Below are 57,671 nucleotides of genomic sequence, written 5' to 3'. Positions count from 1 at the left end.
TAAACGTCGAGTAAATTGTTAATCAGCACAATTTGAATTTGGGTATATGATGTATCTTTCGCTTCAAGATACAAATCTTCAAATGCTTCAATAGGGTTTCCGATACCATGAATATAATTAAAGACAAGCTCCTGAATGCGATATAAGAAAAATTCCTCCTGCGAAGCATATTGTAAAACGTATGGACGCAAGCGTTCTAAAAATGGAAAGACTTCCGTGTAGCGCTGCGTGTTGACCAGCAGGCGCATCATTGAAATCATGCTAGATGTATAAGTTTGATAATCTTCATTTTGCTGTGCACTCTCGATGACAAGTAGAAATAAATCTTCTGCTTGTTGGAATTGTCCATCATTCATCAACGCATGCGCTTGTTCAAAATGAGCTTGCTGTTCGGCCAGTGTGAATAAATGCTTCACGAGATCACCTCTATTCGTTAATAACAACTTCATTATAGCTGTTTTATTAGTGAAAATTCGAGTGTAAATGAAAAGGACACTCAAAAAGAGCGTCCTTTTACACATTATTGTGATTTTTTGCGACCAAATAAGAAATAAGCGATTGGACCGAATGTATTCACGCCAATGACAATAATGCCCCACAGAAATTTTGGACCGTTGACAGCTTTGTTACGTACTAAATCAATAATTGCGACAATCATTAAAACAATTTGAATGATTGCGAGTGGAATGACGACCATTTTTTGCGCAGGCGTCATCGGTTTTTTCTTTGTCATTTAAATCATTCCTTTCATGTGACGTTTACGACCGAATGCGAAATAGATGATTGGACCAATTGTATTGAAAACGACGACAATGACCGCCCATAGCCATTTTGGACCTGTCGTTTCTTTTCCTTTTGATAAATCAATCACTGCAGCTGTCAGTAATGATAATTGTAGTACGATAAGTGTGATGACGAGTACAGTCATGCTAAGCACTTCCTTCTATAGTAAGTTGTAAATTCTTTAACAGTAATTGGTAGTCTTCGCGTGTGGTGAGTGGCGCAAATGCGGGACTTTGTGCAATCGACGTATATAAGTCTCGCTTAATTGATGCCTCATCTCGCGGTGACACCGTCGCCAATTGCATTTTAGACTGTAACCAATTGTCGATTTGGTCAAAATAATGATCGCCACGAAGCGTTAATGGGAAATCGAGCTTTTGACATGCTTTCGTGTAAGCTGATAGCATACGCATCGCTTCGTCATATTGTCCAAGCTGCGTATAGCCTGTAGCAGCCATTATATAAAACACGAGTGTGCTATTCGGATTAAGTGATGCGACATGCCAATCATCGAGTAACCGTTCTAGTCTTTCGACGCTTTCATGGAATTTTTGTGGTTGATCGAGCGTTAAAAGTAAGCTATCTGTTAAGGCAGATGTGAGTGAGAAAAGATGCTGATATGCACTTACTTGCAATACTTCTTTCGCTGCTGTTGTTTGTCCAAGCATTTGGTACGCGCGAGCAATAAGTTGTTCTTCATTATGTTGAATGTTCACTTCGTTACCGAGCTTTTCAAGGACATCTTGTGGACGCTGCTGCATGATTAATGACAAGCCTTCTAGCATACGTGCTTCTTGTAAAATGTTAATGTCATCACTATATTGTTGGACGCGCTGACAAAGGGCTTCGGCACGCGCTACAATACGTGGGATATCATTAGAGACAGAGCTATAATTGATATATAGTTGTGCCATCTTCAATAAGAAAGGCATACACGCATAATAGTCACGTATCATTTGTTCAATATCCGCTTCTACTTGTGTAAATGGTTCATGGAAAAAGCGGTTTGCGAGTTGTTTATACAGATTTACGATATGAGCCTCTGTCAATTGAGGTTCATAACCGAGCAACGCATCAATCGATAAATTGCAGTATGTCGCCAAACGGGGAAGGACTGTAATGTCAGGGTAGCTTTGTCCTTTTTCCCATTTTGACACAGCAGCGCGTGACACACCGATATACTGTGCGATGTCTTCTTGGGTATAACCGAGTTCTTTACGGCGTGCGGAAAAGATGTGAGCGAATTGTAAATCCATCTGTGCACCTCCTATTACTATTATCATACCCGCTTTCTTTAGGGCTTTCTAGCGACTAATTGTTGCGTTTTGTTGAGAATGTTAACTAGTAGTTGATATAAAATTGCTTCATTTTTGCTCAAAAAACAAAATGTTCAGTCAAAATATGCCTTTTTAAAAGTTCTTAGTTGGAACGTTGTATAAAATGCGCTAAAATAGACACATTGAATAAATACCTATCAAACAAGTAAAGTAACTAAGGGAGGCCACCAAGCAATATGGAATTACATGAATGGCTAGATAATAAAGTACCGTCAATTGCCCGTGAGTTAACTGAAATTAACTGCGAGCATTTCGATACTGAAAACTCAATCGGATTTAAAGGACGCGACCGTATCGTGAAGATTTTAGAAAGCTTCCGTATGGCGCTATTCCCTGGTATTTACGATCAAAAGAAAATGGACACTGTCCGTTTAAATATGGCAGTTAGCAATAACTTACGTAAAGCGGCCGTTGATTTACGTGATATGGTCGAGAAAGTACTTGTGTACAGCAACGATAAAAAATGTGAAAATGGCGCGCGCGATTGTGCGGATAAAATTGTCATGGATTTAATGAATAAATTTCCTGAAATTCGCCAAATGATTCAAACGGATATTCAAGCAGCGTACAACGGTGACCCTGCTGCCGTATCATTAGAAGAAATTTTATTAAGCTACCCATCTATTCAAGCAGTATGCACACACCGTATTGCACATGAATTGTATAAAATGGACGTCAAAATTATCCCACGTATTATGTCAGAACATGCGCATGATTTAACAGGTATCGATATTCACCCAGGTGCACAAATCGGTCATTCATTCTTCATTGACCACGGTACAGGTGTTGTTATCGGTGAAACATGTACAATCGGTAATAACGTGAAAGTATACCAAGGGGTAACACTTGGTGCGTTGAGCTTCTCATTAGACGACGATGGCAATCCGATTAAAGGGATTAAACGTCACCCTGACATTGAAGACAATGTTGTCATCTATGCGAATGCGACAATTTTAGGTGGTAAAACGAAAATTGGTCATGACTCGATTTTAGGTTCAAACATTTGGTTAACACATTCAGTCGTACCATATTCTCGTGTGTATAACTCACAACCATCACCAAATATTAAAACGAGCTCAGTTGCACAAATTGAATACGAAATTTAATATATGAAGCTAAATAAGAAAGGACTTCGGTGCCATACCGAAGTCCTTTTTTTAACGGCTTAAACGGCCGTAACTATGAAAATGTTTTGACCAATAACTATCATAAATACTCGTAACGGTCACACCACTAGATGTACCAGCATGAACGAATTGCCCGCCGCCGAGGTAAATACCAGCATGAGAAATGCCTTGTTTATATGTGTTTTGGAAGAAAATTAAGTCGCCCGCTACTAAATTTTTAGCGCTGACAGTAGTAGCAATATGGCGATATTCGGATACTTGCATACGGCTAATAGAATAGTTATTTTGTTTAAAGATGTAATAAATAAAGCCTGAACAGTCAAACCCACTCGGAGAAGCACCGCCCCAAACGTATGGTACACCTTGATATTTCAATGCGAGGGAAGTAATATGACGAGCTTGATTTTGATTAGAAGTCGTCGTTTTCGCTGTTTCTTTTTTCGTCGTTGTCGGTTTCTTTGCGGTATAGCTAGCCGTCGCTGTTTTCGTTGTTGTCGTCACATTTAAGGATTGGCCAACGAAAATTGTATCGTTTTTCAGATCGTTTAAACTTTTAAGTGTGGCAATGCTTATACCACTTTTCAAAGCGATTAATCCAAGAGAATCACCAGATTTAACAGTGTATGTAGTCGTTTCTTTAGAAGTCTTTTTTTTCGATGTTGTTTTTGCTTTGCCTGGTACTTTTAACGATTGGCCAACGTAAATGTAATTGCCAGCTAAATCATTGAGCTTTCGCAATTTAGTAGAAGAAGTATGATGGGCACGTGCGATTGATGCTAAGCTATCACCTTTTTTAACTTTATAAGTAGAAGCTGCTTGTGCTTCTACATCGGTAATTAGGAACGTGAATGCTGTAGCTGCGACTAATGTAGACGTTAGTTCTTTTCTCATATACGAAATCCCCCTTAATCATTGATAAATTTTTATGACTATTATCATAGTGTTTAAAGTATATACCCTTATTTACTATACATAACCAGTGAGAAAAAACAAAAAACTAGATTTATCAAAAAAATAATGCAAAAAGAAGGTTTTTAGCAAAAAAAGGGAATGTTATCGGGTGATTTTTTAAAATAATAACGTTGTCTATTAATTTTCTGTAAATTTTAAAATGAGATGATCTAAAAGTATTTTATTTTAAAGATGGCTCGCTTTTTTTACGATAAATTCGCAATAATTAAAGTCTTTTTTGAAGAAATCAGTTTTTAATACCTAAAAATGATGAAATTTGATAGAAAATTAGTTGTGCGACGACAGGCGTATTTTTTAGATACTTATTTTTCAGAATTTTTCATATTTTTCGGTTTTAATATGATTCAGTATGTATTATAATAAATGTTACATACTTTAAAAGTTTGTTTTTTCGAAAAAATAGGTAAAGAAGTAATGTGACAATTTTCTTTTTACGTTAAGGAGTGATGCAATATGAAAATCAAAGTTCCATTTATGCCTGTTGAGGTACAAGTGAAAGTGTTCGGAGATGTAGATGTGCAGCGTGTAGAACAAATGCCATTTAAATGTTATAGTGAGCAATTGTTAGCTCAAGAGAATCGACAAACAGATACAACAAAACCTACAGCCGTCACGACGTATGAACGAGATTTGCTATTGCATGTGAAAGCTGCTCATACTTACTTTAAACTGTATCGTCCGTTTGATGGTTTAATGGCACAATCATTTTGTGGCAAGTTAACACAGTATGACGTCGTTACAGAAGAAGCGGTATTAAAGAAAACGTATCACGTACAATTAGTAGATGTGATTTTTTCAACGACAGCGCAACAAATTGAGTTGTTAGAAGGACAATTTTTACGTACGTACCGCTACGAAGACCAATGGATATATGTCATAATGGAAAACTTATAAATGTGCAATTAAAAAAGGGACCGCTTAGGCGATCCCTTTTTTGTGTGAATTAAGATTGTTGTGTTAACACGCCATCTTCCATGCGATATACGTGGTCACAGAACTGTAGCATACGTTCGTCATGGGTTACCATAACGGCCGCTTTGTTACGTTCTTTCGCTTCTTTTGCAAGAAGTTTAACAACTTCAAGCGCGCGTTTTGAATCAAGACTAGCTGTTGGTTCATCGGCTAAAATAACGTTTGAGTTGTTCATGAACGCACGTGCGATTGCAACACGTTGACGTTCACCACCTGATAATTCATTTGGCATTTTTTTCAGCTTCGTAGCAAGACCAAGTTCTGAAAGTAATTGTTTTGCAAATGATTTATCGTCTTTTGTGACTTTACCACCCATTTTTTTCACAAGTAGTAATTGATCTAGTACGTTTAAGTAAGGCACTAAGTTTGATGTTTGTAAAATGAAGCCAAGCTCTTTTAAACGGAAGCTTGCAAGTTGTTTTGCAGAAAGGTTTGCGATATCTTTGTCGTTGATTTTGACAGTACCTTCTGTTGGTTGCAGCAATGCACCAGCGATTGAAAGCAATGTACTTTTACCAGAACCAGATGGACCGATAATCGCTACTAGCTCACCAGCATTTACTTCAAGGCTTGCTTGTTTTAATGCTTGGACAGTGCTAGCGCCTTCTTTGTAGCTTTTCGATACGTTTTGTAATGATAATAGCGCCATTATTCCACTCTCCCTAATGCTGTTAATGGATCAATTTTCACAATTTGGCGTACTGAGATTAATGAGCTTAATAAAGCGATTACTAATAGTACGATTGCATATGTGACAATTAATGTTGGATCTAAGTTAAATGGCATTCCTTCTGGTAAAATCATCGCTGTTAAGTAAGTTAATGCGATACCAATTAAAATACCGACGATTGATAAGAAGGCAACTTGGGCAACGATTGCTTTACCGATGAAGCCGTTGCTCGCACCGATTGCTTTCATAACACCGAATTGTTGTGTTTTTTGCATTGTAATAACGTAGAAGAATACAGCGATAATGAATGCTGAGATAGCGATACAGAATGCAAGCATCATTAAGATTGTACCGTTTTCTTCTTTGTAACCAGGCATACCGTTTACAGCTGTAGCTTTTGTAACTGTTTCGATATCATCGATGTTTTTATCAATCGCTGCTGGGTCGTCTAATTTAGGTGCTTTTACCATGAATGCTTGAACAGGTTCTTTCACACCGTTGTCGGAGCCAGGTGCAGCGTATTGATATTCACGCCATGTATCCATTACCGCGAAAATAGCAGGTAAGTGGTTGTATGTTTCATTTTTAACGAAACCGATAATTTTTAATTTCATATCAGAGTTTGATACGAGTAAAGTGTCGCCGATTTTATAACCAGCGTCTTTTAATGTATCATTCACGACTACACCTTTTTCGTTATCAAGTGATAATTTATCACCTTCGATAATTTCTGGCATGAAGAATGCATCTGGGTTCACCCCGATTAATGCTGCATCTTCTTTTGCGTCAGCGTCTTTTGTTTTTGTTTTACCAACAGCGATCATTGATGCGCCAAATGGTGAAACTTCCTCAACATTTTTTTGTTTTTCTAAATCTTCTTGTACATTTTCCGATAATAACGACTTTGCGAACGTAGCGCCAGCTGTTTCTTCATAAGTGACATATTCAGTGTCAATATTTTTCAGCGTAGCGGCACTTAAAGTCGATAAACCGTTACCAAGTCCCGATAATATAAATACGAGCCAAGCGATTAATACGATAATTGCTGTCATCATCGCGTAGCGGAACTTCGCATGTTTTAATTCTTTTAGTGCTAAAAACATGTTGTGACCTCCATAATAGATAAGTGTTGTCTATTAGCGAATAGCTTGTTTCACTAACAATACAATCTCTATTATACATAAAAGTGACACTTATGTAACTTAAATAAGTGACAATCTTGTAACTTATTTAGAAATGCCGTGTAAAATAAGCATTTTAATTTCTTTTAAAAACTCATTTATAGGCAAATTAAGGTGATTTGGCATGTCGATAAGTTGGAAAATGAACCCTAATAATAAAAAGTCGTTTCGATCTTCAGCGATAATACCTTCTTCTTTACCTTTTTTAATGACTTGTTGCAACGGTACGTATAAACCGCCATGCATCCCATTTAACAGCTGTTTCTTTTCAGCAACAACAGGGGAAACATCTTCAATTTGCATAGCGAGACCTAAAATTTGATGGAGATCCCGCAAATCAAACATTCGAATCAATAAATCTTCGAGTTGTTTTTCAAAGCATTGTGTAAAATCTACGTTTGCTAAGTGATCAATGCTATGTTTCATTTCTGACACCATAAAGGCGACAATGAGTTCTTCTTTATTTGGATATTGTTTATAAATAGCGGCGCGCGATACGCCGAGACTTTTTGCGAGTAAGCCGATTTTAAAACCTTGGTACCCAGCAGATAATAATAGCTGATGGGTATGTTGCCATAAATCTTGTTCTGAAAATTTTTTATCTCGTCCCATAAGATACCTCCAATATTGCAATGCTATCATTGTACACAAAAAAAAGCGAGATACGATTATACGTTTCTCGCTTTACGGCCTAAAGTTTCTTCTAAAGCTTCACACCAATGGATAATCTCTTTTTTATAAAGGGAACGATACATAAATACACTCGTACGCCCATTTGTTAAAAGGGTAATAATCATTTTTGCAGATGTGCCGAAGTCATTTAACACTTTTAAATCTTGTGCGGTGCAAGATTGGAAAGCATGTTTATACGCATGTTTTACATGTTTTCTTTTCGTCAATGGTTCTTTGCCGAGCAATTGCATGAGGCGATACGTGTAAATAATATCTGGGTAGCGCGGTTGCAAGGACGCAATTTTATCATTCGTCAATGGCGCTTCTTTTTGGACGACAAGTAGACGAATAAGTGTCCGTTCAGTTTGAAACTTCTGATTGTAGCTATCAAAAGACATATAAAGGATACTCGTTAATGCCGTAGAAGGAATGGCTGCGACCGTTCCTTTTGCAAAATAAATACACGTCGTGATGAGAAATGGTAGTGCGTCAACAGCAATAATCATTTTGAAAATCGTTAGGATAGGCGAGAAAAGTAAGAAGCATTCGATTGTGAAAAGAACACTCGCTATGATAGTTAATAACCGATGGAATGGTGGTAGGTGATACACTTTCATCAATTGCATAATGACACCTCCTTTTCCTAAGTTAATTACACTTACCCGTTAAAATCAAAAAAATAACAAAATTTGAAAGTTTTCATCTATTTTTCATAACATTTCTCGACTTTCTTGTTAAAATAGAGGAAATCATTTTATATACGATTTTAGTAAGAATAATCATTCGCCATACACTGTACAGATGCATGAACAATTGCGAGAAAAGGCGATTCATAAGCATCTTTAAGGCTTTTTTGTAAGGAAGACGTTAAAAGAACAGCTAGTCATAATAGTTCAAAAATAAAATTAACGTAAGCCTATTTTAGTGTTAGAATGTAGATAATTGGTTCTAATAATCGATATGAATAAAAGGTAGGAATGTCATGAAACGCTTCATATATATTTTTTGCGGTATCATTTGTGTGTGGATGTTTTGTACCAATGTTGCAGTTGCACATACGTTGCCTGCCAACGATCCTTTAAAGCCGTTAGATGGAGAATGGACGTTTTATCATCAACAGCTTATGACAAAAGGTAATTTTGATCATGGTAAAAAAGTACAAATTCCAAGTTCTTTTGAATCGGTCGTTGGGAAGCGAAATACGTATGGTATATATACTAAAAAATGGCATGTGCCGAAAGAGTGGCAAAACCATAAAGTTGCTGTATATATTCCATTTGAATATAGTGCATATGCATTTTATGTAGATGGTAAAAAATTAACATCAGCAGGTGTTGTCGGTGATGCGCAGACACATGAAACAATGCTGAAAAATAACATCGCTTATTTTACGCCTTCTCAAAGAACAGTTGTATTTGCTATGGAAGTATCAAGTTTTCAACATATCCGAGGGGGCTTTGAAAATTCAATCAAAGTTGGCCACGCATTGGCTGTAGATCGTCATGTAAATAGTGAAATGTTTCGACATACGATTTTAACAGGTGTTATTTTTATGATGGGTTTAATGATGCTTGTCTTTGCGATTTTCCTTCGAGACTTGCGTGAGTTTTTTGTTTTTGGGCTATTTTGCATTAGTTTTGCGCTTCGTTCATTTTTCGCTGCACCATTTGTATATGCACGCGTTACAAATGTGTCGTATGAGTGGGGCACAAAGATGGAATATTTCTGGACGTTGATGTGTTTTTGCGTCTTTCTTTATTTAATGCGCCTTTACTACGAAAAGAAATTTTCTAATTGGATGATTGGTTTCGTATGGGTGATTTGTGGTGCGTTAATGATTGTTACGTTAGTATCACCACCTGTCATTTTCCAAGACTTATTTTTCAAAACGACATGGTTGATGATTCCGGTTTTTATTTATTTGTTATACGTCATCGTTCATTCATTAAAAGAAAACAAATGGCTTTCTCGCATGAATGCGATTGGCTCCATTATCGTCTTTTTAGGTGTTATTTTAGATTATTTAAAAGGTATCGGTGTCATTTCATCTCAAATAGAAATGACGATGGTTGGCGTGACGATTTATTTAATTTTACAAGTGGCGGCACTCGCGCGTGACTTTGCGAAAAATCGTACGAATTTAGTATCGTTAAATGAAGAACTGACAACGTTAAATACATCACTAGACCGTCAAGTAGCAGAACGTACGATGCAATTGTCGGAGGCGAATAAGCAATTGCAAGAAATTGCGTGGAGAGATGGATTAACAGGTATTTTCAATCGACGCTATTTTACGACGACATTTGAAACATGGTTTAACGAAGCGAAAGTGCAACGTACACCACTTTCACTCATTATGATCGATATTGATAAATTTAAACAATATAACGATTACTACGGCCATTTAAAAGGTGATGAATTGTTGATTCAATTTACGAAACTTATTGAAAAACAATTGCCACCACATGCATTGTTTGCACGTTACGGTGGTGAAGAATTTATGATCGTCTTGAAAGAAACAAATGCAGCAACAGTTGTGCTAGCAGAAACATTACGTCAACAAATTGAAGCTGCTAATATCCCTCATTTAGGTCGAGAAACGGGGATTATTACTGCTAGTTTTGGTATTGCTACGTATACGAATGAGCGACAGCCAAGTGAATTAGTAGATATCGCAGATAATCAGTTATATGAAGCTAAAGTACATGGTAGAAACCGTGTTTGCTAACGATCGCGTCTTAATGGGCGCGATTTTTTTATAGGCATTTCGCGATAGACTTGCGTTTCGACGACGATTTTCTTAAGCTTGGTACAGAGGTGACGAAATGAATATTTTACTAATTGAAGATGATCCGGTCATTGCACGTCAAATTCAACAAGATTTTGCAGCGTGGCAATATACCGTCTCTACACCAACTGATTTTCATGACATTATGAAAGATGTTGCAACGATGAATCCACAGCTTGTGCTCATTGACATTCAGCTACCGGCATTTGATGGTTTTCATTGGTGCAGACAAATTCGTGCGACATCGAATGTGCCGATTATTTTCTTATCATCACGCGACCAACCCCTCGATATGATTATGGCGATGCAACTCGGTGCAGACGATTATGTCCAAAAACCGTTTCATATGGATATTTTACGAACGAAAGTACAAGCGCTATTGCGTCGTACGTATGATTATCAAGAAACGCCGAAAGAATCACCTTCATTTCATGGTGCACAAGTCGATTATGCAGCGAGTACGGTAACGCGTGATGGACAAACGATTGAATTGACGAAAAATGAGCAGTTTATTTTAAAAGTATTGCTTGAAACACCAGATGAAATCGTGTCGCGTGACGAACTGATGCGCAGATTGTGGGATGATGAACGTTTTGTCAATGACAATACGTTAACGGTGAACGTCAATCGCTTGCGCGGAAAACTAGAAGAACTGGGGCTTGTGAATGTCATCATGACGAAAAAAGGACTCGGTTATGTCGCTGTGACGCGTGATGTTTAAATTATTTTTACGCGAAAATCGCGCCACGATTTTTTTCCTGATCGGCTGTTTCTTTTGGTTGAATTTACTACTCATGCTAGAAGTTGATTTCAAAGCGGTCGCCCTCTGGTATTTAAACGGCACGTTATTATTTTTCGGTATACTATTTTTGAGTTATCAATATATGAAAGCGGCGAAACAGTTTGCGCATATGGAAGTAGGGGACGCTGAAAATTATTTAGAAGCGTTTGCACAATATGCTGAAAAGGCCGAGTTAGAAGCAATTCGTGCGTTGCGTCAAAAAGAGGCGCGCTTAGAAGAGGATAGTGATTTTCAAATTGCATGGGTACATGAAGTGAAAACGCCACTTACAGCGATGCGTTTACTGCTCGATCAATTGCCGATGAATAAGACGCGTCAGCAATTAGAAGTTGAATGGCTGCGCATTCACTTACTCGTCGACCAATCGTTGCACACATTAAGACTGTCGCATATCGCACAAGATGCGCATTTTGCAAATGTGTCGTTAAAGCGTGCGTGTGTCGCAGAAATTCGTGAAATGCAAAATTGGTTTATGTCGAAAGATTTAGCGATTGAACTAGAAGTCGACGATGAAGTAATTGTCACCGATGAAAAGTGGTTGCGTTTTATCATTCGTCAATTGTTATCAAACGCGGTGAAGTATAGTGATATCGGTAGTGTGATTACTATTCGTTACGAAAAAGGGCAACTGTCTATTATAGATGAAGGTATTGGCATTGAGGAGAACGACGTGCCGCGTATTTTTGAAAAGGGCTTTACGGGGACGAGTGGCCGTAAACAGTCTGCAAGTACAGGGATGGGGCTGTTCTTAGCACAACAAAGTGCAAAAGCGCTCGGTATGCATTTAACAGCGACATCTAAAAAAGGAACGACGGTGTCCATTCATTTTCCGAAGCGGGATACGTATACGTCGACGTATGTGACAAAAATGTCACGTTAGCGTCATCTGAATCGAACGATAAATATTCATTCGTTCCGTATACTAAACGTATGAACAACTTGGAGGAATGAATATGGAAACATTACAAGCAGCAGCCATTCATAAATCGTATGGTAAACGCAAACATCAAGTCGAAGTATTAAAAGGTATTAGCTTTAAAATAGAAACAGGTGAATTTGTCGGTATTATGGGGCCTTCTGGTTCAGGGAAAACGACATTACTAAACGTATTATGTTCAATCGACCAGCCGACGAGTGGGACGGTGACAATTAACGGTCAATTGTTATCAAAACTGTCTAACCGCCAGCTATCGCAATTCCGCCGTACGCAAATGGGCTTTATTTTCCAAGATTATCATTTGCTAGATACGTTAACGGTGAAAGAAAATATTTTACTGCCACTTGCGGTAAGTAAAGTATCGAAAGACGATGCGGAAGCACGTGTGCAACATTTAATGAAAGAACTTGATATCGCGCACATTGCGACGCATTATCCGAATGAAATTAGTGGTGGGCAAAAACAACGTACAGCAGCAGCGCGTGCATTAATTATGAATCCGGCAATCGTTTTTGGTGACGAGCCAACAGGTGCGCTGGATTCAAAATCAGCGGCTGCATTGCTCGATAAATTGTCACAGCTAAATGAAACGGAAAAAACGACGATTGCGATGGTGACGCACGATGCGGTCGCCGCAAGTTATTGCAGTCGCGTACTATTTTTAAAAGATGGTAAATTGTACAGTGAATTGTATAAAGGAGCGCAAAGTCGCCAGCAATTTTTCGAGCACATTTTAAGTACACAAGCGGTACTAGGCGGTGAAGCACATGAAGCTTAGTACGCTCGTTTTCCGCACGATGTGGAAAAATACACGTCTTTATAGTTTATATTTTATTGCGCTCATCTTTAGTAGCGCGTTATATTTCGGTTTTTTAACGTTATCGGACAATCCAGAAGTCGTTGAAATGAATAGCACGAGTGTCAAAGCGAGTGCAGCGTTCCAAGCCGGGGCAGTGATCCTCGTTGTGATCGTGTTTTTCTTCGTTTTATATGCCAATCAGTTATTTATGAAACGTCGCAGTAAAGAATTTGGTTTGTATCAATTAGTCGGGTTATCACGTGGCAAAATTGCGTGGATGTTACTCATTGAAAATAGTGTACTGTGGTCAATTGCGATTGCGATTGGTGTCGGTTTGGGCGCAATTTTCAGCCGCTTTTTCGCACTATTATTTTTAAAAGTTGTCGATATTGAGCGTGATGTCGTCATTTCATTTTCATTCACAGCGTTATGGAAAGTACTACTGATTTTCGCAGCACTGTTTATTTTAATGTATGCCCAATCATTACTACACATGCTTGGCACAAAATTAATCGATTTATTCCGTACCGCTTCTAAAACAGAAACGCGTGTAAAACGTTTCTCATGGCTGTCAATGCTCATTGGCTTTGTCGGTATCGGTGCGATTATTTACGGTTATTATTTATCAACGAAATTATTCGAACTTGAAAATTTAACGACGATTGCATCGATGATGTGGATGATGATTGCGATTTTATCATTAACGATCGGCGGGACGTTTTTATTTTTCCGCTTCAGTGTCGCAATGCTTTTAAACTGGCACCGTGTCGCACGTAACGGCCACGTAAAAATCATTGATATTATGGCGATTTCACCGATTATGCACCGCATGAAAGCAAATGCGATTTCATTAACATTGATTACAGCATTAACGGGACTCGCAATCGGGGTATTAACACTATCTACGATTGCATATACGTCATCAAGTGAACGTGCTATTCAAAATATGCCTTACGATATGGGTGCTTACAATGATATGGGCGAAAAATTTGAAGCTGCATTGGCACGCGAAAATATCGCCTATAAAGCATCAACATTTGACCTTTTATTTGCCGATGTCGATATGACAGGTGCTTTCAAACATGCAGTATCAAAAGATATGATGGACATTATCGATACGACGACGCTCGTATTAGATGTGGATCAAGTGAAGCAAGTTGTAAAAGACATCGATGTTTCAAATGATGAAACGATATTAACAGGTTATACGTCCATTACGAATTTAATGGTTCCGATGAAAACAGAAACGAAAGTGACCGCAGAAGCGCTTAATCATTCATTAACGGTTATGGATATTCAAGAAAAAAGCATCGTACCAACACAGCTGTCATACGGCATGCCCGTATTAGTCGTATCACATAAAACGTATATACAATTGGCGAAAAAGCCTGTGAAAGTAGATGAATCTAGTTTTACTACGTTCACTGGTTATACGATTGAACAGAAAGAAGAATTAGCAAAAGCTGAAAAATTGTTTAATCGCTATACAAATAACGGTCGTTTTGAAATAAAAATAGGTGACGAAGTCGTAGGTTTCGACCTCCCATCTCAACACGCCTTTTACCGTAATAACATCGAAAATATGGGGTTAATTATTTTCGTGACAGCCTTCTTAGGACTCGCATTTTTATTAACGACAGGTAGTATTTTATACTTCAAACAAATGAGTGAAGCGGACGAAGAAGCGCCACAGTTTACGATTTTACGCAATATCGGCTTTACAGAACAAGAAATGATGAAAGGGATTGTATATAAACAATTGTTTAACTTCGGATTCCCACTGATCATCGGTTCGTTCCATAGTTACTTTGCGGTAAAATCAGGTTGGATGCTATTCGGTGTAAGTTTCGTCTCATCATTTATTATCGTATTAGCGATGTACATCGTACTGTACGTTGGCTTTATGTTAATGACGATTCGTTACTACAAAAAAGTAATTAAAGGATAAAAAAACGAGGACTAGCAAATTTGCTAGTCCTCGTTTTTGATTGGTTGCCCAATTGGTGCATGTGTAGTTGTTTCAGTAGATGTTGGTTGACGATTTGCCCAAATCGTCGCAATGATTGGTCCAGAAATGTTGTGCCAAACCGCCGCAAAGGCACTCGGTAACGCCGTCATCGGATCAGCTGCAAAGTGTGCTTTCGCAAGTGATACGCCGAGACCAGAATTTTGCATACCGACTTCGATGCTAATAGCGCGTCGATCTTGTACACTTAATTTCATCATTTTTGCCGCGAAGTAACCGAGCAGTAATCCTGCACCGTTATGAAGGAATACAGCTAAAAATACTAAAATACCTGCTGAAGCGATATTTTGTTGGTTGCCCCCAATAATCGCTGACACGATAATAATGATGGCGACAACAGAAATAAGTGGTACAACGGAAATGCTTTTTTCTACAACGTTTGGCATTAATTTTTGAACGACGATGCCTAAAACAATCGGTACGATAATGACTAAAATGATGGATTTAAACATTGCGATTGGATCGACTGGCATCCATTGCCCTGCAAGTAAATATAATAAAACAGGTGTCATAATCGGCGCTAAAATCGTTGAACAAGAAGTCATCGTAATCGACAATGGTACGTTCCCTTTTGCTAAATAAACCATGACGTTAGAAGCTGTGCCCCCAGGGACTGAACCGAGTAATACGAGCCCTGCAGCTAAATCTGGTGGTAACTTTAAAGCGTAAGCAATTGCAACTGCTGTTAACGGCATGACAGAAAACTGTGCAATTAAACCAATAATAACTGGCTTTGGGTGCGTTAAAATTAGTTTAAAATCTGCCCCTTTTAACGTAAGCCCCATACCGAACATCACGACCCCGAGTAAAATCGTAATATACGGTGCAAACCCAACAAATGTAGATGGTGTGAAATAAGCAATGACAGCGATTAATAATACGAGTACTGCAAAATATTTGCCTGCAAACTGACTAATTGCTTCTAAAACTTTCATATCGTTCCCCCTTATTTTTCATGCATATTAAAGATAATAACTATTTTGTTATAAAATGTAAATAATATTTTTAATTTTCAGACAAAAATAAAAACGACTACAAAATAAGTAGTCGTTCTCAATAAGTAGTGTCTATTGGAAATATTGTTTATCGTATGTTGATTTTAGTTGAGTGAATTCGTTGTATAAATAGTGTGCTGCGTAGTAGACAGATGGATTCGCAGTTGCCATAGAGCCATTGTTACCGAATAATTGTTCATATTTAGAAGCACGTGTATTTAACGCATCATGTTCTGTCGTGAACCACTTTTCATTTTCTTTGTTGCTCATATTTTTTAATTTCTCGACATCATTATAAAGTGTATTGAAATCTGCATTCGCTTTTAGTTGTAATAGTGGTTTAAATGAAAATGTTTTATTTTTTAATTCAATTGTCCCGCGACCTACCCCGTAATATAAACGATCAATTGTAACACTAAATGAACTACTAGAAGCAAGGTTTGTAAATGTAAATTCAAGTGTGCCTAAATTGGTCGATGTTTTAATGATTTTTTTTGTAGCAACGCCACCTTGCATAGAGATATTTGTATTAGGATCTTTTAATTTTATATCTAAAGGTACATCTTTAATTCGTACGACTGCAGACGTTTCACCTATGTATTGTAACGTGACATCGGCATCATTGATAACCCCGTCAAATACTTTTTCCCCTTCTACATAATACGTATTATTCTCACCGATTCCTGTATAAACGTAACCATTTTGATAGCGTAATCCTTTGTAATCTACAATGCCTTCGTATAACCCTTCACCATGGTGAAGCACGTTGTTATATACAAATACATATGTAGATGGATGCGGTTTCCCATCGACATATAATTGTTCTTTAAACGTTTTAATGCCTTTATGCACTTTTCCTTTTTCATACAATGTTCCTTTATATAGCTTAAAGCCTTTCGCAATCACGCCGTTTACATATAGCTGTTTTTTATATAAAACTGTGCCTTTTGCCAATGTTCCTTTTTGATACAGTTTCTTTTTAAAGACCGTCGTTTTTGTGACAACTTTTCCTGTTTTAGTATTCACTAATTTTCCTTTTACTACTTTATAAGTAGCTGCTTGAACAGGTGTTGTAATTGTAGATGTAGCAACCGCTACGATCGCCGCACTCGCGATGAATGTTTTCATGTTAAAACCCCCATGTTTGTTTTTTCAAGCGTACCATAACAAATTGCGGAATTAATTAGGTCCAATCACCATTTTTGCGTATAAAAAACAATACATATTGGATGATTTTTGTATAACGTTAAGTAAATATGTAAACAAATTTACTTGTTTATTTTTCCTTAAAATAGGTTTTTGTACAAAATAAAGAAAAGACTTTATTTTCTGAAAACAATGTGCTAAAAATGAATATGTGAGAAAAAAGGCACTTAATACAACATTATTTTGTGTGAAAGAGCATTTTTAAGATAGGAGATGAAGCGATGAATGCGATTACACTCGTGATCGGTGCGATTTGTGTGTTAGCGATTGCGTATCGTTTATACGGTATTTTCTTTACGAAAAAAGTATTGAAGATCAATGACGATCAACCGACACCGGCGCATGTGAATAACGATGGGAAAGATTACGTACCAACGAATAAGTGGGTAGCGTTTGGTCATCACTTTGCGGCGATCGCAGCAGCGGGTCCACTTGTAGGGCCAGTGCTTGCGGCGCAGTTCGGTTATTTACCAGGTTATTTATGGTTACTAATCGGGGCAGTAATTGGTGGTGCTGTACATGATGCAGTCGTGTTATTTGCATCGATGACAAAAGGTGGTAAATCACTTTCAGAAGTAATGCGTGAAGAGCTTGGACCAGTGGCAGGTTTTTGTACAGGTCTTGCGATGTTATTTATTATTACGATTACGATGGCCGGTTTATCGATGGTTATTTTAGGTGCCTTAGCTGAAAATCCGTGGGGTACATTTGCGGTTGCGGCAACGATTCCGATTGCGATGCTGATGGGTGTCATGCAACGTATGATGAACAATTTATTGATCCCGACGATTATCGGGATTGGATTACTACTTGCAGCTGTTTTTTATGGACCGTACATAGAAGGTACATGGTTAGGCAATGTATTAACGTTAGATCGTGAAACGTTATCAATTATTTTACCGATTTACGCATTTTTCGCGGCAGCACTACCAGTATGGTTCTTATTGGCACCGCGTGATTACTTAAGCAGTTTTATGAAAATTGGGGTCTTTATCGCATTAATTATCGGCGTATTTATTATTAATCCGGCGATTCAATTCCCAGCGGTTATTCCTGATTTCTTAGGCGGCGGTGGCCCAATTGTAGCAGGTCCAGTATGGCCATTCGTTTCTATTACGATTGCGTGTGGTGCGATTTCAGGTTTCCATGCATTCGTCGGCTCAGGGACAACGCCGAAAATGTTAAACAAATGGGACGATATTCGCGTCGTCGGTTTCGGTGCGATGCTCGTTGAATCACTTGTTGGCGTCATGGCACTCGTTGCAGCAACAGTGCTTCACCCAGGAGATTATTTTGCGATTAACTCAACGCCAGAAGTATTTGCGACGCTTGGTATGTCGACAGTCGATTTACCACAGCTTGCAGAAGCAGTTGGCATTAGTTTAGAAGGACGTACAGGCGGGGCTGTTACTTTAGCAGTCGGTATGGCTTCTATTTTCTCAGGTGTTGAATGGTTTAGTCATTTAACGAAATATTTCTATCAATTCGTCATTATGTTCGAAGCGGTATTTATTTTAACGGCGATTGATGCCGGTACACGTACAGCACGTTACTTAATTCAAGATTTCCTAGGTAATGTGTATAAGCCACTAAAACGTACAGATTGGTTGCCAGGGACAATTGGCGCGAGTGCACTTGCTTGTGTCATGTGGGGCTATTTATTAAATTCAGGGGATATCGCTTCTGTTTGGGCATTATTCGGTGTATCTAATCAATTAATGGCATCAATCGGTCTCGTTTGTGGTGTGACGTTTGTGTTAAAAGTAGCCGACAAACGTATTTACGCATTAACGTGCTTTATCCCACTTGTTTACTTATACATTACCGTAAACGTTGCAGGATTCTGGATGGTGAAAAATGTTTATTGGAATGCACAAGCAGGTGGCTATAACGTATTAAACGGCATTTTATCATGTATTATGTTAGCGCTTGGTATTATGATTGTCATTGCAGCGGTAGTGAAATGGAAGGAAATGTGGCAACATCCTCGATTTTCGAAAACAATCGTTTAACAAATGTCCATCGGCAAAAGTTCATAAAATTTAAATAGGAACTTATGTTCTTTTCAATCGATTGATACAAATAGAATGATTATGTTCGCATTCAGCCCCTCCTTACTCTCTTTGAGAGAGGTGTTTTCAGCATAAAAACAATACCTTTACTTGAAATCTAAAGTCCATAGTACTATGATTTTAATGTAAAAAAATGATTTTTGGAGGTCGAATGTAATGGCTAGTTTATTATCAATCGATTGGGATTATTTCATCTCAACCGGAAATCAACAAATTATTTCAAGCATCGAAAATGAGCGTACAATTCATGATTTATGGTATAAACGATATTTCGAATATGAGTCGTACGGTAAACATTTCGAGCAATATTTTCGTTTAGCAGAAGAAGTACAATACTTTTGGCAAATGGTCCGTACGAAGTTTCAGTGGGGGCCGAATGTTAAAGTATTCGTATCTGATTCACATGCGTTATCTTATAAAATTGCCCATAAGTTTAAAATCGATGACGTTTATTTATTTGATGCCCATTCAGATTTAGGGTATGGGGGTCTGGCTTCATTAGACTTTGAAGTGAATTGTGCCAACTGGCTCGGAAAACTATTAAAACAACGAACGATTCAGTCAGCGCATATTATTTACAGTCCGTTCACATGTGAACATCCGACTGACTTTGACGAAATGAATCGTACATTTGATATTCATTATCCGACGCTGCAACAATTACCAGAACGAATCGACACGAACGTTATACATATTTGTCGGTCTGGCGCTTGGAGTCCACCATGGTTTGATACACAATTTGTGCAATTCGTGAAAGACTTGAACCTGCCTTACCAGCAATATCAATGTGACGTGCGTGATTGGGATCCACAACACGTGAATTTCTCGCAAAAATTACAATATATGATGTCTTAACATAAAAACCCCGCGATGATTTTCGCGGGGTTTTCGTTATGCATGAATGACTGATAAAAATGTTTCAACCGGCTGAATACCTGGAATGATTTTGTCATTGGCGATATATGTCGGTACGCTTCGAATACCTTGTTGAAGTGCTTGTTGACGATCGGCAGCTACTTCTTCGCGGTATGCGTCAGAATGGAGTACTTGTTTTGCCGCTTCGACATCTAAACCTGCTTCTTCAATCACTTGAAGAATATCGCTTTCTTCATTTAAATTTAAACCACGTGTGAAAATAGCGGCGAAGAAGCGTTCTGTTAAATCGTGTGCTTTGCCAAATTGCGCGCTCCATTTTGTTAAGCGATGGGCATTTTCTGTATTCGGTGCAATCATCGTGTCGTAATTGTATTCAAGATTAAAAGCTTGTGCTGCTTGGTCGCGTAATCGTTTCGTCGTCTCAAGTGTTTCTTCCGGTGTTTTACCGAATTTTTTTGCTAATAAATCGACGGTGCGCACAGCTTTATCTCTCGGTGCATCAGGTGTTAATTGGAATGCTTTTAATTCAAACTCGATTGGCTCATCACTCGCTGCCATTACTTCATCTAAACGACGTTTCCCCATATAGCTAAACGGACATGTGAAATCTGCATATAATTGAATTTTCATTTGAATTTCCTCCTTTTTAATATGGTACGCCTTCTAAAAATGTACCGTTACGATAGCTTGCGAATGCTTCTTGAATTTCTTGTTGCGTATTCATGACGAACGGACCTTGTGCCACGACTGGCGCTTTAATTGGTTCACCGCTGAAAATAACGACTGTCGTATCTTCTAATGCTTCAAGTGAAATCGTATCTGCATGTTCTACGATGTCAAAGTGTACAGTATCAAATGCTTGTAGTGCTTCACCGTTGACGCTGAATTTACCATCTAAGCCGTATAAATATGTGTTGTAGCCAGCGTTTACTGGAAACTCGTAACGTGCCCCTTTTTCAAGTTTTACTTGTGCGTACACGAAAGGTGTTAATAGTTGAAGTGGAGATGTAGTCCCGTCAACATCGCCTGCAAATACGGTCATTTCGCCGCCGTCAATTTGTTTTACGGGTGCTTTTGCATTCGGTAAATCTTGATAATTCCCGGGTTGTTGTTTATTTTTTGGTGATAAGTTGACCCAAAGTTGTAGGACACGTACTTCTTCGCCGCGATCAGGATTTTCATTATGAATAATGCCTCGTCCAGCGGTCATAATTTGGAAGTCGCCTTCTGACAATTTACCACCTGTACCTGTTTTACTGTCGTAGTGTGTTAAGCTGCCTTCTAAAACGTGCGTCACTGTTTGCATCCCTTTATGTGGGTGATCGGCAAATGTGTTATGCGCGAATTTGTCATCAGCCAAAATGATAAATGGGTCATTGGCCATCGGGTCTTTTAATTGTAGAACGTAGCGTAAATTGCGGCCGTCTCCTTGTTGTAATGCGATTGATTGAATTGTATGAATTGGTAACATAAATATTGCCTCCCTTAGAATGTTTCAAACAGTTGTTTTGTAAGCAACACCTGTTGTATAGTTACACTATAAAACGAAAGTGACATTTGTACAACGAACAACAATACCAATTTGTCGCTTACACAACACATTTGAAAAACTGTTGCCGAAAGGATGAGTTGATGACAAACCAAACGACCGACCCACGTGCCATTCGCACACGCCAATTAATTGTAGATGCATTTAATCAACTGATTAAAACGAAAAACTTTGATCAAATTTCCGTGAAAGATATTACGACGCTTGCGACGATTAACCGTGCAACGTTTTATGCGCATTTCGTCGATAAGTATGAATTGCTTGATGTCGTGTTAACAGAAGAAACAGGCGCTGTCATGAAAACATTTTTTACGTGTCAAGAACGGTTAACGAAAGATTTAATGGCGCGCATGTTTTTATCAATCGTAGAAATTCACGACAAACTGAACACACATTGCCGACGCGGGTATAATACGTTTACGCAAATGATTGAAGAAAAAGTGAAAGCACAACTGGAACGCATTTTTGCGCAGATATTAAATGGGCATAAGCTCGATGCGATTTTATTAAGCTGGGGTATGTACGGTGCTTACGTCGATTGGGACGTAAATGGCGGCGCAACGGCAGAAGTGTATGCAGTGGAAGTAGCGGAGAAATTGTGGGAACTCGTTGAAAAAATATAATGCATGAAAAAAGCCTACGTGTAGATGTAGGCTTTTTAAAATATGAAGCGTTTATACAATAAATCATTGGCGTCATGACAGAGTGCTTCTGTAGAATGCCAGACGTTACACAATAATTTTGGCATCATTTGATAGGAAGGGCATGTGCGATACAATTTATAATATGTAAACAATAGTAAATAAAGTTCACCAATATTTTCAGGCCATAACTGATTAGCTAAATACGAATTTTCCGTAATCGTCGCAAATGAATATGTTTCAATACCTGCAACAAAATGCGTATGTTCTTTATCGTAAATATTTTGAATATAATGCATAGCTGGGCTCACTTCAGGATCGTCTTTGCCATCATAATTCGCAATTTTTAATTGAAGTCGTGGTGATATATCTTCTAACGCTTCTACTTCATATAAGACATGACCGAATGCTTTATCGAAACGAAATGAATCTGGTATTTGAAGATTTAATGAGGTGAGTAAATCAATAGCCGGCAGTGTTTCGTCTTTCATATATTGAGGACGTCGAATTTGTCGCGTATATTTTAGCTCATTTAATGTGTTACATGTAAAATTTGCAACTAAAAACCAATCATCATGATCGCTTTTAACGAAGGTATACGATTTAAATGTATAAAATTCATAAACATTGCGTGAAAATGAGTAATCTTCTTCTCTTGTCTGTCGCTCTAGTGGAATACGAGGTTGTTGAATTGGAATCATAATTTTTGAATGAAACAAAAAGAATCCCCCTTTTTAATCGTTATATATATATTGCCCAATCATTTATATTTACAACACTTTATTTTAAAAGAATTTACGTCTTTCGACATGTAAAGAGTGATATCGACAAAACTCACTAAAATTTTCCTTAAAAATTATCTGAAAATTATAAAAAGCGCTAGTTTCTCGCTTAATAATCGTTTATGCTTAATTTAACGTTTTTTACATAAAGGGGGACAACTAGATGATTCCAGTCGTATATGACACATTAAACCGTTGGGCAAAAGATGCTGATTTTTTCAGCGGACTTGTAAAGCGCTTTAATCCAGAAACGATGGCAGACCTTGGCTGTGGGACAGGGCGTTTAACGCTTCGCTTCGCTGAGTATACAAATGTAACGGGCATTGATCCGAATGCCGAAGCTTTAGACATTGCAAAACAAAAACCACAAGCTGATCGCGTAAAATGGGTACAAGGGGAAAGTGCACAATTAGAAGATGAGGCATATGATTTAGTACTTATGACAGCGAACGTGTCGCAATTGTTTGTCGACGATGCAGAGTGGCAGCAAGTTGTGGCAGATGCATACCGTTCATTGAAAAAAGACGGCCGTTTCGTCTTTGATACGCGCAACCCGAAAGCGCATATTTGGGATCGTTGGATGCGTGACGACTCGCCTGATATCGCAACGATTGGCGACAAAACATATGAAGTACACAATGCTTATAAAGGCTACAAAAATGAAGTGTTCACGTTCACAGAAACATTGTATGAAGGCGATGAAGAAGTGACATCTGTAGAAATTCAGTTACGTTTCCGTGAAATGGAAGCATGGAAAAATAGTTTAACAGCTGCTGGGTTCACGGTCGAAACATACGGTGATTTCACATGGCGTGAAGCGGACAAATTTTCAGAAGACCTCGTATTTATTGCGACGAAATAAGGCGAAAAGGCGCTCATAAGGAGCGTCTTTTTTTACGTTAATTATCCTAAAATGCCTAACAATTTAGTTTGTTACACAAAAAATAATAAAAAAGTACAAAATATCATATAAATGTAATAAGAAAGAAATATCTAAAAGCTACAATAGACATATCACATGTTTATATGGAGGTTTTGGATGCAGAACTATATGAAACAAGCAGTAGCAATTGCAGCAGTAAGTACGACAATGTTAGTAGGCGTAACCGATGCGAAAGCCGCAAGCTATACGGTAAAATCTGGTGATACGCTCGGTAGCATCGGCACGAAGTACGGTGTTTCTTACAAAAAAATTATGTCAGACAATGGGTTAACATCTACTATCATCTATCCTGGTCAAACATTAAAAATTAATGAAACGTCTACATCAACGATAACGAAGCGACCTGCGAAAACGACGACATCTAATTCGCAAACGTATACAGTAAAAAGTGGTGATACACTTAGCGCTATCGCGAGTCGTTACGGTACGACGTATACGAAATTAATGGCAGACAACAATTTGAAATCGACGGTTATTTATGTAGGTCAGAAATTGAATGTGTCGGGTAAAACGTCAACAACGACGACATCTACCACGCAAAAAGAAAAGACAGAAACCGCTTCAACATCATCGACAAACACATCCACATATACTGTCAAAAGCGGCGACACACTTGGTGCAATCGCTAGCCGTTATCAAACTACATATCAACAATTGATGACGTTGAACGGTTTAAAAAGCACGACGATTTATATTGGTCAAACGTTAAAAGTTTCAGGGAAAACAACTTCCACACCTGTTACACAAACAGGAAACAAAACGTCTACTTCGAATACGACATCATCTAATGCGAGTGCGATGTCAATCGCACAGCAATATCTTGGCGTAAAGTACGTATATGGTGGTTCGACGCCATCAGGTTTTGATTGTTCGGGGTATGTTTATTACGTATTGAAACAGTCAGGACGTTCTATCGGACGTACAACAGCTGCTGGCTATTACGCTAGCGCTACGAAAGTGACAAATCCACAAGTAGGGGATCTCGTTTTCTTTAAAAATACGATGAGTAAAAGTGGCATCACACATATCGGCTTTTACGTAGGGGGCGGTAAAATGATTTCTGCTTCGAGCAGTGGCGTCAGCTATGCAGATCTTACGAGTGGTTATTGGCATGATCGTCTTGTCGGTTACGGCCGTTTATAAAGTATTAAAAAAGGAGCACCGCATATGTAGGTGCTCCTTTTTTGTATTATGAAAGAATAATACGTTGTTCTGTTTCTGCATCAAAGAAATGGACTTTCTCCATATTCACATCCAGTTGCAATGGCTGCCCAGCTTCGACATTAAAGTTTGCATCCACACGTGCAATAAAAGTTTGACTGTTTAATTGGGCATAAAGCATAATTTCCGCCCCGAACAATTCGGCCACATCTACTTTTACGTTGACGTGCGTATGTGAAGCTGTGTTGCCGGTGATGACTTGTTTATAAACATATCCTTGTTCGCGAAGTACGTTCATACGTGCTGATGGAATTTAGAGCGTCGTATTGCCAATTGTGACTTGGTCATCTTGTAATGTGCCATTGAAAAAGTTTATTGCCGGACTGCCAATAAAGCCTCCAACGAACACATTCACAGGATTTTCATACACTTCTTTCGGAGAGCCAACTTGTTGAATCATCCCATCTTTCATGCCGACGATACGCGTTGCCATCGTCATTGCTTCCGTTTGGTCATGCGTCACGTAAATCGTCGTCGTTTGTAAACTTTGATGTAGTTTAATAATTTCGGCATGCATTTGCACACGTAGTTTTGCATCTAAGTTTGACAGTGGTTCATCCATTAAAAATACTTTTGCGTCGCGAACGATTGTACGTCCAAGTCCAAGTGCGACACGTTGACGTTGCCCGCCCGACAGTACTTTTGGTTTACGGTTTAAATATTCCTCTAATTCTAAAATGCGTGCAGTATCCTCGACACGTTTTTTGATTTCTGACTTAAGTACTTTACGTAATTTTAAACCAAATGTCATATTTTCTTATACGCTCACATGGGGGTAAAGCGTGTAGTTTTGAAATACTATCGCGATGTCACAATCTTTTGAAGGAGCGTCATTCATACGTTTACCATCGATTAAAAAATCACCTTTAGAAATATCTTCTAAACCCGCAATCATACGAAGTGTCATTGATTTTCCACATCCAGATGGACTAACAAAGACGATAAGTTCTTTATCTTCAATGTCTAAATTAAAATCTGTTATAGCGGTTACGTTTTTATCATAAATTTTATAAATATGTTGTAAGTTAAGTTTTGCCAAATGGTTCATACCCGTCAAAGTTAACAAATATACTTCATTATATCTTCTGAGCATGGCTACGTCAGTTTAATTTCGTATTTTTTAACCATTATTAGTCTATATGCTATACTATAAAGCTAGATAGGTCTAAAGAATTGTGGAACTATTATACTATAATACGCTTAAGTAAAAGCGTACAATACACATATATTATTTAAAAATAATGAAAAGGGGAGTAGATGAGGTCATGCGTCATACATATAAAAAAGCGGTCGCCGCGATTATCGGTAGTGCTGTGTCATTTACAAGTGTGCTAGAAGTATCTGCAAAAACGTATACTGTAAAATCAGGTGATACGTTAAGTGGCATCGGCTTAAAGTACGGGCTATCACTTGAAAAACTGAAAAAAATGAATCAATTAACGTCTGATCATATATACGTCGGTCAAAAATTAACAGTGCAAGCTGCGAAAACAACGACAAAAAAGAAAATGACGAAAAAGAAAACGAAGACCGTGAAAACAACGACAAAAACATATACGGTGAAAAGTGGAGATTCGTTGAGCGTTATTGCGAGTCTATACGGCACAACTTATACATACTTACAAACATTAAATAATTTAAAATCTCCTGCCATCTATGTCGGTCAAAAATTAACAGTGCCGGCAACAACAGCAAAAATGACCGAGAAAAAAACAGAAAAGAAAACGACGACTGTGAAAACAACGACTGTGAAAACAACGACAAAAACATATACGGTGAAAAGTGGAGATTCGTTAAGCGTTATTGCGAGTCGTTACAATATGTCATTAGCTACGCTACAAAAGTTAAATAAATTTAAAGATGACAAAATTTTTGTTGGTCAAAAGTTGAAAGTGACGGGCACAGCATCAAAAACAGTTACACCAGCAACGCAAAAAACGACGACTGTTTCTAAGCAAACATCGGTCGGCAATCAAATTAAAAAAATCGCTACATCATACGTAGGCATTAAATATACGTGGGCAGGTGCTTCACCTAGTACAGGTTTTGATTGTTCAGGACTCGTTTATTACGTATATAACCAAGTAGGCATATATAAAGGACGTTTGACAGCTGCAGGATTTTACAATATTTCTACACGCGTGCAAACACCGAGCGTGGGCGATCTCGTATTTTTCAAAAACACGATTCCATCAAATCCGGGTATTAGTCATGTAGGTTTCTACATTGGCAACAATCAAATGGTATCCGCATCAGGTAAAAAAGTACAAATAACGTCGTTGAGCGATTCGTATTGGCATAGTCATTTCGATAGCTTCCGAAAAATTAATTAAAAAAATCCGGTATTGCCATAAGGCGATACCGGATTTTTTAGTTAATCAATTGTTTTTTGACGATTTTTCTTAAAGATTTTTGATAACCCTTCGTAGACGACTGGCACGATAAATAGTGTCAGAATCGTAGATGTAATTAAACCACCAACAACGGTAATACCTAATCCTTTTGAAATTAATGAACCGCTTGCGCTGTCACTTAATGCAAGTGGCAGTAGTGCAAACACTGTTGCAATCGCCGTCATTAAAATTGGGCGTAGACGTGTTTCAGCAGCATCAATTAATGCTTCACGCATTGATAGGCCGTCATGTTCGTTATGAATAACGCGGTCAACGAGCACGATCGCGTTTGTGACAACGATACCGACGAGCATTAAAATACCGAGCATTGATGAAACTGAGAACGGTTCGTCGGCGATTAATAAGCCGAGTACTGCACCGATTAATGTGAATGGTAATGAGAATAAAATCGCAAATGGTGCAAGACCTTCACGGAACGTTACAACTAAAATGAAGTAAACGAAGAAGATGGCAGCGATAATTGCTAAACCTAATTGTTTAAAAGATTCAGCCATGTCTGCCGCTGTACCATTTTGTTCTAATTCGACGCCATTTTTAAAGTCGATATCGTTTACAGCTTTGTCGACACGAGTTGAGACTTTTGAAATATCGTCTACTTTAATACCCGCAGTAACAGTTGCGTATTCTTTATCGTCTTGACGACTAATAGAAGAAGGTGTTGTCGTTTTATCGACAGATACGAGGTCAGAAAGTTTCACAGCACCAAGCTGTGTCATAATATCTTGTTTTAAGAATGCTTTCATCGTCTCGAATTTTTTGCTGTCATCTTGTGCGACAACAACATCTAATGATGTATCATCGTCATCAACTGTTTTCAAAGCGTATGATCGTTATAGTAGTAGTGAGCACAATTGTATTAGCATTTATTGTTGCAGTAATGCCACTCATTTAAGAAGAACAGACGACGCCAAAAATGGAGCATCATATGCATCATGAATAACTTTTTTTCAAAATAAATTGAATTCGCTTACATTTACCGAATGAAGTTTTATATATTGTCTGAAATTTCAAATAAATGTTATAGTGTGTAAGAAGAGAAAAGTATATGCGGGGATCTTTACATAATTTAAGGGGGCATCATCATGACAGAAGCGATTTTTTTCGATATGGATGGGACATTATTTCAAACAGACTTAATTTTAGCATCGGCATTAGAAGATGTATTTCATATTTTGCGAAGTGAAGGGTTATGGGATGGTGAAACGCCTATTGAAACGTATCGTGCAATCATGGGAGCACCGTTATCTGTCGTTTGGGAAACGCTTTGTCCAATGCAGTCTGTGGCGCAGCACGAAAAAAATAATGCATTGTTCCAACAAATTTTAATCGATCATATTACCGCTGGGCGAGGCGCATTATATGAGGGCGTATTAGAAACGTTAGAAACATTGTATACAGCGTATCCATTATACATTGTGAGCAATGGGCAAGCCGCATATTTAGACGCAATCGTCATGCATTACGGCTTACAACGTTACGTAAATGGGGTATATAGTATTGACCGTCTGCCGAACGGCAATAAGTCAGATCTTGTCGCATTGGCTATGGCAGAAGCGGACGTTACAGCAGGTTTTGTTGTTGGCGACCGTCTTTCTGATATTCGCGCCGCAAAAGATAATCAGTTAACTTCGATTGGTGTACGCTTTGATTTTTCCACGGCACATGAGTTAGCACAAGCAGATGAAGTGATTGATCGCTTCGACGCACTCCTACGTACGACGCAATTGATGAAGCTTTCATAATAGGGGGAATGGATATGATTCACGCAGTATTATTCGACTTAGACGGTACGTTATTCGACCGCGCATCTGTCGTTCAAACATTTATTTCACGTCAACATGAACGTTTAAATTTACAGTGCGACCGCGACGCTTATTTAGAGCGTTTTTTAGCATTAGATAAAAATGGAACAGTTTGGAAAGACAAAGTATATACACAACTAGTCGAAGAATTTTCACTACCATTTTCGATGAACGCATTACTGGCAGATTACATCATTCATTTTCCAGAATACGTCGTTCCATTTCCACATTTAGAACAATTACTATCAAATTTAAAAGCACAGGGGCAAAAACTAGCGATCGTATCAAATGGGATTGGGCAATTTCAATTGTCGGTCATTCACGCACTCGGTATGGAACAATACTTCGATGCGATTCTTATTTCGGATTGGGAAAAACTACGAAAGCCTGACGCACGATTATTCCAACGTGCGTGTGATAAGCTAGGTGTAAGTGTTGAGGAAAGTTTATTTGTCGGAGATAACCCTGAAGTCGATATCGATGGCGCAAAGGGAGCAGGCATGCTGACAGCGTGGAAAAAATCAGGCGATCAGCAAGTAAATGCAGATTATGTTGTAGATGATTTATTAGACATCGAAACGATTATCCAAACGACATTACAGCAGAACTCATAAGAAAGAAGGTTTTCGGATGGATGCACAACAATTAATGACAGCACGTATAGATGTTTTATTTAAACAAACGGAAACAGGAGATGTGGAAACGTGGAATCGCGCGCCTTTTGAAGCAGGTCCTGCCTTTTATTTAGGCGTTACACGTAAAAAAACATATGTGAAATATCATGAATCGTTACCGAGACCATTAAGAGCGCGCCTAGAAAGTATTATAGATGAGACGCCAAATGAACATTTATTAAAAGCTATTCAAGCATTTAGTGCAGAAAGTACACTCAATGAATTACATATTGGCCCGGTATATGAGATTCCGACGATTGATTCATTAATTGAGGGGCCAATTGAAATTACAGCGCAAAATAAAAACTTAATTCAAGAAGCGTTTCCAGTGATGTACGAACAATTAGAAGCGCATGCACCTGTATTTTGTGTCATTGAAGCAGGTATACCGGTATCGATTTGTGGAAGTGCTTATCAAACCAATGACGCAGCAGAGGCCGATGTATTTACGAACGAACGTTATCGTGGACGTGGCTATGCGATTGATGTGATTCGTGCTTGGGCGAAAAAAGTGCAACAACAAAATCGTAAAGCCTTATATGCTGCAAGTTGGGACAACTTTAATGCTCGAACAATTGCAGAAAAGCTTATGATGAAACGTTTTGGCATCGATATTTGGATGAAATAGAAAAAGACTCCGCAAATTGGCGGAGTCTTTTTTGTAATTAAAAAGTAAACGTTTACTTTTTAATGCTTACATGAATAAACCTACTAATGTAGCTGTAAATACTGAAACTAATGTAGCTGCAACTAATATTTTAAGACCATGTTTTGTCACGATCGCAGCTTTTTCACCGCTTACAGCTTGTACAGCACCGGCAACGATACCGATAGAGCTGAAGTTAGCAAAGCTGATTAAGAATACAGATACGATTGCAATTGTTTTTTCAGAAACGTTTTTCATTTCATCCATGAATTGTAACATAGCGACGAATTCATTTGTCGCAAGTTTTGTACCCATTGTTTGACCAGCGATTAAAATGTCGCTAGCTGGGATACCCATAATCCAAGCGATTGGAGCGAAAATGTAACCTAAAACTTCAGTAAATGTTATACCGAACATACCGTTGAAAGCAGCATCGATTAATGCCATTAAACCAACGTATGACACAAGCATTGCAGTTACGATTAACGCAACTTTACCACCGTCCATCGCACCGATAGAAATTGAATCAAATAAAGATTTAGCAGGGCTCGCTTGTTTAATAGAGATTGTTTCTTCTCTTGCTTCTGCAGTTTCAGGGGCGATAATAATACCGATGATTAAACCAGATAAAGCATTAAGCGCCATTGCACCTAATACGTATTTTGCTGGTAACATCGTGATATATGATGCCATGATAGAGGCAGATGCAGATGCCATAGACGTAATAGACATAACCATAACGCTGTTTTTATCCATTTTAAGTACGTGTGATTTGATTGCTAAAATACCTTCAGATTGACCAAAGAAAATGTTGTTAATTGCGTGGAAAGTTGCAACTGGAGAAACACCTGTAATTTTCGCTAAGAAACCACCAACGTATTTAATGATGATCGGTAAAATACGTAAGTATGTTAAAAGTGATAATAACATAGAAGTGAAAATAAGAATTAATAATACGTTAACGAAGAATGGAGAACCGCCTTCTGGGATCCAACCGCCAATAACGAAGTCAATACCTTCACGACCATAGTTGATCACTTTTGTTAGACCATTACTAGTAGATTCGATTACTTTTAAACCAACAGTAGTTTTAAACATTACTAATGTTAAGATGATTTGTAATACGAACATGATACCAATCGCTTTAAAGTTGATTGCTTTGCGATCGCTACTCATTAAGTAAGCGATTCCAAGAACGACAATCAGGCCTACGATTCCGATTAAAATAGACATGTGTGAGTACCTCAATATTTAGATTTTAGATTTGATTAAATGTTACGTTTATTATCCTAGAGGTATAGTGTAAAAGTTTCAAGTGTTTTTATAATAAAAATATATTTTTAACAAAAAGAAAAACTTTTCTGAAATATATAATATTTTGAACAATCCTTCTTTTGAGAATAAAAAGAAAAAAATAGTGGGTTTTAAAATATCCCACCATTTTTCTGAAAAATGTAATCTTGTTAAGAAAGTCTATAAAAGCATAATAATAGGCGTATATTGCTAAAGTAAATATGGGATAAAAAATATCCCTAATTAAAATATTCGAAAAAAATGGAAGAAATTAATTTATAAAAACTTTCAAAATAATCTTATTTATCATGCAAATATTACATCAATTTCTATCTTTTCATTCTATGGATGAATTGAATGTTGCTCACAATATTGGGAAAATAAACAAAAAAATATCAAAAAAATATCAAAAAAATAAAAAACGCCATACATAAAAGGTAGGACGTTTTCAGTTTGTTTAAAAAGTCGTCTGTCAATTATTTTCTGTGGAAATTTGAGTCTTTTTTCTACTCAAATTCTTCGAATTTTTTTATAATAGGTTCATATGTTAAGAACCAGCCCATTTTTTTGGCTAATTCCAGGTTGGCGAACCTGAGAAGGTTTTGTACGATGGCGGTCGTTAAAACCTGACCATTACTTTAAGAGCTCCGCGGTAGCGTGCATAACGCATACCATGGAGCTCTTTACTATTTGCGAAACTAAGTTCAATCGTAGAAGAACGTACAGGTTTTAATTGTTTGCCTCTTGGAGATAAACGGTTATTTCTCGCAATATCATAATATGGTTGATGAATAGAAATTCTTAAAAGTCGGTCTTCGTCCGCTTTCTGTTGATAAGGACAGTTCTGTCAAGAACCTTTAGGTGGTTGATATATATGATAGCCTTGACGTATTGTATTTACATGATAAAAAGGAATACCTTGTTTACATACATATAGAGAATCATTTATCTGTTTAAAATGAGCATTTTTACATTTAGGGTGCTGGTTATTTTTAAATCTCTTATAAGAAATATAGGGAGTAATATTTGAATGAACAAGTTCCCTTATAAGGTCCGCATTATAATAACCTGCATCTAAAACGATTTCTAATGGTTTTAAGTCTAAGCAATTTTCAACGGCCTTTAATTTGACTCATTAAAATTCGATGGCCGGGCACACGGTCACTCATTGAAATATATTCGCCGTGATAATTACGAACGCGGTAAACGAGCTCACATGATGCTTTTTTGTGATGACGAGCTTCTTGCATACAAACTTTAAATGTTTCATTCGTATAAGCACGATCTTCAGGATGTACGAGTTCTGCAAATGCACGATACGATTGTGGCTGTGTCGCATCATTATACCCGAAAGCTGTTAAAAACTGTGCTGAAAACCAAACTGTATTAGCTGTATCATTTAAATTCTGATAATTGCGAATATTTACCTCCCAAGGAGACTCATGCATAATTTCCGTAATTAAACTATATTTTTCAAGCGTATTTTCTAAATGCTGTTGAGCTGCAATCTCGTCTGTTAAATCACGCACGACACCGTAAATTTGCGTCAGGACGTCTTTCGTAAATAACAATTGTACGTAACAGTCGATATGCCGAATATGTCCGTTTTTGGTCATAATCCGGTAATGGTGATGCATATGAGGTACTCTCGCATAAAGGCCTTCTGATAATGTTTGTTGCATATGTAGTTGATCATCTGGATGAATAAAGTTCGTAAATTCATAGCGTTCTGTATCATCAATTTCAAGCATTTGCTGTAATTGTGGACTAAATATCGTTGTCGTTTCAGAAATCGTTAAATCACCATTTACGACGTCTGTCACGAAATAACCGATATTTGCGGCTGCACAAATTGCTGAAAATAGCGTATCTGCCTGTTCTAAACGGGTTTCGTTGTACTCATAATGTTCTTGTAATGTTTGAATCAAATATTGTTCAGTCGGTGATAAATGCGTCGTCGAAAAATGGCGCCATTCGCCTGTTTCTAATTGCTCGACAAATGTTTCAATTGTGTTTAAGAAAGGTGACTTTTGCGGTCTTTTTGGCGGCGTTTGTAAAAATGAAAACATACAACCCCTCTTTTCAATTGAAAAGAGGGGTGTCGTCGTTTTTTAGCGATAATTATTAATAAATTCTTCTAGTAGTTCTTTCGGTTGGTACCCGCCAGTTTTTGCAACGACTTCGCCATCTTTCATTAAAAATAGTGAAGGTACAGACATGATACTGTATTCGCTTGCAGTCGCTGGATTTTCTTCAACTTCCAATTTTACGATTGGCACGTCAATTTCAGTTGCTAATTGTTCTAAAACGGGTGCTAGCATTTTACAAGGACCACACCACGTTGCCCAAAAGTCGACAAGTACGAGCCCGTTTTTCGTGTCGTCATAAAAAGTTTGATCAGTTGCATTAATAATAGCCATATAAAAATCCCTTACTTATTTGAATGTTTCTAACATAACGCAAATATCTAATATCGTAAACAACTAGCTAAAATAATTTAAAGTCAAGCAAAAGTCCATGTCTATATATCTGAATATTTGAAAAATAATTACTAATAAATTTGTCAAATTATAAATCATTAACAAATAAAAATAGGTATTTGCCCTCATATTGGTTGAAAAATGCTTTGATAGGTAATATTTTTTTGCTTTTTTTGAAAAATGATTGAAATTGATAATCATTTTCATTTATGATGCATTTGAATAATTTAAATGAAAATGATTCTCAAAGGAGTTTTACATATGAAAAAATCAATTGCGAAAGTAGCAACGGTTGCATTAACAGCATCGGCAATTTTACCAGTTAATATGCAAGCACAAGCTGAAACGAATGAAGAAACGACACAATTATTAGTGCAATACAAATCAGAAGATACGTTATCAACGAAAGAAGCGAAAACGCTTGATGCGGAAATCGTCAATGTTTATGACGATAAAACGGTTATTGACGTTTCTGTAGAAGACGCTGATAAAGTCGTGGAAAAATTAGAAGCAGACGATAATGTCGATTTCGTTGAAGAAAATAAAATTTATAAAGTGGCAACAGATGATACGACAGAACAATTACAACAAGCTGTAGCGGAAGTAAAATCTGGCGAAAAAGATACATATGTTGATAATCAATGGAACTTAAAAGCAATCGAGACAGAAGCTGCGTGGGCACAAGCGAAAAATGCGGCGAATAAAGATGCAGTAAAAGTAGCGGTGTTAGATACAGGTGTTGATTTAGAACATGCTGATTTAGCAGGGCGTTTAACAGATGGAAAGACGTTTGTTCAAAGTGCAAAAGATAAAGGGAATTTAAATGGGAATGATGATAACGGACACGGTACGTTCGTATCAGGTATTATCGCAGCGAGTGCCAATAATGGCAAAGGGATCGCTGGCGTAGCGGGTGAAGAAGATGTTCAAGTCATTCCTGTGAAAGTAATGGCGAAAAATGGTGAAGGTACAGCTGCTGATATCGCTGATGGTATCGACTATGCAGTAGAAAAAGGTGCAGACGTTATTAATATGAGTCTTTCAGGCGAATATAGTGACGCGATTGAAGAAGCAATTCAACGTGCCGTTGCAAAAGACGTTGTTGTCGTAGCAGCATCTGGGAATGGCGGCGGTAACGCAGATGCGAACTTCCCAGCAGCATCGGATAATGTCATTTCAGTCGGCTCAGTCGATAAAAATGACCAAGTGTATAGTGGCTCAAATGTCGGTGAAACAGTCGATTTGGTCGCACCAGGTGTCGGCGTTATTAGTACGTCTCTTGACGGTGACTTAGGTGATGAAGATGGGCATTATACAACGGGTACAGGTACTTCTTATGCAACGCCGCACGTAGCCGCAGTAGCAGCGCTTTATAAAGCACAAAATAAAGAAGCAACTGTCAATGAAGTAACGCAAGTGCTAGAAAATACAGCGACAGATTTAGGTGATGAAGGTCGTGACAATCAATCAGGTTATGGCAAAGTAAATGCGGTGAAAGCGTTAGAAAAAAATGTAGATACGAAACCATTTACAGTGAATGCACCGAAGAAAAATGCGAATGTTGTCGGTCATACACCAGTATCTGTGTCGACAGATGACAACGTCACAGCGATGAAAGTATACGTGGACGGTACAGAAGTAGCATCAGGTAACGTAGTGAACAAGCAATTTGATGCTTCATTTGATACGACAGCTTTAACAGACGGCGCACATGCTGTCAAAATTGTGGCGTATGAAGGCGATACAGTCGTAAGTACAGATGAACGTACAATTCAAGTAAAAAACAACGTTTCATCAGGCTATATGTTTAGTGTGAAAACACCGAGTGATAAAGTTGCAAAAGGGGCAACGGTGAAGTTATATGAGCAAGATGAAGACGGTTCTTATAAAGAATTATGGAGCGGTGCATCAGATAATGCAGGGGCTGTACGTGTACCAAGTTATGTAGGAACAGACTTAAAAGATTTACGTGTCGTTGTACAAGGTAAATTTGATGATGCACAAGGCGATAACGCATGGTTCGTGTATTCTCGTGATATTAACGATAAAGGTGCGATCACGTTAGAAAGTGAAAATACACAAAAAGTAAATCTTACGACAAAAGGTAAAGACGGCTCAGCGATTGAAGATGCTCAATATTTCATTTCGATGCAAGATAGCAAAGGAAATACTGTCGGTGAAATGACAGACATTAATGCGTTAGGGTCAGAAGCGCCAACGTTATACGTAGATAAAGCTTCTTATAATTTATTCTCTTATGCGAAACAAGACGGTAATACGTATTTCTTATCAAAAACGAACGAAAATATGACGTCCGCGCAAACGATTACCTTTGATGCAGCTGAGGCTGGTGAATTATCAGTCGATAATTCAGACGAAAAATTAGAAAATGCCGTGTTATACGTATATAACGATGCAATGAACGAAGCATTTGGCGAAGGCATTGCGACAGGCCGTCATTTCTACGTCACACCTGGCGATTATCAATACATTATTGATGCGGAAGTAAAAGACGATACGAATGACGGTAAAGGCAACTGGATTTATTCATTTGCAGAAGGTAAAGAAGCGAGTGTAACGAAAGGTCAAGAAACAGCGCTTAAAGTAGGCGGCCAAATTAGTATCGACTTAAAAGCGGACCAAGAAGCGGTTGCGCGTTATGCGAAACAACGTAAAGTTGAATATATTGAACGTGAAGATCCGAATACAGCTTACAAATTAGACCAAGCGTTTTACACAACGCAAGTATTTGCAGATCAATATGGCAATGAGCTCGTTGGCATGAAGCGCGGTACGTTAAATAATAGCGAGGATGCTTTATATAAAAAAGATGTCGAGACGGGTAAAACACAAACGCAAGAACAAGATGAAGAATGGAAAGTAGAATCAAAAGATTTCGGTGACATTTACGCGAAATATGTTATTAAGCGTAATAGCGACAATAAAGTATTGTTAGATAGTGATGCGAAAAATGCAGTAAACCCTGCGAACCGAATGTATTACATGTATTCATTTATCGTATTGACAGCAGCCGATTACGTACAAGGGGATTATGATATTTCTGTAACAGCGAAAGCAAGTCCGTTAACACGTAATGCCGGTCAACAGCCTTCTACAGAGCAAGAAGACGGTATTTCAAAAACATTAACGATGCACTTAGCAGATACGGGCTCAACATTTACATTAAAAGATGAAGCAAGTGCAAATGTTGCGACGTATGTAACGTTATTACGTGCTGAAAAAGATGACGATGGTAATATTACGTGGAATCAATATTATAACCGTAACTCTGATAGCTCAAAAGTATTAAACTTACCAGATAATTTAAAAACAAGTGCGTTAGAAGGCGGAAACGTTGCTGTAGTGCGTTATATTAAAGACGGCCACTATGCATACTTCTATCGTCAATTTGATTCATTAGCAGATTTAAATACGACGATGACGATTCCGAAAACGATGCGTGAAGTGAAAGTAAATGCTATTGATGAGAATGGTGGAGACATTCAAACGTCAACAAAATTATGGATGATTAAAAAAGAAGTGACTGTTGCAGGGCAAAAAGCATATCCAACTGTGAACAACTTGCAAAACTATAAAAAAGACTCAATTTACTTAGATGCTTCAGATGATATAAGCTTATCAGCAAATAAAGTAGCAGAAGAAGCTTCTACAGGTCACTATGTCATTGAAGGAAACTATGTTACATTACCAGATGCAAATAAAAAACAAGACAACTATTATTTCTTAAATCCAAATGTAGAAGTATCTGCTGCTGAAGATGCTAACAATACAGTTACATTTGATAAAGAAGATTTAGCGCAAGTGAAAATTCAAGCGGATACAGAAGGCTTTAAAGATTTCCGCGGTGCGATTTTATATCCTTACAACAAATATAGCTCTTCATTCACATCGACATTACGTACAGGCCACAATTTCTACGTACAATCAGATATCGACATGAATATGCAAGTACAGCTTGGATTTGGTGATCCAGAAAACAATGCGAAAATTTGGAACTACTATTTCTCTAAAGGTGACCAACAATTCGTCGCAGGCGATGTATCTACTTGGAAAGTAGGCGGTCAACTTAAAACAGCGGTAGAAATCGGTAAAACAGCTTATAATGCAAACGAAGCTGTAAGTGCAACGACATCTATTACAGATGCTTACGATAACCGTTTATCATCAGTATTAGTAAACCAAACGAATGATTATGCGACAGCTAGCGAAGAAGAGGCAGCATATGTGTTGCGTGATGGACAAGTTTCTTATGAAGTTGCACATGGTAGTGACACACATGCAGCTGTATCGGGTAGTGTAGCACCGGTCGCATCGATTATTGATGCAAATGGCAACACGGTATCGAAAAAAGCAGATACAATGTTTTATCATCATATTCACGGATTAACCGCACCAACGTCAGCAGGAAATTATCAATTACAATTAGCGATTGCTGGTAGTCCACTTGGCGCTGTAAAATCAGCTGCAAACTTCAAAGTTGGAGCGGTAAGTGTAACGCCTCCTTCAACACCAGAGAAGCCTTCTGAAGAAACGACAACAGAAGAGCCATCAACAGAATCACCAGCACAACAAGCGCCAGAAGCACCGAAAACAACGTCTACTGTGTCAGATAAATCAGGTGTCATTAAAGGTCAAACGACACCAGGCGCAACAGTTATCGTGAAAGACGGTGATAAAGTAATTGGTGAAGCCGTTGCAGATGAAAATGGTCACTATTCAATTAAAATTCCTAAACAAGAGGCAGATACAACGTTAACGCTCGTTGCGACAAAAGATGGTCAATCAACAACAACAGAGGTCAAAGTAGCGGATAAAACGGCACCGAAAGTATCGAAAATTAAAGCGTCAAATAAATCGAATAAAATTACTGTGAAAACAGAAAAAGGCGCTACGATTAAAGTAACGATCAACGGTAAAACGTATACGAAAAAGGCAGATAAAGATGGTACGTACACATTTACAATTGATCATTTAAAAGGAAATGCGAAATTTAAAGTCGTTGTGACAGATAAAGCTGGGAACAAAACGGTGCAAATAGGCAAAGTAAAAGACCAGGTGGCACCAGCAAAACCGAAAGTAACAACAAAAGTGACAGCCTCAACAAAAGTTGTAAAAGGTAAGGCAGAACCAGGCTCACGCGTATATTTATATAAAAATGGGAAAGCGATTGCGAATGCAAAAGTAGACAAAAACGGTCATTACACGTTACGTATGCCAGCACAAAAAGCGCGTACGACGCTTTACTTAAAAGCAAAAGATGCTGGGAAAAATTATTCTAAAGGCACGAAAATTACAGTATATAAATAATAAAAAAACAGCCCGATGTAGCATTGCTGCATCGGGCTACATATTGTCGAAAAACTATTCAATCTTTATCTATTGATTGAATAGTTTTTCGACAATATGAAAACGCCATACATAAAAGGTATGACGTTTTTGTGTATAAACGACAGGATTTTACAAGTCGACAGATTGATTTGTATCTTTTGCAGGCTCAACAGGCTCTTCTTTACCAACTACTTTTTTTACGAAGTTATAAACAGATTTTACTGTTGCACCTGTATCCCAATATTCAGCAGACTCTGCGTTTACTTTAATTAACGTTACGCTTGGGTCATCATAGCTGACATCAAACATTTTATCGTATACGCCATTCCAAAATTCTTTTTTACGATCTAAATCGTCTACGAATTCGGCTTGGCCACTAATTGAAGCATATGATTTATCAATGAATGCGACGTTAACAGATGGATTTGCCTTAATCTCACTATACTTATCTGTATCTGTACGTGTTAAGAACCAAATGTCTCCATCAAATTCGATTTCTTGTAGTTGCATTGGACGTGATACAAGTTTACCATCTGCTTGTTGTGTCACAAGCATCGCTACTTTTGCATCCTCCACGATTTTCTTTAATGTTTCCACGATTTGTTCATGTTGTGTGTTTTCACTCATTATTGAATCATCCCTTCATCATTAAAAATATACTCAATAGTTAATTTCCCCATTGCTTATTTTTTAAACAAAAAAGGATGATTTTTCATCATCCTTTGCTGTACTTTATAAAATTGGTGATAACATGCGTGAAATCGATTCTTTAAATTTAATCCAAACTGAACGGCTGTTATAATTTTCAGCTGTCATTTCCACACATACTTTCATATCTTCACGGAACATCTCCGCCAGTTGTTTCGTAATGTTTTCATCATAAATAAAGCCATTCACTTCAAAGTTTAAACGGAAGCTACGGTTATCAACATTAGCCGTTCCGACAGAAGCAATTTGATCATCAATGATGACAACTTTTGCGTGTAAAAACCCATTTGCATAATGATATACTTTCGCGCCAGAAGCCATCAAGTCACTCGCATATGAACAAGTCGCCATGTAAACGAATGGGTGGTCTGGTTTGTTAGGAATCATAATGCGTACATCAATGCCAGAAAGAACGGCAATACGAACAGCTTCTAAAAATGCATCATCTGGAATAAAATATGGTGATTGAATATAGACATATTTTTTCGCTTGTAAAATCATTTTAATGTAACTGTTTTGAATGGATGCATACGTAGAGTCAGGTCCACTTGAAACGACTTGCATCGCGCTCGTACCTTCTACGTTCGCAGGTGTAAAATAATGAGGTGCAAATGATAAGTCTAGCGAGTTACCGGCTTGATTCCAATCCATCATAAAGCGTGCTTGTAGGGCGTGTACAGCGTTCCCTTGAATGCGCATATGTGTATCGCGCCAATAGCCGAATTTCTTGTCGCGGCTCAAATATTCATCCCCGACATTAAATCCACCTAGATAACCGATGTTGCCATCAATGACAACAATTTTACGGTGATTTCGATAATTCATTCGTGGATTAATAATCGGTAAAATAGATGGGAAAAATACTTCTACCTCACCGCCCGCAGCAATAAGTTCTTTAAAGTGACGCTTGCGCACTTTACGTGATCCTAATGCATCGTACAAAATACGTACTTCTACACCAGCTTTTGCACGTTCGATAAGCGCCTGCAAAATGCTATTACCGAGGTCATCCAATTTAAAAATGTAATATTGAATATGAACGTGGTCTGTTGCTTGTTGAATGTCGCGAATAAGCGAATCAAATTTCGCATGCCCATCGTTAAACAATTCAATATGATTGTTTTTCGTGACGATCGCATCATTCGTTTGTAAATTCATATGAATGAGCTCACGTGCACTTTCAATGTTTTCAATATCTAAATCATCTTCTAGTACACGTTTCTTTTGATCGTCAATCGTTTCTTGAATCCCGATGCTTTTTTTCGGAATCCAACGTAGTAAGTGCTTTTTACGTAACGGTTTTCCGATGAACATATATAGAATAAAGCCTACATATGGTAAAAAAAATAGGACGAAAATCCATGCCCATGCAGAAGACGGTTTTTTACGCTCTAAAAAGATAATCGCAATTGCTAAAATAACGTTGACCGTTAGAAGCGTGGCACTCAATGTGCTCGATTTAAAAAAATACGTGAAAAAATAAGTCAATCTCTCACCTCATTGTATCAATAGTTAATTGTACATATCCATATTGTAACAATTAATTGGCGTTTTGAAAAAAAATTCATCAATTTAGTATGAAATAGTAAAAAATCGTCGAATTCGTATGCGTAAAAAGACGATAAAATAACTATCCTATAGCTCTTTTTTAACGTATTTCCTAAATGTTAAACCTAAACGACCAAAATAGCATATATTGTGCGGAAAAAGCCTTATTTGGGGACATATTCGATGGCTGCAAGTCTGTTTAGGTTTACGTTATATTTTTTATATTTATGTAAAATAAGGATGAAAATAGTTAAATTTAATTACTAAATATTTACAATAACTTAAAGTTAACATATTATATTAAATATGGGATAAATTTGTAATATTAAAAAGGAAAGCGAGGGAATGCGATGATTTGTACGCAATGTGGACATGAGCAAGTGTCCGGAAATTTTTGCGGTAAGTGTGGTACACCTGTTCAAGCGCAACGCCGCAACGTAGCATCTCCAGAGCCGAGGCGCACACAAAATGCAACGGTAGAACAGTTAAAATTACATGGTGGAAACTACTTTGAATATTTTATGCAAATGTTAAAACAGCCTTCAAAGCGAAGTGATCCACGCCATTTTGGATTTGCAGTGGCAACATCCATCATATCAGTATTACTATTAACCATCGTTCTCTTTATGTTTGCAAATCAAATTGCGCTCATTATGTTCAGTTTTTATAATGACCTGGCAGATTGGTTTGGAGAGTCTGCAGCCACAGAAACAGTTGGATTAACATTTATGGAATTTTTAAAAATGTCCATCGGGATAGCGCTTTTTTATGCAATTTCTATTGGTATTGTGTTACTACTAGCACAAAAACTCGGTACGCTACCTTCATTTCATGAAGGTATTCTTCGCATAGGTGCCTACAACAATATAATGAATGTTGTGTTGATTGCAGCGCTTATTTTCATGTTGTTAAAAGCGGTAAAAGTATCGCTCGTATTATACGGTGTATCGTTCTTCTTCATCACCTTTGCAATTCCTATTTATGTAGCTGCGAAATATTATGAAGGCAGCAAAAAAATCGATCCGTACATTGGCTATGCAATTACAATTGTCAGCCTATTGATTTTCTACGGTATCTTATCAATGGTGACATCGAATATATTAGAAGATGAGTTAAATTTCATGGATTTTTTAAATTTTTAAACGTTGAACAAGAGTTGCGCCTGTCGCAGCTCTTTTTTATGTTTTAATGGTTGTTTTAAAAGGAATAGTCGTGGGGAGGGGGTGAGAAAATGCGTGTTTATAAATATCCAGTATCAGTAAATGAAGTTGTGGCGTTACCTTTGCCAAAAAATGCACAAGTGTTATCGATTGCATTCCAATATGACAAAGTATATGTGTATGCACTTGTAGATCCGACACAACAAGCAACTGAAACAGTGAAAGTGATTGTTGCTGGTACGGGAGAACCATTACCAGAAAATATTCAAGCCTATACATATTTAAATACAATTCAAATGTTTAACCAACAGTGGAATTTACATGGTTTTGTATTAAAATAGGTATAAAGTATTCAAAAATAACCAAGTAAGAAAATACTATTAAATAAAATTACTTAAATGTTTATACCTAAAATTAGTAAATACAACTGATAGGAATTATTTCATAATAGTCTATAATAAAAAAGTATGTTCATGAAAATGTACATTATCCTTTGGGGAAAGGCACTCTTGGCAATGGGAGTGCCTTTTTTCAATTTTTTTGAAATATTATTTATTGTACATATTTTGAAACTGTGTTAAAGTGAGATGGAAAATAAACGCTAGTTATAAAGAGGTTCATAGCGCAAAACCCTCTATAAAAAACTATGGGATCACACCAGTTCAACCGTGTCCGATAGTGGGCGCGGTTTTTTTATTGACCGCGTCGCTCTAGCAGAAGGAGAGAATTTGAGTGTCATATGAACGTACACAAGAACAAGGTTTAAGCGATTTAACATTGCTTGGAAACCAAAACACAAAATATCCGACTGATTATGCACCGGAAGTATTAGAGGCGGTCGAAAATTTACACCAAGATCGTGATTTCTTCGTGAAATTTAACTGTCCAGAATTTACGAGCCTATGTCCAATGACAGGACAACCTGACTTTGCAACTGTTTACATTTCGTATATTCCAGATGCGAAAATGGTTGAAAGTAAAGCGTTGAAATTGTATTTATTTAGTTTCCGCAACCATGGTGATTTCCATGAAGATTGCATGAATAAAATCATGGACGATTTAATTAAATTGCTAGACCCACGTTACATTGAAGTATGGGGTAAATTTACGCCACGTGGTGGATTATCAATCGACCCTTGGTGCAACTATGGTCGTCCAGGTACGAAATATGAAGAAATGGCACATCATCGTTTAATGAATCACGATATGTACCCTGAAAAAGTAGACAATCGTTAATAGGTAGATGTTCTTAGCGACCATCTTAAAAAAACTAAGAGGACGGTGCTCTTAGGGGCGCCGTTTTTTTATTGGAGGCAATACACATGACAAAACAAAAAGCAGTCGTCGTATTTAGCGGCGGTCAAGATAGCACAACTTGTCTATTTTGGGCATTAGAAAAATTTGATGAAGTAGAAGCAGTAACATTCAATTACGGCCAACGTCACGCGTTAGAAATTGAATGTGCGAAAAAAATTGCAGCGGAGCAAGGTGTGAAACATCATATTTTAGATATGACGTTGCTAAATCAATTAGCACCAAATGCATTAACACGCGATGATATTACGGTACAAGCAGGTGAAGATGGCGCATTACCAAATACGTTCGTACCAGGACGTAATTTATTGTTCTTCTCATTTGCAGGTGTACTCGCATCACAAATTGGTGCACAACATATCGTTGTGGGCGTCAGTGAAGCGGACTTTAGTGGTTATCCAGATTGTCGTGATGCATTTGTGAAATCGTTTAATCAAACGTTAAATCTTGCATTAGACGAACCGTTTACTGTTCATACGCCATTAATGGAACTTGATAAAGCTGCTGTGTGGGGACTTTCAGATACATTAGGTGTCATGCAATATGTAAAAGAAAATACGCTCACATGCTACAACGGCGTCATTTCAGATGGTTGCGGCGAATGTCCATCATGTATTTTACGTAATCGTGGCTATGCACAGTACGTTGAGAAGAAGGTGCAAGCATGATCCGCGTCATTTTATACTTACTTTTCATCGTCACAGCGAACGTTGTGACCGCTTCGATGGCACCATTTACATTTGGCGTGTTTATCGTGCCAATGGGGACATTTTTCATTGGGGTGACATTCATTTTACGTGACCTTGTGCAAAATAAATATGGTCGTAAAAAAACGTATATGCTCATCGGTCTTGCCTTGCTATTATCAGCGGTTGTTTCTGCGAGCTTAGGTGACACGTTATTAATCGTTTGTGCATCTGCCTTATCGTTTTTAATTTCAGAGTCAGCCGATACAGAAATTTATTCTCGTCTACATTTACCAATGGCATGGCGCGTGTTCTATAGTGGTCTCGTTGGTGGTATATTAGATTCTGCTGTATTTGTTATTATCGGTTTAAGCCCACTTGGCGCGAATATGTTGCCATGGGAAGCTGTACCAGCCGCAATCGTCGGTCAAATGATCGTGAAAACGGTATTACAATTATTAGGTGCACTAGTGTTAACACAATTACCTTCTGTGAAAAAAGAACAATTTGTATAATGAAAGAATTGTTTGTGGAGTCGGTTGAAGTCGCACAGGTGGTGTAAATTGAACCATTGTCGTATATTGATGTACTTGTAAATCAGTATAATATTGTTTCACAAAAGATTGCATTTCTTGGTCAATCGTTGAAAGGAGCTGTGTCATTTCCTCGTTCGTTTTATTGTTGGTAATGCTGCTTGAATAAAAATAATCTATTTTTCTTAATGTGGAAATATAATTAATAAATAATTGTGTTTTAAACATAAAAAAACTACCGCAACGAAAGCGGTAGTCTTTTTTTATTCGTTAGGAAGAAGTTTTCGTATGGTCATTTTGCAATAACTCATCCGGAGCTTCTTCATGCCACCATAGGGCATCTTCTGGATCTTGTTTCATCACTTCGCGTACTTCTTTCTTTGTTTCAACAGCAGGGTAAGAACCTTTTAAGGCACGGCCTGAAGTTTGAACGAACAATAGACTAAAGACGATTAACCCGATTACACTAATTGCTGTTAAATAATAAGCAGGTGCAAGTGGATTGCCAGTAGCGTGTACTAAGTATGATGCAACGAGTGGTGTCGTACCACCGAAGATCGATACAGAAATATTAAATGACAGGGCAAGTGCACGATAACGAACGTCTGAGAAGAATAATGTTGGTAATAATGAAGGAAGTGTACCTTCATAGAAACTTAGTAGTACACCGAGTAGTAAAACACCGGCGAATACGAAGCCTAATTGTCCATTACCCATTAACATAAACGCTGGGATAGATAAGATCGTTAAGCCGATTAATCCGAATTGTACGATTTTTTTATTCCCGTGTTTATCACTCATACGACCGAAGAATAGTGCAAGAGGCATCATGATTAACATAACAACGAGTAAAATAATTAAACTCATATTGTCACTCACATTTAATACTTCTGTTAAGTAAGATGGCATATATGATAGTACCATGTAGTTTGTGATATTAAAGAATGCGACAATCACAACACTTAATAGTAAATCTTTTTTGTAGTGTTTTAAAATCTCTCTAAATGTTAATGGTTCATCATCTTCATTCATTGATTGCTCCATTTCTTCAAATACAGGAGATTCATCTAAATGACGACGTAAATATAAGCCGATCAGACCGATTGGTGCAGCGATTAAGAATGGTAAACGCCATCCCCAAGCGAGCATTTGTGCGTCTGATAAAATTAATGTTAATACTGTAACTAAACCTGATGCCGCAATGAAACCAGCTAATGAACCAATTTCAAGACCACTACCGATCATCCCACGTTTCTTATCGGGAGATGACTCAGCAATATAAACCATTGCACCAGAGTATTCACCACCAGTTGAGAAACCTTGGATCATACGTGCGACTAATAATAAAATCGGTGCCCATACACCAATTGTTTCGTACGTTGGCAGTAAACCTATTAATAAGGTGGCTAATGCCATAATAATAATCGTTGTACTTAATACAATTTTTCGACCATATTTGTCACCGATTTTTCCGAAGAAAATGCCGCCGAGTGGACGGACTAAAAATGCGGCAGCAAATGTCGCAAAGGTAAATACAAGTTGAAGGCCACTATTATCGACGCCAGCGAAAAATAACTGACTAATCGTAACAGCTAAGTAAGCGTATAGCCCGAAGTCGAACCACTCCATCGCGTTACCAATACCGGTCGCAACGACGGCCTTTCGTGCTTTTTTGGCGCTCACAATATTAATATCTTGCGGCTCCATATCTAAATTCGGTTGTTGCATGCTTCTAAACAGCTCCTTTTTATGTGCTATTTTCGATTAATGCAAAAGATATGTATGGATTGTTGAAAATAAAATAGCGGAAAGAAAACAACAATTTCATCTTTTGATTTTGTTGTCCACAAGTAAAAATACTTGAGGGTATAAAAAATGTTGATTCACGTGAACGATAATATTATTCCCTAAATTTAAACCGTTAAACTTATTTTCATAAAGTAAAAATTTTCAGAAAATAGATAAACTTAATAAATAATAGAAGGTATCATTAGCGTTAAAAAGTTTCTTCCTATTATTATCGAAGAATGGAATAGATGGATATAGGCACTAATCATCCATTTGAAATAAATAAAAAATAATTTTAAAAAATAGGTTTCATGATGTTTAAAAGCGGTTAAATAATCATTGTACTTTTCATATTCTTCTCTTTGACCCATAGTTTCGACTATGGGCCTTTTTTTATGCCGGCTAATAACGTGGCGGTAAAACGATGCATCTCATCGACGAGGTCAAACTCTGTATGAATGAGCCAATCGTATACGTTTGCACGCATTGCTCGTTGAATGATGTGCTCGATATGCTGTGCATCCATGTCTACACGAAATTCCCCCTGTTCAATTCCTTCTCGGATAAATGTATGCATTAATTGAAAGATCGTTCGTTTCGGATCAATCAAATAATGATTATGCGCGACTTGATTCGTCATCGCTGCTGTATAAACCGTTCGCATAAAATCTTTCCCGATAACATCGCGTAAATATGTCATTTGTGCATCGTACAATGCCAATATTTTTTCACTAGCATTTAAGTGATTCGGAATTTCTTTTACAACTGTAATATAATACTCATCTAATGCATTGAATTTTTCTAAAATAACATCATATTTCGTTTGGAAATGCGTATAAAAAGTGCCTTTTGAGACGCCGCAAGCTTTCGTGATTTGTGCAATAGAGACGTGTTCAAATCCATGTGCCGCAAATAGTTCAAGTGCTGTATTTAAAAGGTTATTCTTCGTTTCTGCGGATTTTTGCTGTCTTATATTCATAATATCCTCCATTTTGTAGTTGACGAATGTTTTTTATATCGTTTATGATTTAAGTGACCGCGGTCAGTGAAATGATTATAAACAATTTCGCCGCGTATTGACTAGTAATATCTGAATTTTTAAAAAATGGAGGGGTAAGCATGGAAGCAACAGGGATTCAAACGTTAACGCATTTTATCGGTGGTAAACAAGTAGCAGGGAAGAGTGGTAAGTTCGGAGATGTATATAATCCGACGACAGGAGAAGTCATTGCACATGTACCATTTGCGACAGTAGAAGAAACACGTGAAGCGATTGCATTAGCAAAAGCGGCATTTCCAGCATGGCGTGATACGTCTGTCGCAAAACGCGCACAAGTTGTGATGAAGTTCCGCAATTTACTCATGTCTCGTATCGATGAGTTACTAGAAGTCATTTGTCGTGAAAGTGGTAAAACGTATGAAGACGCACGAGGAGAAGTGACGCGTGGTGTGGAATCCTTAGATTTAGCGATCGGCGCCCCTCATTTAGTAAAAGGGGAGTACTCGGTGAATGTCGGTGGCGATATTAATGCCTATTCCGCTAAATATCCGCTTGGCGTTGTCGCAGCGATTTCACCGTTTAACTTTCCAATTATGGTGCCGCTTGCACAAACGAGTATGGCGTTAGCAGTCGGTAATGCAGTTATTTTAAAAGCATCTGAAAAAGTTCCGATGACCGCCGCATTCGTGAGTGAATTGTGGCGTGAAGCAGGTTTGCCAGACGGCATTTGGACCGTTATTAATGGGGACAAAGATGTCGTAAATGAACTGTTAGAAAATGAAACGGTACAAGCGATTTCATTCGTCGGTTCAACACCTGTTGCAAAATACATTTACGAAACAGGCGCAAAATACGGTAAACGTGTGACAGCACTTGGCGGCGGTAAAAATAATATGGTCGTTATGCCCGATGCAGACTTAGAACAAGTCGCAGACGCTTTTATCGGTGCGGCTTATGGTGCGGCGTCACAACGTTGTATGGCCATTTCAACGATTATGCCCGTTGGTAAAGAGACAGCGGATAAACTTGTTGAAATTTTGAAAGAAAAGACTGCATCGTTAAAAGTAGGTTCTTATGAGGAGATAGATACAGATTTCGGACCAGTTATTTCGCCACAAGCGAAGCAAATGGTACTTGATGTGATTGCAGAAGGTGAACGCGAAGGCGCAAAAGTTGTCTGCGATGGACGCGCGCTACCAATCGCGCAACAATCAGATGGTTTTTACGTAGGCCCAACGTTATTTGACGATGTGAAGCCAGGCATGAAAGTGTATGAACAAGAAATTTTCGGACCAGTACGTAATGTCGTGCGCGTCGATTCATTAGATGAAGCGATTGCCTTAATTAATAAACATGAACTCGGTAATGGCGTGACAATTTTTACGAACGATGGCTATGCATCGCGCAAGTTTACGACAGAAATCGATGTCGGAATGGTCGGTGTTAACGTGCCGATTCCAATTCCAGTAGGTTACCACAACTTCGCTGGATTTAAAGGTTCTCGATTTGGTGAAGGGCATATGTTTGGACCTGACCAAGCACGTTTCTTCACGAAAACAAAAACGGTTTCAGAACGTTGGGTAGCACCGAATAGCACGAGTACATCGGCATTCGCTTTTCCAAGTAACGACTAGGAGGGATTTTATGATTCGTCATCAAACGATGGTTCACACCGTACATTCACCCGCAACAATCGTTTATGGGAGTGGCTCTTTTGAAACGCTTGCACAACATGTGAAAAAACTTGGTACGAAAGCGTTAATCGTAAGCGACCCCATTATGGAAGACCTCGGAATTGTCGAGAAATGTGTGACGTTTGCGGGCGTGCCTGCTGTAACGTATACCGGTATTACGTCTGAACCACTCGATATTTATGTAGACGAAGGGCTTGCGTTACTGCAACAACATGAATGTAACGTCATTATTTCCATCGGTGGCGGTAGTTGTATAGATACAGCAAAAGCGATTTCAATCGTTGCAACGAATAGAGGCTACATCGGTGATTATATGAATGGTGCAACGGCGATTACCGAAAGTGGTGTACCGCACATTGCGATTCCGACAACTGCCGGCACAGGTAGTGAAGCGACGGACGCGACAGTGATTACAAATAGCGCTAAAGATATTAAAATGATGATTAAAGATCCTGCTTTTATGCCGACTGTGGCCCTCGTTGATGCACAGTTAACATTGACGTCACCGCGCCATATTACAGCAGCTACAGGAGTTGATGCCCTGAGCCACGCGATTGAAAGTTTATTGTCACGAAAATCGCATCCGTTTTCAGCGCAATTAGCACATTCTGCGGCACAACTCATTACAGGAAATCTTGTCGCAGCGTATGAAAATGGAAGTGATGTCGCAGCACGTGAAGCGATGGCGCTCGGCTCTTTACAGGCGGGTATGTCATTTTCAAATGCATCTGTCGCACTCGTACATGGCATGTCACGTCCGATTGGGGCGTTGTTCCACGTCCCACACGGTATTTCAAATGCGATGTTGCTACCAGCAGTGCTAGAATTTTCGTTTGATGATAGCATTCCGCAATTAGCGTCACTTGCGCCTTATTTTATTGACAATGTGAGTGCATTTTCAGAAACGGAAGCGGCGCGAGAAGTCATTGTCGCGATTAAAGCGCTTTGCCGCCGCTTAGATATTCCAAATTTAAAAGGCTACGGTATTAACGAAGCTGCCTTTAAAGAAGCAATTCCAAAAATGGTTCACGATGCGATTGCTTCAGGTAGTCCAGCAAATCATCCACGTATTCCTACAGATGAAGAATTAGCTCAATTGTATGAAATTGCCTATCATTATGAATTTTAATCAAAAAAATTGCGCCCGCTTTGGACGCAATTTTTTTAGTTATAATACGTTAAAATCCCGCTTAGTTTTAATAGATGACTCATATCACCCGTTGATTTGAGTTTACCCATTAAAAAGGCCGCTTGTGGATTCAATTGTCCAGTCGTCAATTTTTCAAAGTTTTTACTAGAGGTTGTAATCGCGCAGTCTGTAGATGGTGTATCGTCGAGTAATTTCACATGATCTCCTTCAAATGCGACGTAGTACGTTTCGTCGGTATCTTTAAAATGAAATTGTACGATGGCATTGTATCCGCGTAATCCTGCACCATCTGCATCAATTTTTTCAATAAATTGTGTCATTGCAGCATTTGTCATTATCAACACCCCTTTTTTCTTTCACTATAAATGAATTCTCATTCATTTACAAATTTTTCTCTTAATTACTTATTTTTCTGCATTTCGTTATTAAGGAATTGTGTGATATCACTAAAAATCGGTGTCGATTGTCGTTCTAACGTTAATAAATGTTTGGCATCGGCATATGTTTTATGTATTTTCCTCGTACTCGCCAACTGATCATAAATCATTTTTGCACTTTGTTGATAAACCGGTGCATCTGCTTCCCCCGCAAGAATGAGGGCAGGTGTCGTAATATCGGATAGTATCGGAGCGGTTTGTGTAATACATTGCTGTAGGGCATGTAATTTTTTAACAGGACGCGGGAAATATGTATCAATAAATGTTTCGGGTTCAGCAAAGGCATTCAATTTCAAGTAATAACGTGTATACGCTTCAACACGTGATGCTAAACTTGTCAGCTCACGTTCGACAATCGGTGAAGACATCGTCATAATTGCTGCTGGGCTGAATATTTGAGCGAGTCTTAATGCGAAGACGCCACCAAGTGATTGCCCAACAATAGCGATATGTTTATAGCCTTGACGTTGTAAAAATAAATAGCCTTCTTTTGCTGACTGTAGCCAGTCCTCCACACCATATTCATAAAATGTTGTCGGTGGCGCACCATGACCTTTATAAATAGGTGCAAAGCATGTGAACTTTTCTTGATGTAAATGCGTAGCGAGCCGTTTCATTTCATTGGCAGTCCCTGTAAAGCTATGTAGTAGTAAGACGGCACGGTCACCGCCACGTAAATGAATCGGCATTGGTTGTTTTACATTCATATTGTTGACCTCTTTTCTATAAATAGCGTAGCATATGATGAAATAGACGTATAATGCATTCTAAATTTAAAAATGATGCACAACATACATCAGCATCTTTTTCTAGTCTAAACGAGAAAATCGTGTATCTATGTGTCGTCTTAAGTGAAAGTAGTAAAAATCATAATGAAAACGCTTTATTTAGTATATGATTTTAGTATAGAAGAAAGTATATGTATTTAAGGGGTGACGATAAATAATGGAGTGGCATCATTTTCATTATTTTAAAGTATTAGCAGAAATGGAACATATGACACGTGCGGCAGAGAAATTAGCGGTATCTCAACCAGCGTTAAGTCGTGCGATTATGCGCATAGAAGAAGAGCTTGGGGTAACATTATTTGATCGTAACGGCCGTTCAATTCGTTTAAATAAATTTGGTGAGTTATTTTTAGAAAGTACGAATCGAATCGTACTTGAAATGGAAACGGTCAAAACACGTTTGTCTGAAATGAGTGGTATAGAAACAGGGGAAGTTACGTTAGGATTTCTACATACTGTAGGGGCGACGTATTTATCGCTATTTATGAAACATTTTAAAGAAACACATCCGAATGTGCGCGTGAAGCTAGTACAAAACAATTCGCAAGCATTGAAAACATTATTGTCACAAGGCATTATTGACCTTTGCATGACCACACCAGTTGCGACAGAAAAAAATATTGATTGGCAACCACTCCTGACAGAAGAATTATTCGTCACATTACCAAAAATGCATCTACTTGCGGGGCGCAGCAGTTTAAAAGTATCGGAACTAAAAGAAGAAACATTTATTTTATTAAAAGAAGGATTTGCCCTTCGTCACTTAGCGAACGATTTATTAGCAGAAGCGGGCGTGCAAGCATCGATTAGTTTTGAAGGGGAAGAAGTACAGACGATTGCGAGCTTTGTCGCAGCGAACTTAGGGATCTCTTTCTTGCCGAAGCTAGAACATTTAGCTTTTGATGACCTCGTGCAAATCCCGATTGAAGGAAAAAAGGCCGAGCGTCAAATCGGGATTTGTTGGAATAAAGAAGTCGTTGAAACCGCCGTCGTACGGGAAATGAAAGAGCAATTAATTCATTATTTTCATCGATTTCACTAAAAGTAAATAAGTATATATGTTTACAAATTTACAGACTATACATTGTGTATAGTCTTTTTATTTACATGATTTTACATATAACACATAATACATATTGAGGTGAATACAATGAAAAAATGGTTAGGTGCTGTCGTCATCGCAACTGGATTATTAGTGGCATGTGGAAATAACGAGGATGCAATAAATGAACAGACTGAACAAACGACGAATGATGCAGACATGCAGCAAATGATTGAGCAATCTTTACGACAAAAAGATGAGCTCATCACGTATCGAAATGAAGGTAATGAAATATATAGTGAAGTTAAACTGACCCCCCAGACGAAAATCAATCATCGCGCAGTAGCAGTTCAAACATATGAAAAAGCGTCAAAACGACTGTTGAAAGTAGACGATTGGGAAGTACTGACGATGACGTTTAACAATGTTGGCACGATTTCTTTCAATAAGTCGGAAGCTGTAGAAGGAGACGATGGTTTATATTTTTCAGGTGAGGAAATGATGAAACAATTGAATGAAGAGAATTAAAAGTGCCGTTCATATTTTCTTATTAAATTCCACATAAATATGCGATGTTCAATGACGTACTTAACTGTTAGTGTTAAATATAAAGTCGATGAAAGAAGGTTTTTATGATGAAAAATATGTTAAAAGCTGTATTAGCTTCAACATTAGCACTAAGTACATTCGCAGCAACTCCAGTATAGGAGCCAGTAAAAGTAAGTGCGAAATCTAAATACGATAGTTATCCAGCACGTACGACAGGTATTGTACAAAGAAACTCTAACGTTCGTGCCGGAACAGGTAAACAATATAAAGTACGTGGCGTGTTGAAAAAAGGAACACGTATTACTGTACTTCGTGTATATGAAAGCAGAACGGATTCAGATGTTTGGTTCATGTTTAAATACAAAGGAAAAACGTCTTACATTTCAGGGAAAAATGTTAGTCTTCCATATGCAGGATAAATTTTTTTTATGTCAAAAATAACCCGACAAAATAAAATATAGATTTTAAGTAAATAGCATTAAAGATGAAAATAATTATACATCAAGAGCACTAATTTACAAAAAATGCTACACAAAGCAGAAAAAATGAGTTAATATGATGGAGAACTAGCGAAAATGATTTTTGAATGGAGAAAAATCATCGCCATTTGTAGAATATGAAGCGGAAACATTTTCTCAAGTGATATGCTAGTCAAATCCCTATTTTTATATGCCTAACCAGTGGGCACTGGTACGTATAACATGCCCAATGTAATTTGTTAACGGTAAATCCCTTACCGCATACTAAACCTCTATCACAAAAGCAACAGCGCCTTTTCCCTGTGAAGAGGCGCTGTTGTCGTTAAACGACAAGAATGGAGTGTCATGATGAAGCGTGAGAAACTACTGGAACAAGTTCAACTAGGTTTACATAGTTGTACGATGTCCGAATTGAAAACAATTTGGCTACAACTTATCGATGAGTTTTGTGCGAATACGATCAACTTTGCACATCTTTGGAAAAAGTCGGCGCCACCACAATTCGATCAACTGAAACATAATGCATATTACTACGAAATTCCAGACATCTATGCGACGATGCCTACGATTACACAGGCGATGCAGCAAATGAAATGGCAAGAACTGCGCTATTTACAGCACACGTCACCTGAAGAGTTAGTGCAATTAATTTTAAGTATGCTAAACTTCCGCCTTGATAATAAAAGTGAAGAGAAAAGACAACGGCGATTGCTTACGTCATACAACCGGAAATTGTATGATCAAGCGGTTAATGATGTATTATGTTTAGCAACGAAACCACTCAAAAAATTAATTTAATGAAAAACGCGAAATCGCACGGGGCGACTTCGCGTTTTGTCTATTAACGATACGTGTTAATAAATTCTTCTAACAATTCTTTCGGTTGATAGCCGCCAGTTTTTGCGACAACTTCTCCGTCTTTAAATAAAAGTAAAGATGGTACAGACATAATGCCGTATTCTTCCGCTGTTGCGGGATTTTCTTCTACTTCTACTTTGACGATAGGTACATCTATTTCTTGAGCCAACTCATCTAAAACAGGTGCTAACATTTTGCAAGGGCCACACCATGTTGCCCAAAAGTCAACGAGTACTAGACCTGATTTTGTTTCTTGATAAAACGTTTGATCGGTTGCGTTTGTAATTGCCATGTTGAAAACTCCTTTAGTTCTAATAGCTCTAACATACCGCAACGACAATGATGAGTAAATACATATGCTTATGATTTTAAATCTTGAAATGTCATTTGGGCATCTAACGTTAATGTCGCATATAAATTAATGACGTCTTGTACGTCAAAATAGTCATCTTGTGTTTCTAAAAACTGACGCGCTTCAGGCTGCCAATGAGGCCACTCCATTAAACGCTTTTTATCGAAATAGATTGCTGGCACAGATGAAGATGTTTGCGACGCTTCTAAGACGATGGGTAATGTATATTCTAATGTGAACGATTGCAAGTCTTTCACAAAGTATCCGACTGGGTGCTGCAGTAATGTTACAGCCTCTGGTTGATATCGCGCGATGTATTGATTTAAACTTTTTGCTGCGAAAAAGTAATTACTTGCAAGGCGTGCGAGTTCTAATAAAAATAATTCAAATTGCGCATGTTGGTCGTTTCCATATGGATAACGTGGTGCTTCTGGATTGAGTGTGTAGAAGTTTAACACACGCAGTAATTGACGATAATTCTCTTCAAAAATATAGACATGCACATCGAATGTTGACTTCGTATTTTTTTCGATAGACGTATGTTTAAAGTGTGGTTGTGTAAATCCCATGTTAAATCTCTACTCTCCTCATTGCATTACTTTTATACTAATATATGTATTATAAAATATTTAAATGGTTTAAATTAACAATAAATTAGAATTAAATGAATAATTTGTGTACGAAATGTGAAGGAGATCACACAAAAGTCATGTTTAATGAAAAAACACCACTTTACGTGATGTTTCTCAGGTCTATTTAACGTTTCGTGTAATTGATTACTTTAAACTATATTTCGTCAATCATTTTTGAGAGAATAATCCCGTGATGTTTAGCGAGGTACATGTGGCTTTTTGATCCCTGGCCGTAATCATACTCGATTTTGAGCACCTCTTTATAAGTTCTTGTGCCAATTTTCTTCTTAAATAGTGCTTTCATTAATTTTTAATGGTACTAATAAGTGAGAGGCTAACTTTCCAATGACAACAATGAAAAAGTGAACAATACCAATAGCTTTTTCATAGAAGCACTCCTTTAGCGTTGTATTTCATACAGTATGCCCGAATTGTCAAAATCTAAAACGCTACGTCCTATAGGAATTATTCGTATCTATACATAAAACTTATTATACTTTAGAAAAGTGCAAGGGGGTTACAATGATGAAATTAATCGTCTTTGGTGCAACAGGTGGCGTCGGACGTGAATTTGTCGCGCAAGCAGTAGAAGCAGGGCATGAAGTAAGCGTTTTCGTACGTACACCGTCGAAAGTAACGACAGAAGGTGTTCATGTCATTCAAGGTGACGCGTTTAACGCTGAACAAGTCGCACAAGCAATCGAAGGTCATGAAGCGGTCGTATCATGTCTTGGTACGACGAAAGGTAAAGGTACGGTGAAAAGTGCGTCATTAGCACGTATGGGTCACAACATTGCAGACGGTATGAAAACAGCGAATGTAAAACGTCTTGTATATTGTGCGTCTGCTGGTGTATTTGGCGAAATTCCAGGTGTTACAGGAAAAGTGATTATGCTGATGCTTGCGAAACCGTTAAAAGATCACCGTAACGCATTAAACTATTT

The 57,671-nt window shown here is 37.9% G+C and carries 55 protein-coding genes and 2 pseudogenes (1 of these 57 running past the window's edge); 29 read left to right on the top strand and 28 right to left on the bottom strand.

Annotation, left to right across the window (positions count from 1 at the left end):
• The 4 genes from KMHG_RS10150 to KMHG_RS10135 all read right to left on the bottom strand — a co-directional run.
• Positions 1–416, bottom strand: partial view of a GGDEF domain-containing protein gene (locus KMHG_RS10150; RefSeq protein WP_010289241.1) — the beginning only. The gene continues 994 nt to the left of window position 1, outside the view; 416 of the gene's 1,410 nt are visible here — the first part of the coding sequence; its start codon is at positions 414–416; the stop codon falls past the left edge of the window.
• Between the two features lie 104 nt (positions 417–520).
• Positions 521–733: a PLD nuclease N-terminal domain-containing protein gene (locus KMHG_RS10145; RefSeq protein WP_010289240.1), complete on the bottom strand. Its 213-nt coding sequence runs from the start codon at positions 731–733 to the stop codon at positions 521–523.
• Positions 734–928 (bottom strand): PLD nuclease N-terminal domain-containing protein, encoded by a 195-nt coding sequence (locus tag KMHG_RS10140; protein WP_010289238.1) that lies wholly within the window; start codon positions 926–928, stop codon positions 734–736.
• Position 929: 1 nt separating this feature from the next.
• The gene (locus KMHG_RS10135) at positions 930–2,039 is read right to left on the bottom strand and encodes a helix-turn-helix domain-containing protein (protein WP_010289236.1); all 1,110 of its coding nucleotides are present in this window, start codon (positions 2,037–2,039) and stop codon (positions 930–932) included.
• Positions 2,040–2,296: 257 nt separating this feature from the next.
• Here KMHG_RS10135 and epsC point away from each other — a divergent pair, with 257 nt between their 5' ends.
• Positions 2,297–3,226: a serine O-acetyltransferase EpsC gene (gene epsC / locus KMHG_RS10130; protein WP_010289235.1), complete on the top strand. Its 930-nt coding sequence runs from the start codon at positions 2,297–2,299 to the stop codon at positions 3,224–3,226.
• Between the two features lie 51 nt (positions 3,227–3,277).
• Here the strand turns inward: epsC and KMHG_RS17735 are convergent, their stop codons facing one another.
• The gene (locus KMHG_RS17735) at positions 3,278–4,138 is read right to left on the bottom strand and encodes a C40 family peptidase (protein WP_010289234.1); all 861 of its coding nucleotides are present in this window, start codon (positions 4,136–4,138) and stop codon (positions 3,278–3,280) included.
• A gap of 534 nt (positions 4,139–4,672) precedes the next feature.
• On the opposite strand from KMHG_RS17735, the gene KMHG_RS10120 reads away from it, so the two are divergent.
• Positions 4,673–5,113 (top strand): hypothetical protein, encoded by a 441-nt coding sequence (locus tag KMHG_RS10120; RefSeq protein WP_010289233.1) that lies wholly within the window; start codon positions 4,673–4,675, stop codon positions 5,111–5,113.
• Positions 5,114–5,162: 49 nt separating this feature from the next.
• Here KMHG_RS10120 and KMHG_RS10115 read toward each other — a convergent pair whose 3' ends face one another.
• The 4 genes from KMHG_RS10115 to KMHG_RS10100 form a co-directional block, all read right to left on the bottom strand.
• A complete protein-coding gene (locus KMHG_RS10115; RefSeq protein WP_010289232.1) occupies positions 5,163–5,840 on the bottom strand; it encodes an ABC transporter ATP-binding protein in 678 nt (225 codons plus the stop codon).
• Positions 5,840–6,964 (bottom strand): ABC transporter permease, encoded by a 1,125-nt coding sequence (locus KMHG_RS10110; RefSeq protein WP_010289231.1) that lies wholly within the window; start codon positions 6,962–6,964, stop codon positions 5,840–5,842. Before KMHG_RS10110 ends, KMHG_RS10115 begins: the two co-directional genes overlap by 1 nt.
• Before the next feature lie 123 nt (positions 6,965–7,087).
• Positions 7,088–7,654 (bottom strand): TetR/AcrR family transcriptional regulator, encoded by a 567-nt coding sequence (locus tag KMHG_RS10105; RefSeq protein ID WP_010289228.1) that lies wholly within the window; start codon positions 7,652–7,654, stop codon positions 7,088–7,090.
• Positions 7,655–7,710: 56 nt separating this feature from the next.
• The gene (locus tag KMHG_RS10100; RefSeq protein ID WP_010289226.1) at positions 7,711–8,340 is read right to left on the bottom strand and encodes a hypothetical protein; all 630 of its coding nucleotides are present in this window, start codon (positions 8,338–8,340) and stop codon (positions 7,711–7,713) included.
• Positions 8,341–8,696: 356 nt separating this feature from the next.
• Here KMHG_RS10100 and KMHG_RS10095 point away from each other — a divergent pair, with 356 nt between their 5' ends.
• The 5 genes from KMHG_RS10095 (at position 8,697) to KMHG_RS10075 (ending at position 14,988) form a co-directional block, all read left to right on the top strand.
• Positions 8,697–10,442, top strand: coding sequence for a sensor domain-containing diguanylate cyclase (locus KMHG_RS10095; protein ID WP_010289223.1), 1,746 nt, complete (start codon positions 8,697–8,699; stop codon positions 10,440–10,442).
• 97 nt (positions 10,443–10,539) lie between these two features.
• Positions 10,540–11,223, top strand: coding sequence for a response regulator transcription factor (locus KMHG_RS10090; protein WP_010289222.1), 684 nt, complete (start codon positions 10,540–10,542; stop codon positions 11,221–11,223).
• Positions 11,216–12,184, top strand: coding sequence for a sensor histidine kinase (locus tag KMHG_RS10085; protein WP_044504658.1), 969 nt, complete (start codon positions 11,216–11,218; stop codon positions 12,182–12,184). The genes KMHG_RS10090 and KMHG_RS10085 overlap by 8 nt, the downstream gene beginning before the upstream one ends.
• A 73-nt stretch (positions 12,185–12,257) precedes the next feature.
• Entirely contained in the window at positions 12,258–13,019 is a 762-nt protein-coding gene (locus tag KMHG_RS10080; protein WP_010289220.1) for an ABC transporter ATP-binding protein, read from the top strand.
• Positions 13,009–14,988, top strand: coding sequence for an FtsX-like permease family protein (locus KMHG_RS10075; RefSeq protein WP_010289219.1), 1,980 nt, complete (start codon positions 13,009–13,011; stop codon positions 14,986–14,988). The genes KMHG_RS10080 and KMHG_RS10075 overlap by 11 nt, the downstream gene beginning before the upstream one ends.
• A gap of 23 nt (positions 14,989–15,011) precedes the next feature.
• On the opposite strand, the gene KMHG_RS10070 is transcribed toward KMHG_RS10075, so the two are convergent.
• Both KMHG_RS10070 and KMHG_RS10065 read right to left on the bottom strand, forming a co-directional pair.
• Positions 15,012–16,001, bottom strand: a complete 990-nt coding sequence (locus KMHG_RS10070; RefSeq protein WP_010289218.1) for a bile acid:sodium symporter family protein — start codon at positions 15,999–16,001, stop codon at positions 15,012–15,014.
• Between the two features lie 132 nt (positions 16,002–16,133).
• Complete coding sequence (locus KMHG_RS10065; RefSeq protein WP_010289215.1) at positions 16,134–17,189, bottom strand: hypothetical protein; 1,056 nt, start codon at positions 17,187–17,189, stop codon at positions 16,134–16,136.
• Positions 17,190–17,488: 299 nt separating this feature from the next.
• Here KMHG_RS10065 and KMHG_RS10060 point away from each other — a divergent pair, with 299 nt between their 5' ends.
• Together KMHG_RS10060 and KMHG_RS10055 are read left to right on the top strand one after the other, a co-directional pair.
• Entirely contained in the window at positions 17,489–19,279 is a 1,791-nt protein-coding gene (locus KMHG_RS10060) for a carbon starvation CstA family protein (protein WP_010289210.1), read from the top strand.
• A gap of 216 nt (positions 19,280–19,495) precedes the next feature.
• Positions 19,496–20,194: a hypothetical protein gene (locus tag KMHG_RS10055; RefSeq protein ID WP_010289209.1), complete on the top strand. Its 699-nt coding sequence runs from the start codon at positions 19,496–19,498 to the stop codon at positions 20,192–20,194.
• Positions 20,195–20,230: 36 nt separating this feature from the next.
• Here KMHG_RS10055 and KMHG_RS10050 read toward each other — a convergent pair whose 3' ends face one another.
• Together KMHG_RS10050 and KMHG_RS10045 are read right to left on the bottom strand one after the other, a co-directional pair.
• Positions 20,231–20,845 (bottom strand): DsbA family oxidoreductase, encoded by a 615-nt coding sequence (locus KMHG_RS10050; protein ID WP_010289208.1) that lies wholly within the window; start codon positions 20,843–20,845, stop codon positions 20,231–20,233.
• A 16-nt stretch (positions 20,846–20,861) separates the two neighbouring features.
• Positions 20,862–21,686 (bottom strand): pirin family protein, encoded by an 825-nt coding sequence (locus tag KMHG_RS10045; protein WP_010289207.1) that lies wholly within the window; start codon positions 21,684–21,686, stop codon positions 20,862–20,864.
• Between the two features lie 161 nt (positions 21,687–21,847).
• Between KMHG_RS10045 and KMHG_RS10040 the strand changes: the two genes are divergently transcribed.
• A complete protein-coding gene (locus KMHG_RS10040; protein ID WP_010289206.1) occupies positions 21,848–22,387 on the top strand; it encodes a TetR family transcriptional regulator in 540 nt (179 codons plus the stop codon).
• A 35-nt stretch (positions 22,388–22,422) separates the two neighbouring features.
• Here KMHG_RS10040 and KMHG_RS10035 read toward each other — a convergent pair whose 3' ends face one another.
• Positions 22,423–23,124: a hypothetical protein gene (locus KMHG_RS10035; RefSeq protein WP_010289204.1), complete on the bottom strand. Its 702-nt coding sequence runs from the start codon at positions 23,122–23,124 to the stop codon at positions 22,423–22,425.
• 226 nt (positions 23,125–23,350) lie between these two features.
• Here KMHG_RS10035 and KMHG_RS10030 point away from each other — a divergent pair, with 226 nt between their 5' ends.
• The gene (locus KMHG_RS10030; RefSeq protein WP_010289203.1) at positions 23,351–24,049 is read left to right on the top strand and encodes a class I SAM-dependent methyltransferase; all 699 of its coding nucleotides are present in this window, start codon (positions 23,351–23,353) and stop codon (positions 24,047–24,049) included.
• 177 nt (positions 24,050–24,226) lie between these two features.
• Positions 24,227–25,273: a C40 family peptidase gene (locus tag KMHG_RS10025; protein WP_010289202.1), complete on the top strand. Its 1,047-nt coding sequence runs from the start codon at positions 24,227–24,229 to the stop codon at positions 25,271–25,273.
• A gap of 46 nt (positions 25,274–25,319) precedes the next feature.
• Here the strand turns inward: KMHG_RS10025 and KMHG_RS19570 are convergent.
• Positions 25,320–26,390 (bottom strand): annotated as a pseudogene (locus KMHG_RS19570) (ABC transporter ATP-binding protein).
• Positions 26,391–26,616: 226 nt separating this feature from the next.
• Between KMHG_RS19570 and KMHG_RS10015 the strand changes: the two are divergent.
• Positions 26,617–27,684: a C40 family peptidase gene (locus tag KMHG_RS10015; protein WP_010289194.1), complete on the top strand. Its 1,068-nt coding sequence runs from the start codon at positions 26,617–26,619 to the stop codon at positions 27,682–27,684.
• A 41-nt stretch (positions 27,685–27,725) separates the two neighbouring features.
• On the opposite strand, the gene KMHG_RS10010 is transcribed toward KMHG_RS10015, so the two are convergent.
• The gene (locus KMHG_RS10010) at positions 27,726–28,583 is read right to left on the bottom strand and encodes an efflux RND transporter permease subunit (protein ID WP_010289193.1); all 858 of its coding nucleotides are present in this window, start codon (positions 28,581–28,583) and stop codon (positions 27,726–27,728) included.
• Positions 28,584–28,847: 264 nt separating this feature from the next.
• On the opposite strand from KMHG_RS10010, the gene KMHG_RS10005 reads away from it, so the two are divergent.
• Genes KMHG_RS10005 through KMHG_RS17725 form a run of 3 tightly spaced genes read left to right on the top strand, consistent with a single transcriptional unit; the run spans position 28,848 to position 30,869 of the window.
• Positions 28,848–29,507 carry an HAD hydrolase-like protein gene (locus KMHG_RS10005; RefSeq protein WP_010289191.1) on the top strand — a complete coding sequence of 220 codons (660 nt, stop codon included), beginning with the start codon at positions 28,848–28,850 and terminating at the stop codon, positions 29,505–29,507.
• 14 nt (positions 29,508–29,521) lie between these two features.
• Positions 29,522–30,181: an HAD family hydrolase gene (locus KMHG_RS10000; RefSeq protein ID WP_010289189.1), complete on the top strand. Its 660-nt coding sequence runs from the start codon at positions 29,522–29,524 to the stop codon at positions 30,179–30,181.
• A gap of 16 nt (positions 30,182–30,197) precedes the next feature.
• The gene (locus KMHG_RS17725) at positions 30,198–30,869 is read left to right on the top strand and encodes a GNAT family N-acetyltransferase (protein ID WP_010289188.1); all 672 of its coding nucleotides are present in this window, start codon (positions 30,198–30,200) and stop codon (positions 30,867–30,869) included.
• 66 nt (positions 30,870–30,935) lie between these two features.
• Here the strand turns inward: KMHG_RS17725 and KMHG_RS09990 are convergent, their stop codons facing one another.
• From KMHG_RS09990 to trxA (KMHG_RS09980), 4 genes and pseudogenes are all read right to left on the bottom strand, one after another.
• On the bottom strand, positions 30,936–32,120 hold the full coding sequence (locus KMHG_RS09990) for a NupC/NupG family nucleoside CNT transporter (RefSeq protein WP_010289187.1): 1,185 nt from the start codon (positions 32,118–32,120) through the stop codon (positions 30,936–30,938).
• A gap of 679 nt (positions 32,121–32,799) precedes the next feature.
• Positions 32,800–33,012: pseudogene (locus KMHG_RS19435) on the bottom strand (transposase); the annotation flags it as partial.
• A gap of 280 nt (positions 33,013–33,292) precedes the next feature.
• Positions 33,293–34,249 (bottom strand): PAS domain-containing protein, encoded by a 957-nt coding sequence (locus KMHG_RS09985; protein ID WP_010289184.1) that lies wholly within the window; start codon positions 34,247–34,249, stop codon positions 33,293–33,295.
• A 42-nt stretch (positions 34,250–34,291) separates the two neighbouring features.
• Positions 34,292–34,600, bottom strand: coding sequence for a thioredoxin (gene trxA, locus KMHG_RS09980; RefSeq protein ID WP_010289182.1), 309 nt, complete (start codon positions 34,598–34,600; stop codon positions 34,292–34,294).
• 321 nt (positions 34,601–34,921) lie between these two features.
• Between trxA (KMHG_RS09980) and KMHG_RS09975 the strand changes: the two genes are divergently transcribed.
• Entirely contained in the window at positions 34,922–39,988 is a 5,067-nt protein-coding gene (locus tag KMHG_RS09975) for a S8 family serine peptidase (protein WP_010289181.1), read from the top strand.
• Between the two features lie 150 nt (positions 39,989–40,138).
• Here KMHG_RS09975 and KMHG_RS09970 read toward each other — a convergent pair whose 3' ends face one another.
• On the bottom strand, positions 40,139–40,636 hold the full coding sequence (locus tag KMHG_RS09970) for a pyridoxamine 5'-phosphate oxidase family protein (RefSeq protein ID WP_010289179.1): 498 nt from the start codon (positions 40,634–40,636) through the stop codon (positions 40,139–40,141).
• A 105-nt stretch (positions 40,637–40,741) separates the two neighbouring features.
• On the bottom strand, positions 40,742–42,205 hold the full coding sequence (gene cls / locus KMHG_RS09965) for a cardiolipin synthase (RefSeq protein ID WP_010289177.1): 1,464 nt from the start codon (positions 42,203–42,205) through the stop codon (positions 40,742–40,744).
• Positions 42,206–42,615: 410 nt separating this feature from the next.
• Here cls and KMHG_RS09960 point away from each other — a divergent pair, with 410 nt between their 5' ends.
• The 5 genes from KMHG_RS09960 (at position 42,616) to KMHG_RS09940 (ending at position 45,940) form a co-directional block, all read left to right on the top strand.
• Positions 42,616–43,407 (top strand): DUF6574 domain-containing protein, encoded by a 792-nt coding sequence (locus KMHG_RS09960; protein WP_010289175.1) that lies wholly within the window; start codon positions 42,616–42,618, stop codon positions 43,405–43,407.
• Positions 43,408–43,496: 89 nt separating this feature from the next.
• The gene (locus tag KMHG_RS09955; protein WP_010289174.1) at positions 43,497–43,766 is read left to right on the top strand and encodes a DUF7352 domain-containing protein; all 270 of its coding nucleotides are present in this window, start codon (positions 43,497–43,499) and stop codon (positions 43,764–43,766) included.
• A 391-nt stretch (positions 43,767–44,157) separates the two neighbouring features.
• Entirely contained in the window at positions 44,158–44,661 is a 504-nt protein-coding gene (gene queF / locus KMHG_RS09950) for a preQ(1) synthase (RefSeq protein WP_010289173.1), read from the top strand.
• Positions 44,662–44,747: 86 nt separating this feature from the next.
• Positions 44,748–45,407, top strand: coding sequence for a 7-cyano-7-deazaguanine synthase QueC (gene queC, locus KMHG_RS09945; protein ID WP_010289172.1), 660 nt, complete (start codon positions 44,748–44,750; stop codon positions 45,405–45,407).
• Entirely contained in the window at positions 45,407–45,940 is a 534-nt protein-coding gene (locus tag KMHG_RS09940) for a VUT family protein (protein WP_026022069.1), read from the top strand. Before queC ends, KMHG_RS09940 begins: the two co-directional genes overlap by 1 nt.
• Before the next feature lie 288 nt (positions 45,941–46,228).
• Here the strand turns inward: KMHG_RS09940 and KMHG_RS09935 are convergent, their stop codons facing one another.
• Positions 46,229–47,686 (bottom strand): MFS transporter, encoded by a 1,458-nt coding sequence (locus KMHG_RS09935; RefSeq protein WP_010289168.1) that lies wholly within the window; start codon positions 47,684–47,686, stop codon positions 46,229–46,231.
• Between the two features lie 439 nt (positions 47,687–48,125).
• On the bottom strand, positions 48,126–48,725 hold the full coding sequence (locus KMHG_RS09930) for a TetR/AcrR family transcriptional regulator (RefSeq protein ID WP_010289167.1): 600 nt from the start codon (positions 48,723–48,725) through the stop codon (positions 48,126–48,128).
• A gap of 140 nt (positions 48,726–48,865) precedes the next feature.
• On the opposite strand from KMHG_RS09930, the gene KMHG_RS09925 reads away from it, so the two are divergent.
• Together KMHG_RS09925 and KMHG_RS09920 are read left to right on the top strand one after the other, a co-directional pair.
• Positions 48,866–50,380 (top strand): CoA-acylating methylmalonate-semialdehyde dehydrogenase, encoded by a 1,515-nt coding sequence (locus KMHG_RS09925; RefSeq protein WP_010289165.1) that lies wholly within the window; start codon positions 48,866–48,868, stop codon positions 50,378–50,380.
• A 10-nt stretch (positions 50,381–50,390) separates the two neighbouring features.
• Positions 50,391–51,569, top strand: a complete 1,179-nt coding sequence (locus KMHG_RS09920) for an iron-containing alcohol dehydrogenase (protein WP_010289163.1) — start codon at positions 50,391–50,393, stop codon at positions 51,567–51,569.
• Between the two features lie 35 nt (positions 51,570–51,604).
• On the opposite strand, the gene KMHG_RS09915 is transcribed toward KMHG_RS09920, so the two are convergent.
• Together KMHG_RS09915 and KMHG_RS09910 are read right to left on the bottom strand one after the other, a co-directional pair.
• Positions 51,605–51,925: an SCP2 sterol-binding domain-containing protein gene (locus KMHG_RS09915; protein WP_010289162.1), complete on the bottom strand. Its 321-nt coding sequence runs from the start codon at positions 51,923–51,925 to the stop codon at positions 51,605–51,607.
• A gap of 65 nt (positions 51,926–51,990) precedes the next feature.
• On the bottom strand, positions 51,991–52,734 hold the full coding sequence (locus tag KMHG_RS09910) for an alpha/beta hydrolase (protein ID WP_010289161.1): 744 nt from the start codon (positions 52,732–52,734) through the stop codon (positions 51,991–51,993).
• Between the two features lie 238 nt (positions 52,735–52,972).
• On the opposite strand from KMHG_RS09910, the gene KMHG_RS09905 reads away from it, so the two are divergent.
• The 4 genes from KMHG_RS09905 (at position 52,973) to KMHG_RS09895 (ending at position 55,683) form a co-directional block, all read left to right on the top strand.
• Positions 52,973–53,857 (top strand): LysR family transcriptional regulator, encoded by an 885-nt coding sequence (locus KMHG_RS09905; protein ID WP_010289160.1) that lies wholly within the window; start codon positions 52,973–52,975, stop codon positions 53,855–53,857.
• Positions 53,858–53,965: 108 nt separating this feature from the next.
• Positions 53,966–54,385, top strand: a complete 420-nt coding sequence (locus KMHG_RS09900) for a hypothetical protein (RefSeq protein WP_010289159.1) — start codon at positions 53,966–53,968, stop codon at positions 54,383–54,385.
• Positions 54,386–54,624: 239 nt separating this feature from the next.
• On the top strand, positions 54,625–54,825 hold the full coding sequence (locus KMHG_RS19850; protein WP_147608187.1) for an SH3 domain-containing protein: 201 nt from the start codon (positions 54,625–54,627) through the stop codon (positions 54,823–54,825).
• A gap of 408 nt (positions 54,826–55,233) precedes the next feature.
• A complete protein-coding gene (locus tag KMHG_RS09895) occupies positions 55,234–55,683 on the top strand; it encodes a hypothetical protein (RefSeq protein WP_010289158.1) in 450 nt (149 codons plus the stop codon).
• Between the two features lie 43 nt (positions 55,684–55,726).
• Here the strand turns inward: KMHG_RS09895 and trxA (KMHG_RS09890) are convergent, their stop codons facing one another.
• Complete coding sequence (gene trxA / locus KMHG_RS09890) at positions 55,727–56,035, bottom strand: thioredoxin (protein WP_010289157.1); 309 nt, start codon at positions 56,033–56,035, stop codon at positions 55,727–55,729.
• A gap of 68 nt (positions 56,036–56,103) precedes the next feature.
• Positions 56,104–56,664, bottom strand: coding sequence for a hypothetical protein (locus KMHG_RS09885; protein ID WP_010289155.1), 561 nt, complete (start codon positions 56,662–56,664; stop codon positions 56,104–56,106).
• Between the two features lie 588 nt (positions 56,665–57,252).
• Here KMHG_RS09885 and KMHG_RS17720 point away from each other — a divergent pair.
• The coding region (locus tag KMHG_RS17720) for an NAD(P)-dependent oxidoreductase (protein ID WP_010289151.1) at positions 57,253–57,671 on the top strand (419 nt) is incomplete at its 3' end.

Source organism: Kurthia massiliensis, assembly GCF_000285555.1.
GTDB classification, from domain to species: domain Bacteria; phylum Bacillota; class Bacilli; order Bacillales_A; family Planococcaceae; genus Kurthia; species Kurthia massiliensis.
This window is presented reverse-complemented; position numbering and strand designations above follow the sequence as displayed.

Coding starts and splice junctions, on each gene's coding strand:
- KMHG_RS09985 (WP_010289184.1), bottom strand. CDS start 34,249: ATGTTTTCATTTTTACAAACGCCGCCAAAAAGACCGCAAAAGTCACCT.
- KMHG_RS09935 (WP_010289168.1), bottom strand. CDS start 47,686: ATGCAACAACCGAATTTAGATATGGAGCCGCAAGATATTAATATTGTG.
- KMHG_RS10120 (WP_010289233.1), top strand. CDS start 4,673: ATGAAAATCAAAGTTCCATTTATGCCTGTTGAGGTACAAGTGAAAGTG.
- KMHG_RS10100 (WP_010289226.1), bottom strand. CDS start 8,340: ATGCAATTGATGAAAGTGTATCACCTACCACCATTCCATCGGTTATTA.
- KMHG_RS10065 (WP_010289215.1), bottom strand. CDS start 17,189: ATGAAAACATTCATCGCGAGTGCGGCGATCGTAGCGGTTGCTACATCT.
- KMHG_RS10080 (WP_010289220.1), top strand. CDS start 12,258: ATGGAAACATTACAAGCAGCAGCCATTCATAAATCGTATGGTAAACGC.
- KMHG_RS09930 (WP_010289167.1), bottom strand. CDS start 48,725: ATGAATATAAGACAGCAAAAATCCGCAGAAACGAAGAATAACCTTTTA.
- trxA (WP_010289182.1), bottom strand. CDS start 34,600: ATGGCTATTATTAATGCAACTGATCAAACTTTTTATGACGACACGAAA.
- KMHG_RS10095 (WP_010289223.1), top strand. CDS start 8,697: ATGAAACGCTTCATATATATTTTTTGCGGTATCATTTGTGTGTGGATG.
- KMHG_RS10015 (WP_010289194.1), top strand. CDS start 26,617: ATGCGTCATACATATAAAAAAGCGGTCGCCGCGATTATCGGTAGTGCT.
- queC (WP_010289172.1), top strand. CDS start 44,748: ATGACAAAACAAAAAGCAGTCGTCGTATTTAGCGGCGGTCAAGATAGC.
- KMHG_RS10025 (WP_010289202.1), top strand. CDS start 24,227: ATGCAGAACTATATGAAACAAGCAGTAGCAATTGCAGCAGTAAGTACG.
- KMHG_RS09955 (WP_010289174.1), top strand. CDS start 43,497: ATGCGTGTTTATAAATATCCAGTATCAGTAAATGAAGTTGTGGCGTTA.
- KMHG_RS09915 (WP_010289162.1), bottom strand. CDS start 51,925: ATGACAAATGCTGCAATGACACAATTTATTGAAAAAATTGATGCAGAT.
- KMHG_RS10070 (WP_010289218.1), bottom strand. CDS start 16,001: ATGAAAGTTTTAGAAGCAATTAGTCAGTTTGCAGGCAAATATTTTGCA.
- KMHG_RS10140 (WP_010289238.1), bottom strand. CDS start 928: ATGACTGTACTCGTCATCACACTTATCGTACTACAATTATCATTACTG.
- KMHG_RS10055 (WP_010289209.1), top strand. CDS start 19,496: ATGGCTAGTTTATTATCAATCGATTGGGATTATTTCATCTCAACCGGA.
- KMHG_RS09975 (WP_010289181.1), top strand. CDS start 34,922: ATGAAAAAATCAATTGCGAAAGTAGCAACGGTTGCATTAACAGCATCG.
- KMHG_RS09920 (WP_010289163.1), top strand. CDS start 50,391: ATGATTCGTCATCAAACGATGGTTCACACCGTACATTCACCCGCAACA.
- KMHG_RS10085 (WP_044504658.1), top strand. CDS start 11,216: ATGTTTAAATTATTTTTACGCGAAAATCGCGCCACGATTTTTTTCCTG.
- KMHG_RS10075 (WP_010289219.1), top strand. CDS start 13,009: ATGAAGCTTAGTACGCTCGTTTTCCGCACGATGTGGAAAAATACACGT.
- KMHG_RS10110 (WP_010289231.1), bottom strand. CDS start 6,964: ATGTTTTTAGCACTAAAAGAATTAAAACATGCGAAGTTCCGCTACGCG.
- KMHG_RS09990 (WP_010289187.1), bottom strand. CDS start 32,120: ATGTCTATTTTAATCGGAATCGTAGGCCTGATTGTCGTTCTTGGAATC.
- KMHG_RS10040 (WP_010289206.1), top strand. CDS start 21,848: ATGACAAACCAAACGACCGACCCACGTGCCATTCGCACACGCCAATTA.
- KMHG_RS17725 (WP_010289188.1), top strand. CDS start 30,198: ATGGATGCACAACAATTAATGACAGCACGTATAGATGTTTTATTTAAA.
- KMHG_RS10090 (WP_010289222.1), top strand. CDS start 10,540: ATGAATATTTTACTAATTGAAGATGATCCGGTCATTGCACGTCAAATT.
- KMHG_RS17735 (WP_010289234.1), bottom strand. CDS start 4,138: ATGAGAAAAGAACTAACGTCTACATTAGTCGCAGCTACAGCATTCACG.
- KMHG_RS10030 (WP_010289203.1), top strand. CDS start 23,351: ATGATTCCAGTCGTATATGACACATTAAACCGTTGGGCAAAAGATGCT.
- KMHG_RS09895 (WP_010289158.1), top strand. CDS start 55,234: ATGAAGCGTGAGAAACTACTGGAACAAGTTCAACTAGGTTTACATAGT.
- KMHG_RS09925 (WP_010289165.1), top strand. CDS start 48,866: ATGGAAGCAACAGGGATTCAAACGTTAACGCATTTTATCGGTGGTAAA.
- KMHG_RS09960 (WP_010289175.1), top strand. CDS start 42,616: ATGATTTGTACGCAATGTGGACATGAGCAAGTGTCCGGAAATTTTTGC.
- KMHG_RS10050 (WP_010289208.1), bottom strand. CDS start 20,845: ATGAAAATTCAATTATATGCAGATTTCACATGTCCGTTTAGCTATATG.
- KMHG_RS10045 (WP_010289207.1), bottom strand. CDS start 21,686: ATGTTACCAATTCATACAATTCAATCAATCGCATTACAACAAGGAGAC.
- KMHG_RS09885 (WP_010289155.1), bottom strand. CDS start 56,664: ATGGGATTTACACAACCACACTTTAAACATACGTCTATCGAAAAAAAT.
- epsC (WP_010289235.1), top strand. CDS start 2,297: ATGGAATTACATGAATGGCTAGATAATAAAGTACCGTCAATTGCCCGT.
- KMHG_RS10135 (WP_010289236.1), bottom strand. CDS start 2,039: ATGGATTTACAATTCGCTCACATCTTTTCCGCACGCCGTAAAGAACTC.
- trxA (WP_010289157.1), bottom strand. CDS start 56,035: ATGGCAATTACAAACGCAACCGATCAAACGTTTTATCAAGAAACAAAA.
- KMHG_RS09900 (WP_010289159.1), top strand. CDS start 53,966: ATGAAAAAATGGTTAGGTGCTGTCGTCATCGCAACTGGATTATTAGTG.
- KMHG_RS10115 (WP_010289232.1), bottom strand. CDS start 5,840: ATGGCGCTATTATCATTACAAAACGTATCGAAAAGCTACAAAGAAGGC.
- KMHG_RS10005 (WP_010289191.1), top strand. CDS start 28,848: ATGACAGAAGCGATTTTTTTCGATATGGATGGGACATTATTTCAAACA.
- KMHG_RS09910 (WP_010289161.1), bottom strand. CDS start 52,734: ATGAATGTAAAACAACCAATGCCGATTCATTTACGTGGCGGTGACCGT.
- KMHG_RS10000 (WP_010289189.1), top strand. CDS start 29,522: ATGATTCACGCAGTATTATTCGACTTAGACGGTACGTTATTCGACCGC.
- KMHG_RS09905 (WP_010289160.1), top strand. CDS start 52,973: ATGGAGTGGCATCATTTTCATTATTTTAAAGTATTAGCAGAAATGGAA.
- KMHG_RS10105 (WP_010289228.1), bottom strand. CDS start 7,654: ATGGGACGAGATAAAAAATTTTCAGAACAAGATTTATGGCAACATACC.
- KMHG_RS10060 (WP_010289210.1), top strand. CDS start 17,489: ATGAATGCGATTACACTCGTGATCGGTGCGATTTGTGTGTTAGCGATT.
- KMHG_RS10145 (WP_010289240.1), bottom strand. CDS start 733: ATGACAAAGAAAAAACCGATGACGCCTGCGCAAAAAATGGTCGTCATT.
- KMHG_RS09970 (WP_010289179.1), bottom strand. CDS start 40,636: ATGAGTGAAAACACACAACATGAACAAATCGTGGAAACATTAAAGAAA.